Annotated in this window: 46 protein-coding genes and 1 pseudogene (1 of these 47 cut by a window edge); 23 read left to right on the top strand and 24 right to left on the bottom strand. The window is 71.6% G+C overall.

Translation table 11 applies throughout. From position 1 onward, the window contains the following. Positions 1–56 precede the first annotated feature (56 nt). Positions 57–584: a hypothetical protein gene (locus AC1G9L_RS01535; RefSeq protein ID WP_481070107.1), complete on the bottom strand. Its 528-nt coding sequence runs from the start codon at positions 582–584 to the stop codon at positions 57–59. Between the two features lie 178 nt (positions 585–762). Here AC1G9L_RS01535 and ompR point away from each other — a divergent pair, with 178 nt between their 5' ends. The 3 genes from ompR (at position 763) to AC1G9L_RS01520 (ending at position 3756) form a co-directional block, all read left to right on the top strand. Then, the gene (gene ompR / locus AC1G9L_RS01530) at positions 763–1491 is read left to right on the top strand and encodes an osmolarity response regulator transcription factor OmpR (RefSeq protein WP_481070106.1); all 729 of its coding nucleotides are present in this window, start codon (positions 763–765) and stop codon (positions 1489–1491) included. Next, positions 1488–2756 carry an ATP-binding protein gene (locus AC1G9L_RS01525; RefSeq protein ID WP_481070105.1) on the top strand — a complete coding sequence of 423 codons (1269 nt, stop codon included), beginning with the start codon at positions 1488–1490 and terminating at the stop codon, positions 2754–2756. Before ompR ends, AC1G9L_RS01525 begins: the two co-directional genes overlap by 4 nt. 76 nt (positions 2757–2832) lie before the next feature. Beyond that, on the top strand, positions 2833–3756 hold the full coding sequence (locus tag AC1G9L_RS01520) for an alpha/beta hydrolase (protein WP_481070104.1): 924 nt from the start codon (positions 2833–2835) through the stop codon (positions 3754–3756). 34 nt (positions 3757–3790) lie between these two features. Here the strand turns inward: AC1G9L_RS01520 and AC1G9L_RS01515 are convergent. The 3 genes and pseudogenes from AC1G9L_RS01515 to AC1G9L_RS01505 all read right to left on the bottom strand — a co-directional run bounded on the left by AC1G9L_RS01515 (position 3791) and on the right by AC1G9L_RS01505 (position 5714). Further along, positions 3791–4477: pseudogene (locus AC1G9L_RS01515) on the bottom strand (SIR2 family NAD-dependent protein deacylase). A gap of 249 nt (positions 4478–4726) precedes the next feature. Next, entirely contained in the window at positions 4727–5158 is a 432-nt protein-coding gene (locus AC1G9L_RS01510; protein WP_019800967.1) for an organic hydroperoxide resistance protein, read from the bottom strand. 97 nt (positions 5159–5255) lie between these two features. Next, positions 5256–5714 (bottom strand): transcriptional regulator, SarA/Rot family, encoded by a 459-nt coding sequence (locus tag AC1G9L_RS01505; protein ID WP_019800968.1) that lies wholly within the window; start codon positions 5712–5714, stop codon positions 5256–5258. 141 nt (positions 5715–5855) lie between these two features. Between AC1G9L_RS01505 and AC1G9L_RS01500 the strand changes: the two genes are divergently transcribed. Beyond that, entirely contained in the window at positions 5856–6254 is a 399-nt protein-coding gene (locus tag AC1G9L_RS01500) for a hypothetical protein (protein WP_019800969.1), read from the top strand. A gap of 22 nt (positions 6255–6276) precedes the next feature. On the opposite strand, the gene zapE is transcribed toward AC1G9L_RS01500, so the two are convergent. Next, positions 6277–7374, bottom strand: coding sequence for a cell division protein ZapE (gene zapE, locus AC1G9L_RS01495; protein WP_019800970.1), 1098 nt, complete (start codon positions 7372–7374; stop codon positions 6277–6279). After that, positions 7371–8036, bottom strand: coding sequence for a CocE/NonD family hydrolase (locus tag AC1G9L_RS01490; RefSeq protein WP_019800971.1), 666 nt, complete (start codon positions 8034–8036; stop codon positions 7371–7373). Before AC1G9L_RS01490 ends, zapE begins: the two co-directional genes overlap by 4 nt. Positions 8037–8122: 86 nt before the next feature. Between AC1G9L_RS01490 and AC1G9L_RS01485 the strand changes: the two genes are divergently transcribed. Next, entirely contained in the window at positions 8123–8986 is an 864-nt protein-coding gene (locus AC1G9L_RS01485) for an EamA family transporter (RefSeq protein WP_481070102.1), read from the top strand. Positions 8987–9048: 62 nt separating this feature from the next. Here AC1G9L_RS01485 and AC1G9L_RS01480 read toward each other — a convergent pair whose 3' ends face one another. Continuing rightward, positions 9049–10374, bottom strand: coding sequence for a GTP-binding protein (locus AC1G9L_RS01480; RefSeq protein WP_481070100.1), 1326 nt, complete (start codon positions 10372–10374; stop codon positions 9049–9051). A gap of 75 nt (positions 10375–10449) precedes the next feature. Here AC1G9L_RS01480 and AC1G9L_RS01475 point away from each other — a divergent pair, with 75 nt between their 5' ends. Together AC1G9L_RS01475 and AC1G9L_RS01470 are read left to right on the top strand one after the other, a co-directional pair. Further along, positions 10450–10833: a MerC domain-containing protein gene (locus AC1G9L_RS01475; protein WP_010342064.1), complete on the top strand. Its 384-nt coding sequence runs from the start codon at positions 10450–10452 to the stop codon at positions 10831–10833. Positions 10834–10904: 71 nt separating this feature from the next. Continuing rightward, the gene (locus AC1G9L_RS01470) at positions 10905–11414 is read left to right on the top strand and encodes a hypothetical protein (protein WP_481070098.1); all 510 of its coding nucleotides are present in this window, start codon (positions 10905–10907) and stop codon (positions 11412–11414) included. A gap of 511 nt (positions 11415–11925) precedes the next feature. Here the strand turns inward: AC1G9L_RS01470 and AC1G9L_RS01465 are convergent. The 3 genes from AC1G9L_RS01465 to AC1G9L_RS01455 form a co-directional block, all read right to left on the bottom strand. Then, a complete protein-coding gene (locus AC1G9L_RS01465; RefSeq protein WP_481070096.1) occupies positions 11926–13653 on the bottom strand; it encodes an ExeM/NucH family extracellular endonuclease in 1728 nt (575 codons plus the stop codon). Between the two features lie 93 nt (positions 13654–13746). Then, a complete protein-coding gene (locus AC1G9L_RS01460; protein WP_481070095.1) occupies positions 13747–14265 on the bottom strand; it encodes a c-type cytochrome in 519 nt (172 codons plus the stop codon). 153 nt (positions 14266–14418) lie between these two features. Continuing rightward, complete coding sequence (locus AC1G9L_RS01455) at positions 14419–15027, bottom strand: TetR/AcrR family transcriptional regulator (protein ID WP_481070093.1); 609 nt, start codon at positions 15025–15027, stop codon at positions 14419–14421. 132 nt (positions 15028–15159) lie between these two features. Between AC1G9L_RS01455 and AC1G9L_RS01450 the strand changes: the two genes are divergently transcribed. From AC1G9L_RS01450 to AC1G9L_RS01435, 4 genes are all read left to right on the top strand, one after another. Beyond that, positions 15160–16323 carry an acyl-CoA dehydrogenase family protein gene (locus tag AC1G9L_RS01450; RefSeq protein ID WP_019799665.1) on the top strand — a complete coding sequence of 388 codons (1164 nt, stop codon included), beginning with the start codon at positions 15160–15162 and terminating at the stop codon, positions 16321–16323. Positions 16324–16419: 96 nt separating this feature from the next. Continuing rightward, positions 16420–18030 (top strand): carboxyl transferase domain-containing protein, encoded by a 1611-nt coding sequence (locus tag AC1G9L_RS01445; RefSeq protein ID WP_019799664.1) that lies wholly within the window; start codon positions 16420–16422, stop codon positions 18028–18030. A 997-nt stretch (positions 18031–19027) separates the two neighbouring features. After that, positions 19028–21037, top strand: a complete 2010-nt coding sequence (locus tag AC1G9L_RS01440; RefSeq protein WP_481070091.1) for an acetyl/propionyl/methylcrotonyl-CoA carboxylase subunit alpha — start codon at positions 19028–19030, stop codon at positions 21035–21037. 76 nt (positions 21038–21113) lie between these two features. Continuing rightward, positions 21114–21854, top strand: a complete 741-nt coding sequence (locus AC1G9L_RS01435; RefSeq protein ID WP_019800086.1) for a DUF6065 family protein — start codon at positions 21114–21116, stop codon at positions 21852–21854. 7 nt (positions 21855–21861) lie between these two features. Here AC1G9L_RS01435 and AC1G9L_RS01430 read toward each other — a convergent pair whose 3' ends face one another. After that, entirely contained in the window at positions 21862–22242 is a 381-nt protein-coding gene (locus AC1G9L_RS01430) for a hypothetical protein (protein WP_010341548.1), read from the bottom strand. An 87-nt stretch (positions 22243–22329) separates the two neighbouring features. Continuing rightward, positions 22330–22878, bottom strand: coding sequence for an excalibur calcium-binding domain-containing protein (locus AC1G9L_RS01425; protein ID WP_481070089.1), 549 nt, complete (start codon positions 22876–22878; stop codon positions 22330–22332). Positions 22879–23619: 741 nt separating this feature from the next. Here AC1G9L_RS01425 and AC1G9L_RS01420 point away from each other — a divergent pair. Together AC1G9L_RS01420 and AC1G9L_RS01415 are read left to right on the top strand one after the other, a co-directional pair. Then, on the top strand, positions 23620–24378 hold the full coding sequence (locus AC1G9L_RS01420) for a hypothetical protein (RefSeq protein ID WP_019800791.1): 759 nt from the start codon (positions 23620–23622) through the stop codon (positions 24376–24378). A 54-nt stretch (positions 24379–24432) separates the two neighbouring features. After that, the gene (locus AC1G9L_RS01415) at positions 24433–24963 is read left to right on the top strand and encodes a hypothetical protein (RefSeq protein WP_481070087.1); all 531 of its coding nucleotides are present in this window, start codon (positions 24433–24435) and stop codon (positions 24961–24963) included. Positions 24964–25079: 116 nt separating this feature from the next. Here AC1G9L_RS01415 and AC1G9L_RS01410 read toward each other — a convergent pair whose 3' ends face one another. The 3 genes from AC1G9L_RS01410 to AC1G9L_RS01400 all read right to left on the bottom strand — a co-directional run bounded on the left by AC1G9L_RS01410 (position 25080) and on the right by AC1G9L_RS01400 (position 28695). After that, positions 25080–25460, bottom strand: a complete 381-nt coding sequence (locus tag AC1G9L_RS01410) for a VOC family protein (RefSeq protein WP_019800793.1) — start codon at positions 25458–25460, stop codon at positions 25080–25082. 113 nt (positions 25461–25573) lie between these two features. Beyond that, positions 25574–25984, bottom strand: coding sequence for a hypothetical protein (locus tag AC1G9L_RS01405; RefSeq protein ID WP_019800794.1), 411 nt, complete (start codon positions 25982–25984; stop codon positions 25574–25576). Between the two features lie 14 nt (positions 25985–25998). Next, positions 25999–28695, bottom strand: coding sequence for a bifunctional acetate--CoA ligase family protein/GNAT family N-acetyltransferase (locus tag AC1G9L_RS01400; protein ID WP_481070086.1), 2697 nt, complete (start codon positions 28693–28695; stop codon positions 25999–26001). Positions 28696–29270: 575 nt separating this feature from the next. Here AC1G9L_RS01400 and AC1G9L_RS01395 point away from each other — a divergent pair. Together AC1G9L_RS01395 and AC1G9L_RS01390 are read left to right on the top strand one after the other, a co-directional pair. Beyond that, positions 29271–30194 carry an IS110 family transposase gene (locus AC1G9L_RS01395; protein ID WP_481070084.1) on the top strand — a complete coding sequence of 308 codons (924 nt, stop codon included), beginning with the start codon at positions 29271–29273 and terminating at the stop codon, positions 30192–30194. Between the two features lie 267 nt (positions 30195–30461). Then, positions 30462–32300, top strand: a complete 1839-nt coding sequence (locus AC1G9L_RS01390) for a monovalent cation:proton antiporter-2 (CPA2) family protein (RefSeq protein ID WP_019800472.1) — start codon at positions 30462–30464, stop codon at positions 32298–32300. Between the two features lie 481 nt (positions 32301–32781). Here the strand turns inward: AC1G9L_RS01390 and zwf are convergent, their stop codons facing one another. Then, on the bottom strand, positions 32782–34575 hold the full coding sequence (gene zwf, locus AC1G9L_RS01385) for a glucose-6-phosphate dehydrogenase (RefSeq protein ID WP_481070082.1): 1794 nt from the start codon (positions 34573–34575) through the stop codon (positions 32782–32784). Continuing rightward, positions 34572–36362, bottom strand: coding sequence for a glycoside hydrolase family 15 protein (locus tag AC1G9L_RS01380; protein ID WP_019801097.1), 1791 nt, complete (start codon positions 36360–36362; stop codon positions 34572–34574). Before AC1G9L_RS01380 ends, zwf begins: the two co-directional genes overlap by 4 nt. Positions 36363–36483: 121 nt before the next feature. Between AC1G9L_RS01380 and AC1G9L_RS01375 the strand changes: the two genes are divergently transcribed. Further along, positions 36484–37194 carry a response regulator transcription factor gene (locus AC1G9L_RS01375; RefSeq protein WP_010341557.1) on the top strand — a complete coding sequence of 237 codons (711 nt, stop codon included), beginning with the start codon at positions 36484–36486 and terminating at the stop codon, positions 37192–37194. Between the two features lie 54 nt (positions 37195–37248). On the opposite strand, the gene AC1G9L_RS01370 is transcribed toward AC1G9L_RS01375, so the two are convergent. Next, entirely contained in the window at positions 37249–38619 is a 1371-nt protein-coding gene (locus AC1G9L_RS01370) for a sensor histidine kinase (protein WP_481070080.1), read from the bottom strand. Between the two features lie 212 nt (positions 38620–38831). Between AC1G9L_RS01370 and AC1G9L_RS01365 the strand changes: the two genes are divergently transcribed. After that, positions 38832–41168, top strand: a complete 2337-nt coding sequence (locus tag AC1G9L_RS01365) for a YadA family autotransporter adhesin (protein WP_481070079.1) — start codon at positions 38832–38834, stop codon at positions 41166–41168. A 64-nt stretch (positions 41169–41232) separates the two neighbouring features. After that, positions 41233–43122, top strand: a complete 1890-nt coding sequence (locus tag AC1G9L_RS01360; RefSeq protein ID WP_019802162.1) for a S8 family serine peptidase — start codon at positions 41233–41235, stop codon at positions 43120–43122. A gap of 289 nt (positions 43123–43411) precedes the next feature. Here AC1G9L_RS01360 and AC1G9L_RS01355 read toward each other — a convergent pair whose 3' ends face one another. Both AC1G9L_RS01355 and AC1G9L_RS01350 read right to left on the bottom strand, forming a co-directional pair. Continuing rightward, positions 43412–46729 carry an ankyrin repeat domain-containing protein gene (locus AC1G9L_RS01355; RefSeq protein ID WP_481070077.1) on the bottom strand — a complete coding sequence of 1106 codons (3318 nt, stop codon included), beginning with the start codon at positions 46727–46729 and terminating at the stop codon, positions 43412–43414. Beyond that, entirely contained in the window at positions 46722–46982 is a 261-nt protein-coding gene (locus tag AC1G9L_RS01350) for a YcgL domain-containing protein (RefSeq protein ID WP_010342688.1), read from the bottom strand. The genes AC1G9L_RS01355 and AC1G9L_RS01350 overlap by 8 nt, the downstream gene beginning before the upstream one ends. Before the next feature lie 218 nt (positions 46983–47200). On the opposite strand from AC1G9L_RS01350, the gene AC1G9L_RS01345 reads away from it, so the two are divergent. The 5 genes from AC1G9L_RS01345 (at position 47201) to AC1G9L_RS01325 (ending at position 53508) form a co-directional block, all read left to right on the top strand. Next, positions 47201–48400 carry a beta-ketoacyl-[acyl-carrier-protein] synthase family protein gene (locus AC1G9L_RS01345; protein ID WP_481070975.1) on the top strand — a complete coding sequence of 400 codons (1200 nt, stop codon included), beginning with the start codon at positions 47201–47203 and terminating at the stop codon, positions 48398–48400. A gap of 8 nt (positions 48401–48408) precedes the next feature. After that, positions 48409–49185, top strand: a complete 777-nt coding sequence (locus AC1G9L_RS01340) for a beta-ketoacyl synthase chain length factor (RefSeq protein WP_481070974.1) — start codon at positions 48409–48411, stop codon at positions 49183–49185. Continuing rightward, the gene (locus AC1G9L_RS01335) at positions 49182–50003 is read left to right on the top strand and encodes a glycosyltransferase family 2 protein (protein WP_481070076.1); all 822 of its coding nucleotides are present in this window, start codon (positions 49182–49184) and stop codon (positions 50001–50003) included. The genes AC1G9L_RS01340 and AC1G9L_RS01335 overlap by 4 nt, the downstream gene beginning before the upstream one ends. Further along, complete coding sequence (locus tag AC1G9L_RS01330; RefSeq protein ID WP_481070075.1) at positions 50000–51625, top strand: NAD(P)/FAD-dependent oxidoreductase; 1626 nt, start codon at positions 50000–50002, stop codon at positions 51623–51625. The genes AC1G9L_RS01335 and AC1G9L_RS01330 overlap by 4 nt, the downstream gene beginning before the upstream one ends. A gap of 206 nt (positions 51626–51831) precedes the next feature. Next, positions 51832–53508, top strand: coding sequence for a tannase/feruloyl esterase family alpha/beta hydrolase (locus AC1G9L_RS01325; protein ID WP_481070073.1), 1677 nt, complete (start codon positions 51832–51834; stop codon positions 53506–53508). Positions 53509–53560: 52 nt separating this feature from the next. Here AC1G9L_RS01325 and fabG read toward each other — a convergent pair whose 3' ends face one another. The 4 genes from fabG to AC1G9L_RS01305 form a co-directional block, all read right to left on the bottom strand. Further along, positions 53561–54298 carry a 3-oxoacyl-ACP reductase FabG gene (fabG, locus tag AC1G9L_RS01320; protein ID WP_019801777.1) on the bottom strand — a complete coding sequence of 246 codons (738 nt, stop codon included), beginning with the start codon at positions 54296–54298 and terminating at the stop codon, positions 53561–53563. Positions 54299–54483: 185 nt separating this feature from the next. Further along, complete coding sequence (locus tag AC1G9L_RS01315) at positions 54484–55200, bottom strand: MgtC/SapB family protein (protein ID WP_019801778.1); 717 nt, start codon at positions 55198–55200, stop codon at positions 54484–54486. A 97-nt stretch (positions 55201–55297) separates the two neighbouring features. Further along, entirely contained in the window at positions 55298–55732 is a 435-nt protein-coding gene (locus tag AC1G9L_RS01310; protein ID WP_481070972.1) for a hotdog family protein, read from the bottom strand. A 4-nt stretch (positions 55733–55736) separates the two neighbouring features. Beyond that, positions 55737–56497, bottom strand: partial view of an MMPL family transporter gene (locus AC1G9L_RS01305; protein ID WP_481070071.1) — the 3' portion only. 1597 nt of this gene lie beyond the right edge of the window; the window shows 761 of its 2358 coding nt (coding positions 1598–2358); its start codon lies off the right edge, out of view — the gene reads right to left on this strand; it ends in the stop codon at positions 55737–55739.

Below are 56497 nucleotides of genomic sequence, written 5' to 3'. Positions count from 1 at the left end.
CCGGCCGCAAACACGGGCGTTGGCGCCCCCGGACGGCCCCACCACCGCCGCCTGTCCTAGGGCCGGCACGGCACCACCGCGCCGCTGGCGTCGGTGCAGGTGCCGGTGTGGACGACACTGCCGTCCTGCACGCTGGTGCTGCCCTGGTAGCTGCCCTGTGTACCCGCGACGCTGCTCTGGCGGTTGCCACTGAGCGTGCCGTCGGCGGCGCGGGCCAGGCTGCCGCTGCTGCTGGCACTGGCGCCGTCGGCGCCTTGCACGCTGGCGCTGCCCTGGCGGCTGGCGCTGCCGTCGGCGTTGCGCTCGGCACTGCCCTGGCGCGTGGCGCTGCCGCCGGCGGCCGTCGTGCGGGTGGCGGCGCTGCTGGCGCTGGCGTTGCCCTGGCCGTCGGCCTGCCATTGGCGGGCGCGCTGCACGCTGCCGTGGGCGCCGCTGGCGCTGGCCTGCACGGCCGCGTGGCGGGCGCCATCGGCGCCGCCGGCGCTGCGCGTGCGGGTGTGCTCGCGTGCCTGGGCGCTGGGCACGGCCAGGACGCCGGCGGCCAGCGCCAGCAGCAAGGAGGTGGTGCGAGGGGACAGCGACATGGCGTTCTCCGGTGACGGCAGCGGCGTGCTGCCAGGCATCACCGTAGTCACGGCGCCGGCGCGCGGGGCGCCGGATCGGCCAGCGGATGTTGCCGCAGGCCACGGCGGAAACATCCGCTTACAGATGCGCCGCCATCGCCGTTGCCGCCAGGCCGCGGCGCAGCCGATAGTGGCGTCCATGCACGATGCCGCGCCCGCTCCCCGCCTGCTGCTGGTCGACGACGACGACCGCCTGCGCGCCCTGCTGTGCCGCTACCTGGAAAGCCAGGGCTTCGCGGTCAAGGCGGTGGCCGACGGCATGCAACTGCAGCAGGCGCTGGCGCGCGGCCACTATGATCTGGTGGTGCTGGACCTGATGCTGCCCGGCGAGAACGGCCTGGAGATCTGCCGACGCCTGCGCGGCCAGGGCGACCACACCCCGATCGTGATGCTGACCGCCAAGGGCGACGAGATCGACCGCATCGTCGGCCTGGAGATCGGCGCCGACGACTACCTGCCCAAGCCGGTCAACCCGCGCGAGCTGCTGGCGCGGATCCGCGCGGTGCTGCGCCGTACCCGCCCGGGCGGCGCCGGCGCGCCGCAGCCGGACGGCGGCGAGATCGGCTTCGGCCGCTTCCGCCTGCACCTGGGACGGCGCGAGCTGCGCCGCGACGGCGAACCGCTGAAGCTCACCACCGCCGAGTTCGCGGTGCTGTCGGTGCTGCTGCGGCACCCACAGCAGCCGCTGAGCCGCGACCGCCTGTCCAGCCTGGCGCACGGCCGCGAACACGAGCCGCTGGGCCGCAGCATCGACGTGATCGTGGCGCGGCTGCGCAAGCTGCTGGAAGACGACGTGCGCACGCCGCGGCTGATCCAGACGGTGTGGGGCGTGGGCTATGTGTACGTACCGCCGGAGCCGCAGGCATGAGCGCGCCTGCCTTCCGCGCCAGCGGCTGGCCGCGCAGCCTGTTCGGGCAACTGGCGCTGGTGATCGCGCTGGTGCTGGCCGGCGCCGGCCTGCTGGCGCTGCTGCTCGGCCGCGAACTGGCGTTGCGGCCGGCAGCGCAGCAGCAACTGCGCGTGCTGCACGGCTTGGCCAATGTCGCCGAGGCGCTGCAGCGCTCGCCGGCCGCCGCGGCGCTGGCGCCGGCGTTGCGCGAGGCCGGGCTGCAACTGCGCAGCGCACCGCCCACGGCCAATGCCGCCGGCCCGCTGGTCGACGCCGTGCAGCGCCGCGCGGCCGACCAGCTCGGCCCCGGGCGCGCGTTGCGGCGCGACGCCGACGGCACCCTGTGGCTGCAGTTGGCCACGCCCACGCCGCTGTGGATCGCGTTCTCCAGCCAGCCGCGCGGGCACGGCCTGCGGCGATTTTCCGTGGCGATGCTGGCCGGCTGCACGCTGCTGGTCTGGCTCGCCGCTGCGCTGGTCGCGCGGCGCATGGTGCGGCCGCTGCGGCAACTGGCGCAGGCCGCGCCGCACCTGGTGCGCGGCGAACAGGCCGGACCGATCGCCACCGGCGGCCCGCGCGAAGTCGCCGCGCTGGCGCAGGCGCTCACCGCGGCCAGCGCCGACGTGCGCCAGGCCGCAGCCGAGCGTGCGCTGCTGCTGGCCGGCATCTCCCACGACCTGCGCACCCCGCTGACCCGGCTGCAGTACGCGCTGGCGCTGCTGCCGCAGGTGGAGCCGGAACTGCGCGAGGGCATGGAGCGCGACATCGGCGAGATCGACGCGATCCTGGCGCAGTTCATCGCCTACGCCCGCGACGGCCGCGACGAACCCGCCGTGGCCCTGGACCTGGCCGACCTCTGCCGGCAGACGCTGGGCGCGGCGCAACCCGGCTGGGAGGCCGTCCTGCCCGCGCAGGCGCCGCTGCACGGACGGCCGCTGGCGCTGCAGCGCGCGCTCGGCAACCTCGTCGGCAACGCCGAGCGGCACGGCGCCGCGCCGTTCCAGCTGCGCCTGCACAGCGACGGCGGCGATGGCTGGCGCATCGAGGTGCGCGACCACGGCCCCGGCCTGGACCCGGCGCTGGGCGCGCGCGCGTTGCAGCCGTTCGTGCACGGCGGCCATGGCGGCAGCGGACTGGGCCTGGCGATCGTCGAGCGCGTCGCGCGCCAGCATCGCGGCGCGTTGCTGCTGCAGCCGATCGCCCCACACGGCCTGTGCGCCACCTTGCACCTGCGCCCGGCCTGAACCGGCGCGCGCCGGCGCCTGCAGCGGCCGGCCGCGCCACGCCCTCCCTCGCCTTCCTTCAAGGAGTGATCCGCCCATGCGCCTGTCCCGCCCGTCGCCCGTCCATTGCCTGCTCGCCCTGGCCCTGCTGCTGCCGGCGCTGACCGCCATGCCTGCCCACGCCCAGGACGGACGCCTGCGCGCACGCCTGCTGCAGCGTCTGCAGGGCGACCGCGCCGACACCGCGCGTGCGCCACTGCCCGCCGGCGCACAGGTGCTGCGCGACGTCGCCTACGGCCCGGACCCGGCGCAGCGCATGGATGTGTATCTGCCGGCCGGCGCGCGCCAGGCGCCGCTGCTGGTGATGGTGCACGGCGGCGGCTGGGCCGACGGGGACAAGGACAACCCCGGGGTGGCCGCCAACAAGGTCGCGCACTGGCTGCCGCAGGGCCATGTGCTGGTGTCGGTGAACTACCGCCTGCTGCCGCAGGCGACGCCGCTTGAGCAGGCAGAAGACGTGGCGCGCGCGGTCGCGCGGATCCAGCAACTGGCGCCGCAGTGGGGCGCCGATCCGGCGCGGCTGGTGCTGATGGGCCACTCGGCCGGCGCGCACCTGGTGAGCCTGCTGGACCTGTCGCCGGACCTGCTGGCCCAGGCCGGGGCGCGCCGACCGCTGGGCGCGGTGGCGCTGGACAGTGCGGCGATGGACGTGGAGCAGGTGATGCAGCAACGGCATCTGCCGCTGTACGACCGCGCGTTCGGCAGCGTGCGCAGCGACTGGATCGCCGCCTCGCCGTACCACGTCATGGGCGCCAGCGCGCCGCCGCTGCTGGCGGTGTGCTCCAGCCGCCGTGCCGATGCCTGCGCGCAGGCACGCCACCTGGCCGCCAAGGCCAACGGCCGCGGCATCCGCGTCGAGGTGCTGCCGCAGGACGCCAGCCATGCCGAGATCAACCGCGACCTGGGCCTGCCCTCGGCCTACACCGCGGCGGTGGACGCGTTCCTGCACACGCTGCGCTGAGCGCCGCGCGCAGCTCCCGCGGCCGGCAACGCGCTCAGGCCACCATGCACTGCTGCAGCAGCAACGGCAGCGCCACCGCGGCGCTGTCGCGCCAGTGCAGATCCACACGCGCCGACAACGCACTGGGTTCGGGATTGATCTCGACCACGCAGGCACCGCGCTCCTTGGCCTGCAGCGGCAGGCTGGCGGCCGGATAGACCAGGCCGGAACTGCCGATCACCAGCACCAGGTCGGCGGTGTCGGCCGCGGTCTGCGCGCGCGCCCACTCTGCCGCCGGCAACGCTTCGCCGAACCACACCACGCCCGGGCGCACCGTGCCGCCGCAGGCCGCGCACACCGGCGGCGCCAGGCGCTGGCTGGGGGTGTGCACGTCGATCGGCGGCAGCAAGCCGCGCCAGGGCTGGCCGCAGTCGCTGCAGCGCAGCGCCGACAGGCGGCCGTGCACGTGCGCGGCGACCTCGCTGCCGGCGCGCTGGTGCAGGTCGTCCACGTTCTGGGTCACCAGGGTGGTGTGGCGGACCTCGGCCAGGCGCGCCAGCGCCAGGTGCCCGGCGTGCGGCTGGGCCTGCGCCACGATCGCCATGCGCCAGCGGTACCAGCCCCAGACCAGGGCCGTGTCGGCACGCCAGGCGTCCTCGGTGGCCAGTTACTCGGGATCGAAGCGCGACCACAGGCTGTCGTCCTGGCCACGGAAGGTCGGCACCCCGCTCTCGGCGGACATGCCGGCACCGGTCAGCACCAGCAGACGGCGCGCGCCCTGGATGAAGGCGGCGACGGTCTCGGCGTTGTAGGCGGAACTGAGCATGGCGCGCTCGATTTGATGAAGCGCACACTATTGCATCGCCACAGGGCGGCCTCAATGTGCACGGCAGCACGCGCAGGCGCCCGCAACGCGAACGGGCGGCCAGTGGCCGCCCGTTCGCGTGTCGTCATGGACCGGCGCAGGCGCCGGCCCGGACCTCCGGCTGGCTCAGTCGAGCACGACCAGCTTGACGTCGATGTTGCCGCGGGTGGCATTGGAATACGGGCACACCTGGTGCGCCTTCTCCACCAGCGATTCCAGCGTCGCACGCTCCAGGCCCGGCACGGCGATGCGCAGTTCCACGGCGATGCCGAAGCCGCCCGGGATCTGGCCGATGCCGACATGGCCTTCGATGCTCGGCTCGGCCGGCAGCTTCACCTTCTCCTGGCCGGCGACGAACTTCAGCGCGCCGATGAAGCAGGCCGAGTAGCCGGCCGCGAACAGCTGCTCGGGGTTGGTGCCGTCGCCGCCGGCGCCGCCCAGTTCGCGCGGGGTCGACAGCTTGACGTCCAGCGCCTTGTCCGGGGTGGCGGCGCGGCCGTCGCGGCCCCCGGTGGCGGTGGCAGTGGCGGTATAGACGATGGTGGTCGGTGAAGCCATGGTGGTTCTCCTTGGAGGGCGGCGCCGCGGCGCCATGGGGTGGAGGGTCGAACTAGAGGGATGGGCTAAAGAGGACTGCGATCGGGGCGGGAACCTCTCAGGCGGCGGCCTGCAACTTGCCGCGGACCTCTTCCAGGTCGTGCTTGAGCCGGGTCAGTTGCTGCAGGTCGCAGGCGACCGCGCACAGCACGCCTTCCGGCACAGCCTGGGCGCGTGTGCGCAGCGCCTGGCCGTCGGCGGTCAACGCGATCAGCACGCGGCGCTCGTCATCGGCGGCGCGGCGGCGGGTCAGCAGGCCGATCGCCTCCAGGCGCTTGAGCAACGGGGTCAGCGTGGCCGAATCCAGGAACAGCTTCTCGCCGATCTCCGACACGCTGCGCTGGTCCTGCTCCCACAGCACCAGCATCACCAGGTACTGCGGATAGGTCAGGCCGAGGTCGCGCAGCAGCCCGCGGTAGAGCTTGTGCATGGCCAGGTTGGCCGAATACAGCGCGAAGCACAGCTGGGTATCCAGCTTCAGCAGGGCGGTGGCGTCGGGGGCAGAGGCACGGTCCATGGGCACTACATTACATAGCACGCGATTTAATAGCAAGCGATATTTATGCTCCGCCGACTCCTCGCTGAAGCCGGCGCCGCCCTCCCCCTCGTGCTGCCAGCGGCGCAGGACTACGCTGCGCGCAACTCGAGGAGCTTCCGCATGCGCGCATCGTTCCTGCTGCTGGCCGCGCTCGGCGCTGCCCCCGTGGTGTCCAAGGCCGTGCCCAACACCCTGCCCCATGGCCCGGTGCTGGTCGGTGCAGGCGCCGACGCGCTGGCCCGGGAAACCCGGCGCCAGTGCCCCGGCGTGCCGACCGACCGGCTCACCCCGGCCGATCTGCTCGATGCCGAGGAGACGTTTCGCGATGGGCTGTCCGCGGCGCAGCGCCAGGCCATGGATCGGCAGTTGCCGCAGGACGGCGCGTCCGGGCCAGCCCGCTGCGCGCACCGCGCAGGCGGCGCCAGTTGCCCGGCGGCCGCCTATCTGGAAGAGATCGCCGGCGCGGGCCTGATGCTGCGCTTCGTCGCCGGTCTGTGTGCGCCCGGCGCGGTGCGCTGAGCGTCCGCAGACGGTTCTGCGCTCAGACCCGGTGCGCCGCCGCCAGGTACTCGGCGCTCTGCATTTCGATCAGGCGCGAGGCGGTGCGCTCGAACGCACCGGCCAGGCGCTCGCCGGTGTATAGCAGCGGCGGCGAATCCTGGGCGGTGCAGACCAGGTTGACGTGGCGGTCGTACAGCTCGTCGATCAGGTTGACGAAGCGCCGCGCCGCGTCCTCGTTCATGCGGTCGAAGTGCGGGATGCCGCCGAGCAGCACGGTGGTGAACTCGTGCGCGATCTCGATGTAGTCGCTGGGACCGCGCGGGCCTTCGCACAAGGCGACGAAATCGAACCAGACGATGCTCTTGCCGCGCGCGCGCACCGGGATCTTGCGCCCTTCCAGTTCGATGTTGCCGCGGCGCGCCTCGGCATTGCCGGTCAGCGCGCTCCAGCGCTCGCCCAGCCAGGCATCGCTGTCCTCGGCCAGCGGCGCGCGGTACACCGGCGAGCGGGTCAGCGCGCGCATGCGGTAGTCCTCGGTGCCTTCGGCGTACAGCTCCACGCAATAAGTCTGCAGCAGGCCGATCGCCGGCAGGAAGCTCTCGCGCTGCAGGCCGTTGAGGTACAGGTTCTGCGGCGCGGTGTTGGAGGTGGTGACCAGGGTCACGCCCTCGGCGAACAGGCGTTCGAGCAGGCGCGACAGCAGCATCGCATCGCCGATGTCGGTGACGAAGAACTCGTCCAGCACCAGCACGCGCAGCCGGCTGCGCCACTCCTGCGCGATCTTCGCCAGCGGATCGCTCTGCCCGGCGTGTTCGCGCAGGCGCTCGTGCACGCCGCGCATGAAGCGGTGGAAATGCGTGCGGTACTTCCGCGCGATCGGCAGGCCGTCGTAGAACAGGTCGACCAGGAAGGTCTTGCCGCGGCCGACCCCGCCCCAGAAATACAGGCCGCGCACCGGCTCGGGCTTCTTCCAGAACGCCGACAGACGGTCCAGCCAGCCCTCCTGGTCGCCATCGACGATCGCGACGTGGATGCGGTCCAGTTCCGCCAGCGCCGCATGCTGGGCCGGATCGTCGCGCCAGTCGCCGCGCGCCACGCCCTCGGCGTAGCGCTGCGACGGCAATGCCGCCGCGCTCACGCCTGCGCCGCCGGCAGCCAGGCCTTGACCGCGTGCTGCAGGGCGCCGCGCAGGTCGATCAGCTTGCGATGGAAGAAGTGGCTGGTGTCGGGCATGCGCACCAGTTGCGGTTGCGCCTCCAAGGTGTCCAGCCAGTCGTATACGGCCTGCGGGTCGACGACCTCGTCGGCCTCGCCCTGGATCACCAGCCACTGCGGCGGCGGCGCCATGTCGGAGAAATCCCAGCGCCCGGCCGGCGGCGCGATCGAGATCAGCACCTGCGGCTGCAGCGCCGCGCTGGCGCGCAGCGAGACGTAGGCGCCGAAGCTGAAACCGGCCAGCCACAGCGCGTCGTGCGGACGTTGCGCGCGCACCCAGGCGGCCACCGCGGCCAGGTCCTGCTGCTCGCCCTCGCCGTGGTCGAAGCTGCCGGCGGAGGCACCGACGCTGCGGAAGTTGAAGCGCACCACGCGCACGCCCAGTTCGCGCAGCGCGCGCGCGACCATGGTCACCACCTTGTTGTGCATGCTGCCGCCCTCGGTGGACAGCGGATGGCAGACGATGGCGGTGACCGGCAGCGCGGCGACGTCGGCCTCGGGCAGATCGACCGCGGCCTCGATCGGGCCGGCGGGGCCTTGCAGGGTCAGCGCGCCGGAAGCGGTGGGGAAAGCAGGAGAAGTCATGCGGTCATAATACCGGGGCTGGGTCGCGGCCACATGCCGATGCGGTGCACGCAGCGTTCTTTTTCCTCCCGATCCGGATCCTGCGTGTGGCGTTCGTCCTGCTGAGTGTGGTGTGCAGCGTGCTGGTCTCGGCGCTGCTGAAGCTGGCGCCGCAACGGCGCATCGACCTGGCCCAGGCGGTGACCTGGAACTACCTGGCGGCGCTGCTGCTGTGCGCGGCGCTGCTGCACCCGCCGCTGGCCGCGCTGGGCGACGCGCAGACGCCGTGGGCGGCGCTGCTGGGCCTGGGCGTGCTGCTGCCGGGCATCTTCCTGGTGCTGGGCCGCGCGGTGGCCAGTGCCGGCATCGTGCGCACCGACGCGGCGCAACGGCTGTCGCTGCTGCTGTCGCTGGCGGCGGCCTTCCTGTGGTTCGGCGAACAGGCCAACGCCGCCAAACTGTCCGGCCTGGCGCTGGGGCTGCTGGCGATCGCCGGCATCGTGCAGCGGCCGGACGCGACGCCGTCCAGCGCTGCACGCACCGCGCCATGGCTGCTGCTGGTGTGGGTCGGCTTCGCCGCGATCGACGTGCTGCTCAAGCGCATCGCCCAGGCCGGCACCCCGTTCGCCGCCTCGCTGCTGGTGGCCTTCGCGCTGGCCTTCGTGCTGCTGCTGGGCGTGCAGCTGTGGCGGCACCTGCGCGGCATCGCCCCGCTGGCCTGGCGCAACCTCGGCGCCGGCCTGCTGTTGGGCGCGCTCAACTTCGGCAACATCCTGTTCTACGTGCGCGCGCACCAGGCCCTGCCGGACAGCCCGGCCAGCGTGTTCGCAGCGATGAACCTGGGCGTGATCGGCCTGGGCACCCTGCTCGGTATCGCCGTGTTCGGCGAACGCACCACCCGCTGGAACCGCCTGGGCCTGCTGCTGGCGGTGCCGGCGATCATCCTGATCGCGATGGGCGCAGGCGGCTAACGCTCAGCGCCCGCACCGCGCTCTTACCATTCCCCCCACTCCCTATTCCCATTCCCGGCCCTTCAGCGCCGCCACACCGGGAAGGGATCCTCCAGTCCCTGCCACGCCACCGGCCCTTGCCGCAGTTCGGTGTCGTCGAGCAGGCAGGCATCGAGTTCGGCGCGCACCCGCGCCGTGTCCAGGCCGACACCGATCACCGCCAGTTCCTGGCGGCGGTCGCCCCACAGCGGATGCCACATCGCGCGCAGCGCCGCGTACTCGCGCGCATCGCCGACCTCCTCGGCCTGCGGCGGCGGCGCGTTCCAGCATGCGGTCTGCTGCCGCTGCCAGCCCAGCTCGGTGTACGGCAGCGGCGACGGCGGCAGCGCCAGCGGCGTGTCCAGCAGGCCGCGATCCACGCGCTCGCGCGCCGCATACCAGAAGCCGGCGGCCTGGGTCTGGGTGGCCGCACCGACGATGGACAGCTCGCCGACCCAGTCCATGCGGCTGGCCAGCCAGAAGAAGCCCTTGCTGCGGATCACGTCGCGCAGCCCGCGCTGCGCCAGCCGCGCGAAGCGCAGCGGGTGGAACGGCCGGCGCGCGCGATAAACGAAGCTTTCGATGCCGAACTGCTCGGTCTCCGGCGCGTGCTCGCCGCGCAGCGCCTGCATCCAGCCCGGCGCCAGCTGCGCGCGCACGAAATCGAAGCGGCCGGTGTCCAGCACCAGCTCCAGCGGCACGTCGCCGCGGCTGGCCTCGACGATGCGCGCATCGCGGTTGAGCGCACGTAGTACCGCGCGGGTGCGGTCGAGGGTGGCCGTATCGGCCAGGTCGGCCTTGCTGATCACGATTACGTCGGCGAACTCGATCTGCTCCACCAGCAGGTTGACCAGCCCGCGGTCGTCGTCGTCCCCGGCCTGCAGGCCACGGTCGGCCAGGCGCTCGGCCGAGCCGAAATCGCGCAGGAAGCTCACCCCGTCGACCACGGTGAGCATGGTGTCCAGGCGCGCGACATCGGCCAGGCCGCGGCCGTCGGCGTCGCGCACGGCGAAGGTCGCGGCCACCGGCATCGGCTCGGAGATGCCGGTGGATTCGATCAACAGGTAGTCGTAGCGCCCGCTCTCGGCCAGGCGCTGCACTTCCTGGCGCAGGTCGTCGCGCAGGGTGCAGCAGATGCAGCCGTTGCTGAACTCGACCAGGGTCTCTTCGGTGCGGCTGAGCGCGGCACCGCCGTCGCGGATCAGCGCCGCATCGATGTTGACCTCGCTCATGTCGTTGACGATCACCGCCACCCGGCGGCCATCGCGGTTGTGCAGCACGCGGTTGAGCAGGGTGGTCTTGCCGGCGCCAAGGAAGCCGGACAGGACGGTGACGGGGAGGCGGGAATCGGAAACGGCGGACGTGGACATGGCGGGCATCGGCGCGGAGGCGTGGCGGACTAGAAATGTTACTATATAACACTTGATGCATTGGAGTGATCGTCCATGAAATCCCTGCCGCAATCCTTCTTCGATGCCTCGGCGATGCTGTTGTCCGGGCTGTGCCTGCTGCACTGCCTGGCCTTGCCGTTGCTGGCCGCGGCATTGCCGCTGTTCGGCGTCTGGGCCGAGGCCGAGTGGGTACACGTGGTGTTCGTGGCGATCGCCGCGCCGTTGGCGGGGTTGGCGCTGTGGCGCGGGCACCAGCGCGATGCGCTGCCCTGGCCGCTGTGGACGCTGGCGGCGCTGGGCCTGCTCGGTCTGCTGGCCGGCGCTTTCGGCATTCCCGACGAGGCCAGCGAGACCGCGATGACGGTCAGCGGCAGCCTGGCCCTGGCCAGTGCGCACCTGTGGAACTGGCGCAGGCATCGGCGGCGGTGCGGGCATTGAGGGTGGGGCGCGCTGTGTAGCGCGCTTTCGCTCGAGCCGATCAGGGGCGCGATGCAGCGTGGCTTTGGCTGTTGCTGTTGCTGTTGCTGTTGCTGTTGCTGTTGCTATTGCTGTTGCCGTTGCTCTGGCTTTTGATTTATCGGGTTCCCTTCCGCAGCGGCGGATGGACCGGGGAAAAACCCGAAGGGCGGCGCACATGGATGTGCGCCGTTCGCGGCAGGGGCAGGATGAATCCCCGGTGCATCCGCGGACCCGGAGCGCGCAGCGCGGAGGGCGCAAGGCAGGGCGCGCTTTCTTTTGGTTACCTTTTCTTTGCGCGAGCAAAGAAAAGTAACTCGCCCGTTAGGGCGAAAGCCTTTGCTGTTGCTCCGAGCTTGAGTGTCGAACAAGAAGAACGTAGGAGCGGCTTCAGCCGCGACCGCGACCTCCACGGGAAAGCTCGCTCGCGGCTGAAGCCGCTGCTACAGAAAAACGTTGAAGCAGGAGCAAAGCTTTCGCCTGGCGGCGAGTTACTTTTCTTTGCTTGTGCAAAGAAAAGTAACCAAAAGAAAGCACACCCTGCCTCGCGCCCTCCGCGCTGACGCGCTCCGGGTCCGCGTCCATCCCGGGGATCCGCGGAAGGGGCATCCTGCCCCTGCCGCGGACGGCGCACGTCCATGTGCGCCGCCCCTTCGGGGTTTTTCCCCGCGATGGCCGCCGCTACGGAAGGGAACCCGGTAAGTCAAAAGCCAAAACAACGGCAACAGCAACAGCAACAGCAACAGCAACAGCAACAGCAACAGCAACCGCCGATGCTGCCGTCCTTCTTGACGAGAGAAAACACCACATCTCACAGCTTCGGTCAGCACCGAGCCACACCTTGCGGCCAGCGCACGATAGACAGAAGCAACATTCAAGAGATGGCAGTGAAGCGTAAGACCGGACACTCACTGCGACCGGCCTGAAACACAGCACATCTACTCACGACAGGTCGTCGTGCGCCTCGCGAAAGACGTGAGCCTCCAGCAGGAATGTCCCGCACATCGAGGACGGGGAAAGGAGGCCGACGATCGGCTTTTCCCATTCCCCATTCCCGTCTCCCCACTCCCGGCCCTACAGATCAAACCCCAGCAACAACGGATCGTGATCGGAACTACGCCACGGGCCAGGCAGATCGCGCTCGCGGTAACCATCGCTGTCGGGAAGGTCCGCGTTGACGTGCCATTCGGCGGCACCGCGTAACCGCGCCGCCAGCGCCGGACTCAGCAAGGCGTGGTCCAGCCGGCCACTGAGGCCGCGGTAGACGAAGCTGTAGGGCTGCGCGACATGCGCCTCCTGCAACGCATCGCGCCAGCCGGCGTCGCGCAGCAGGCGCAGCGGATCTTCCATCGCATAGGCGTTGAAATCGCCGAGCAGCACGCTGGCCGTGCTGCCGGTGCCGGTGGGGTCACTACGCAGCCACGCATCGACGCGGCGCGCCGACTCGGTGCGGGTCGCGTTCCAGCAGCCCTGGCCATCGCCGCGGTCGGCATCGGTGCCGCTGGCCTCGCTGCAGCCGCCCTTGGACTTGAAGTGGTTGGCCACCACCACGAACGGCGCACCACTGCCGCGGCGGAACGCCTGCGCCAGCGGCACGCGGCTGTGCTCGGCGAACGGGCCGCCTTCCAGCATCGCCGGCTTGCCCACCGGGCTGACCCGCGAGGCGCGGTAGATCAGCCCGACCCGGATCGGGTTGTCGCCGGGGCCGCGCCCGGCGTCGACGAAGCGCCAGTCGCCGCCGCCGGCATTGAGCCCGTCGACCAGGCTCGCGATCGCCGAGGTCGGGCCGTAGCCGTCGTTCTCCAGTTCCATCAACGCGGCGACATCGGCCTGCAGCGGGCGGATCGTCGCCACCAGCTTGCGCAACTGCGCCTGGAATTCGGCCGGCGTGCGTGCGCCGCGCAAGGTCGGGAACCCGCCGCCGCGGCCGTCGCCGTTGAAGAAGTTCTCCAGGTTGAACGCGGCAATGCGCAGGCTGCCCTCGACCTGCGGCGGCGCCGGTTCCGGCGGCGGCGTCAGTTGCAGCGCGGCGGTCGGATACAGCCGCGCGGCACCTTCGATCACGCCGCCGACGATGCCCTCCACATCCTGGAGCGTGCTGCCCGCGCGCGGCGGTGCAGTGGCGCTGCCCAGATCGTCCGGCAGTTGTGCCGGTGCCGCTACCGGCGCGGCGAGCGTGCCCAGCCGCAGCCCGCGCCGCGCATTGTCGGCCACCACCGCCGCCTGCTCGGCGCTGCCGGGCGCAGCCACCTCGCTGGGCTGCCACAGGCGCCCTCCGAAGGCCACGCCGAGTTCGCCGGTCTTGCCCAGCATGTCGTTGTCGACCACGGTCAGCGGCGCGGCGATGCGCACGCGCATGCCGGCCAGCGCCGACCAGTCCGCCGGCGCCGCGTCGAGCACCTGCAGCGGCAACGGTTGCGCCCGCGCCAGCACGGTGTGCCCCTGCTCCAGCACGCTGCGCCCGACGAAGGCCGTGCCGGCCTTGGCCGACGCGCCGGCCTGCGGGGCCAGTTCGCCCCACACCCGCACGCGGTCGCCCGGGGCCAGGCTGCGCTCGGCATCGCCACGCACCAGCAGGGCGTCGGCGGTCAACGGATCGTCGTCGCCGGCGTCCTGCACCAGGTAGCCGCTGCCGCCGGCCTCGACCCGCGCGGTGACCACGCCCTCGAACACCACGCCCTGCGCCTGCGGACCCGGGCGCAACTGCCCGATCGGCAGCAGCGTCGGCGGCGTCAACGCCTGCGCGGCGGGGGCTGCGACCAGCAGCAGCAACGACAACAACGATGGCGGCAGCATGCGCATGCGATCACTCTCCTTGTTTGCGCCGGCACGCGACGGGCGCGGAAACGACTGCGCCGCCCGAAGGCGGCGCAAGGGCGTGCGGGAGGCGCAAGGTTACTTCAGGTTGGCCAGCATCCAGTCCACGGTGGCGTGGATCTGCTCTTCGGTCAGCCCGGGATTGCCGCCCTTGGGCGGCATGATGCCGCCGTCGGGGCCGGTATAGCCCTCGATGGCGTGCTTGTAGAGCGTCTCCTTGCCCTGCGCGATGCGCTTGTCCCAGTGCGCGTGGTCCAGCGTCGGCGCCTTGCCCACGCCGGTGGTGTGGCAGGCGGTGCACAGGTTGTTGAAGATGGTCTTGCCGTCGGTGGTGCCGCCGTAGGCCGCCTGCGCCGAGGCCTTGGCCAGCGCCGCCGCCTGCGCGGCGGCCTGCGCCGCGGCGCCGGTGCTGCCGGCGTAGACCGCGCCCACGGGTGCAATGCGCTCGTCGGTGCGCTTTTGCGCGGTCGGCGACACCTCCGGCGGGATGGCCCGCTGCAGGTGATGCGCGAACACGATCAGGCCGAGGGTGATCAGCACCAGCAGGCCGATCACCATCGAGAAGCGCTTGAGAAATTCGAGGTCGTAATTCCGCACATCACACCCCTTTGGCACGTGGTAATCCGGACCACCGCTACGCGACCGAGTATAGCCAGCGTTTGCGCCGCGCGGCACGCCAGGATGGCCCGGAATCGCAGGCGATGCGTGCTGCATCGCAGCAGTTCGACACAGGCGGCGCGGCCGTTGCGCTCAGGCGCTGCCCACCGCGCGCAGGCAGAACCCGCACACCGCCTCGACCAGGCGCTCGCTGTCGCGCGGGCCGTCGCGGCTGGGCGCGGTCGGGCCGACCAGCGCCTCGGTGTAGGCGCCGACCAGGCACGCGGCCGCCGCATCGAGATCCTGCGCAGGGAACTCGCCCGCGGCCACGCCCTCGGCGAGGATGCCCTTGAACACGTCGCCGAGCAGGCGCCGGCAGCGGATGCGCTCGGCATCCACCTCCGGTTCCACCGGCTCGGCGATGAAGGCGTAGGCCAGGCCGGGGCCGGCCAGGGCGCGGCGCACGAACGAGGCGATGGCATCGCGCAGGCGCTGCGCGGCCGGCGCCGGTGCGGCGGCGATGCCGCGCAGGATGGTCAGCTCGTGCTCCACGGCGGCGGTCAGCACCTCCACGAACAGCTCGGCCTTGGACGGGAAATGCCGGTAGATCAGCCCGGTGGAGACCCCGGCCTCGGCCGCCACCGCGGTCACCGGGGCGCCGCGGAAGCCGTCGGCGGCGATCAGCCGGCGTGCCGCCAGCAGGATCCGCTGGCGGTTGCCGGCGAGGCGTTCTTCCATCAGGGCGGAGCGTTTGTAGGCCATGGCGTGATTCTAAGTTCAATTAATGAATTTCTGTTCACTTCTTTGCCGTTCCCGGCTACGCTGGGCGCTCTTGCCCGGCGCGGGTCCGATTCTAGGCGCCGCCGGCCACCCGCCATTCCCGGAGTTGCCGCCATGCTGATGCCGTCGTTGAATTTCGAGTTGGGCGAGGAGGTCGACCTGCTGCGCGACAGCGTCGCCGCCTTCGCCGCGCGCGAGATCGCGCCGCTGGCCGAGCAGGCCGACCGCGACAACGCCTTCCCCGCGCCGCTGTGGCGCAAGCTCGGCGAACAGGGCCTGCTCGGCCTCACCGTGGAGGAGGAGTACGGCGGCAGCGCGATGGGCTACCTGGCGCACGTGGTGGCGATGGAGGAGATCTCGCGCGCCTGCGGCGCGATCGGCCTGTCCTACGGCGCGCATTCGAACCTGTGCGTGAACCAGTTGCGCAAGAACGCCAGCCCGGCGCAGAAGGCGCGCTACCTGCCGAAGCTGTGCAGCGGCGAGCACGTCGGCGCGCTGGCGATGAGCGAACCCGGCGCCGGCTCGGACGTGGTGTCGATGAAGCTGCGCGCCGAGGCGCGCGGCGACCGCTACGTGCTCAACGGCAACAAGATGTGGATCACCAACGGCCCCGACGCCGACGTGCTGGTGGTCTACGCCAAGACCGACCCCAGCGGCGGCGCGCGCGGCATCACCGCGTTCGTGGTCGAGAAGGGCATGCCCGGCTTCAGCACCGCGCAGAAGCTGGACAAGCTCGGCATGCGCGGCTCCAACACCTGCGAACTGGTGTTCCAGGACTGCGGAGTGCCGGCGGAGAACGTGCTGGGCGAGGTCGGCGGCGGCGTGCGCGTGCTGATGTCCGGCCTGGACTACGAGCGCGTGGTGCTGTCCGGCGGGCCGCTGGGGCTGATGGCCGCGGCGCTGGACGTGGTGCTGCCCTACGTGCACGAGCGCCGCCAGTTCGGTGAACCGATCGGCAGCTTCCAGTTGATGCAGGGCAAGCTGGCCGACATGTACGTGGGCCTCAACGCCTGCCGCGCCTACGTGTATGCGGTGGCGCGCGCCTGCGACGCCGGCCGCACCACCCGCCAGGACGCCGCCGGCGCGATCCTCTACGCCGCCGAGAAGGCGACCTGGCTGACCGGCCAGGCGATCCAGGTGCTGGGCGGCAACGGCTACATCAACGACTATCCGACCGGGCGCCTGTGGCGCGACGCCAAGCTCTACGAGATCGGCGCCGGCACCTCGGAGATCCGTCGCATGCTGATCGGCCGCGAGTTGTTCGAGCGGACCAAGTGATGCTGAGCGGGTGGCGGGCCTTCCCATGAACGCCCATCGCGGCTGAAGCCGCTCCTACACCGCACCACGCCTCTTCTCCTTTCCAACGGTTCTGCCATGAGCGCGATCCAGACCCAGTTGCAACCCGGCAGCGACGCCTTCGCCGCCAATGCCGCCGCGCTGCGCGCGGTGGTCGACGACCTGCACGCCACCCAGGCGCGCATCGCCCTGGGCGGCAGCGAAGCCGCCCGCGCCAAGCACCAGGCGCGCGGCAAGCTGCTGGTGCGCGAGCGCATCGACGCCCTGCTCGACCCAGGCAGCGCGTTCCTGGAGATCGCGCCACTGGCCGCGCTGGGCCTGTACGACGACGAGGTACCGTGCGCCGGCGTGGTCGCCGGCATCGGCCGCGTCTCCGGCGTGGAATGCGTGATCGTCGCCAACGATGCCACGGTCAAGGGCGGCACCTACTACCCGATGACCGTGAAGAAACACCTGCGCGCGCAGGAGATCGCCCAGCAGAACCGCCTGCCGTGCATCTACCTGGTCGATTCCGGCGGCGCGTTTTTGCCGCTGCAGGACGAGGTGTTTCCCGACCGCGACCACTTCGGCCGGATCTTCTACAACCAGGCCAACCTGTCGGCGCAGGGCATCGCCCAGATCGCCTGCGTGATGGGCTCGTGCACCGCCGGCGGCGCCTACGTGCCGGCGATGAGCGACGAGACGGTGATCGTGCGCGAACAGGGCACCATCTTCCTCGGCGGCCCGCCGCTGGTGAAGGCCGCCACCGGCGAGGACGTCAGCGCCGAGGACCTCGGCGGCGCCGACGTGCACGCGCGCATCTCCGGCGTGGCCGACCACTTCGCCGACAACGACCTGCAGGCGCTGGCGCGGGTGCGCGCGATCGTCGCCCAGCTCAACTGGTGCAAGCCGGCCCCCGCCCTGGCGCTGCGCACGCCGGAGCCGCCGCTGTATCCGGCCGAGGAACTGTACGGGGTGATCCCGGCCGACCCGCGCAAGCCGTTCGACGTGCGCGAGGTGATCGCGCGGGTGGTGGACGGCTCGCGCCTGGACGAATTCAAGGCGCGCTATGGCACCACGCTGGTCACCGGCTTTGCGCACATCCACGGCTATCCGGTGGGCATCGTTGCCAACAACGGCATCCTGTTCTCCGAGTCGGCGCTGAAGGGCGCGCACTTCATCGAACTGTGCGCACAGCGCGGCATCCCGCTGGTGTTCCTGCAGAACATCACCGGCTTCATGGTCGGCCGCAAGTACGAGCACGGCGGCATCGCCAAGGACGGCGCCAAGCTGGTGATGGCGGTGGCCTGCGCCAAGGTACCCAAGTTCACGGTGGTGATCGGCGGTTCGTTCGGCGCCGGCAACTACGGCATGTGCGGCCGCGCCTATTCGCCGAACTTTCTGTGGATGTGGCCGAACGCGCGCATCGGGGTGATGGGCGGCGAGCAGGCGGCCAGCGTGCTGGCGACGGTACGTCGCGACGGCATCGCGGCCAAGGGCGGGCAGTGGTCGGACGCGGAGGAGGCGGCGTTCAAGGCGCCGATTCGCGAGCAGTTCGAGCGCCAGGGCCATCCGTACTACGCCAGTGCGCGGTTGTGGGACGACGGGGTGATCGATCCAGCGCAGACGCGGCGGGTGTTGGGACTGGGCTTGTCGGCGGCGTTGAACGCACCGGCGGAGCCGAGCCGGTTCGGGGTGTTCCGGATGTGAGGAGGCGCATGCGCTCGGGGTGGAAGGCGCATTCGCGCGGGGATCGGCGGTGGTCACGCAGGTGGTCGCTGGCGATGCCGGCGCTAGTGTGCCCGGCGGTGGGCTCCACGAGCGGCTCCGCGGACGCGCTCGCTGCGACGGCCTCGGCTTTTGCTGCTGCTTTTGCTGCTTCTCTTGCTCCTGCATTTGCTCTTGCTCTGCCTTTGACTTACCGGGTCCCCTCGGCGCGGCAGCCGCGGCGGGGAAAAACCCGAAGGGCGGCGCACATGGATGTGCGCCGTTCGCGGCAGGGGCAGGATGCCCCTTCCGCGAATCCCCGTCGTGGCTGCGGACCCGGAGCGCGTAGCGCGGAGGGCGCGCTGCGGGGTGTGCTTTCTTTTGGTTACTTTTCTTTGCACAAGCAAAGAAAAGTGACTCGCCGCCAGGCGAAAGCTTTGCTCTTGCATTTGCTGCTATGGCGGTGGCCGCTGAATCGTAGGAGCGGCTTTAGCCGCGACAGGCATTACACATCATGTGGGTCGCGGCTAAAGCCGCTCCTACAGACCTTCTCGCCTGATACGCAAACATCAAGCAACAGCAAGAGCTTTCGCCCTTGCGGGCGAGTTACTTTTCTTTGCTCGCGCAAAGAAAAGGTAACCAAAAGAAGCGCTTTACCACAGCCGAAGGCTGGTCAAGCGCGCCCTGCCTTCGCGCCCTCCGCGCTGCGCGCTCCGGGTCCGCGTCCATCACGGGGATCCGCGGAAGGGGCATCCTGCCCCTGCCGCGGACGGCGTACATCCATGTACGCCGCCCTTCGGGTTTTTCCCCGCGATGGCCGCCGCTTCGGAAGGGAACCCGGTAAATCAAAAGCCAAAGCGACAGCCAAGGCCAGAGCCAAGCAACGGCAACGGCAACGGCAACGGCAACGGCAGAAGCATCGCGCACAGCTACGTGCGTTTCGCACAACTGCTCGCTCAGCAACCGCAGCACCCCTGACCTCATTTCCAGGCACCCGACCATGGCCACCCCCGACCTGCCGACCTTCGACAAGATCCTCATCGCCAATCGCGGCGAGATCGCCTGCCGGGTGATCGCCACCTGCCGCAAGCTCGGCATCGCCACCGTGGCCGTGTACTCCGATGCCGACCGCGACGCGCGCCACGTGCGCCTGGCAGACGAAGCCGTGCACATCGGCACCGCGCCGGCGCGCGAGAGCTACCTGCGCGGCGAGCGCATCCTCGACGCCGCGCAACGCAGCGGCGCGCAGGCCATCCATCCCGGGTACGGCTTCCTGTCCGAGAACGCGGAGTTCGCCGAGGCCTGCGCCGCGCGCGGGCTGGTGTTCATCGGGCCGCCGCCGGCGGCGATCCGCGCCATGGGCGACAAGAGCGCGGCCAAGGCGCTGATGCAGGCGGCCGGGGTGCCGCTGACGCCCGGCTACCACGGCGAGCAGCAAGACCCGGACTTCCTGCGCGCGCAGGCCGCGGCCATCGGCTACCCGGTGCTGATCAAGGCCAGCGCCGGTGGCGGCGGCAAGGGCATGCGCCGGGTCGATGGCGACGAAGCGTTCGACGCCGCGCTCGCCGCCTGCCAGCGCGAGGCGCAGGCCGCGTTCGGCAATGCGCACGTGCTGGTGGAGAAGTACGTGCTGCGGCCGCGGCACATCGAGATCCAGGTGTTCGGCGACAGCCACGGCGAGCTGGTCTACCTGTTCGAACGCGACTGCTCGGTGCAACGCCGCCACCAGAAGGTGCTGGAGGAAGCGCCCGCACCGGGCATGGACGCGGAACGGCGTGCGGCGATGGGCCAGGCCGCGGTGGAGGCCGCGCGCGCGGTCGGTTACGTCGGCGCCGGCACCGTCGAGTTCATCGTCGCGCCCGATGGCGCGTTCTACTTCATGGAAATGAATACCCGCCTGCAGGTGGAACACCCGGTCACCGAATGCATCACCGGCACCGATCTGGTGGAGTGGCAGTTGCGCGTGGCCGCCGGGCAGCCGCTGCCGCAGCGCCAGCACGAACTGACGATCCACGGCCATGCGCTGGAAGCGCGGCTGTACGCCGAAGACCCGGCGCGCGGGTTCCTGCCGTCGATCGGCACGCTGCAGCACCTGCGCCTGCCCGCCGCCGACGCGCATACGCGTGTCGATGCCGGCGTCGAACAGGGCGATGTGATCGGCCCACACTACGATCCGATGATCGCCAAGCTGATCGTCTGGGATACGACCCGCGAGCGCGCACTGCGGCGCATGCAGGCGGCGCTGGCCGCGTGCCAGGTGGTCGGCGTGTCGACCAATGCCGCATTCCTGCAGCGCCTGGTCGGCACCAGCGCATTCGCGCAGGCGGACCTGGACACCGCACTGATCGAGCGCGAGCACGCGGCGCTGTTCGACACCCCTGCCCCGACCAGCGATGCGCTGTGGAGCCTGGCCGCGCTGGCCTGGCAACTGCATGCGTCGGCGCCCACCGCGCACGCGGCGGATCCACACTCGCCCTGGGACCTGCGCGACGGCTGGCGGCTGGGCGCGCCAGCCCCGCATGCGCTGACGCTGCAGCATCGCGACACCCAGCGCACGTTGCACCTGACCGCGCATGCCGGCGGCTGGCGGATACACGCCGCGCAGGCGCAGGAGACGCTTGAGGCGAGCGGCCAGTTGCGCGACGGGCGCCTGTCCGGGTTCCTCGGCACGCAGCGGGTGCAGGCCGATGCGGTGTTCGCCGGTACGCAGCTGCACCTGTTCGTCGACGGCCACGACTATCTGTTCGAACGCCACGACCCGGTCGCCGAGGCCGACCAGCCGGCAGTGGAAAGCGGCGGCCTCACCGCGCCGATGCCGGGGCGCATCGTCGCCCTGCTGGTGGCGCCCGGCACCCAGGTGAGCCGCGGCACGCCGCTGCTGGTGCTGGAGGCGATGAAGATGGAGCACACCCTGCAGGCGCCGGCGGACGGCACCGTGCAGGGCTTTCGTGTGCGCGAGGGCGAACTGGTCGGCGACGGCGTGGCGCTGCTGGATTTCGAGGCGGCCTGAGCGCTGCGCCTCGCGCGGTCGCCAAGACCGCAACGAGGCGTCACACTCGGCGCTGGTCCATCCTCCTGCGCGCGCCATGAAACTCACCGCCCACGTTCTCGACGGCCACACCCTCGACGTGCGTCCGGCGCCGCGCGAGCGGCCGTGGATGGACCGCACCGCCGAGCGTTACGCGTACCGCTGCCTGCCGCTGGACATTGCCAATGCGCACGGTTGGGAGCTGCTGTGCCAGACCGCGTTCGAGGCCGAGTGGAACGGCGGCAACGCGCTCGACGACCTGCGCGTGCAGCCGGCGCCGGGCACGCACGCGCCGGCGGTCAGCCACTTCGGCTACGGCGTGCTCACCTTCCACGTGCCGTGCCTGTTCCGCACCGACGCCGGCGTGGACCTGTACGTCACCGCGCCGGTGAACCGGCCCAAGGACGGCATCGCCGGGCTCACCGGGCTGATCGAGACCGACTGGAGCCCCTACACCTTCACCATGAACTGGCAGTTCACCCGGCCCGGGCGCGTGCGCTTCGAGGCGGGCGAGCCGTTCTGCCACTTCTTCCCGGTGCCGCGGCGGGTGCTGGCCGAGACCGAGCCGCGCTGGCAGCCGCTGTCGCAGACGCCGGAACTGGAGCGCGAACACCAGGCATGGATGCGCAGCCGCGGGCAGTTCCTGCACGATCTGGAACAGCCCGGTTCCGACGCCAGCCGCGAAGGCTGGCAGCGCAGCTACTTCCGCGGGCCGGCGCCAGGGCAGTGCCCGGCCGGCGTGGAGCACCGGGTGAAACTGCGGCTGGCGCCGTTCACCCGCAGCGACGACGCGGAATGACGCCGGCTCAGCGCGCGTGGCGCTGGCGCACGCGCGTGGACAGGCGAAACACGCCGTAGGCCAGCAGCATGCCCAGGATCCCGGCGACGGCATGCGCCCAGTCGAACACGCGCGGACCAATTCCACCGACTTGGTCGCCCCACAGGTTGAACAGCACCAGGACGATCACGGTCAGCCCCAGCCCGGCCAGGAACGCGGCGCGGTTGGCGCCCAGCGCGTAGAACAGGAACGGCAGGCCCAGCCCGACCAGGAAATGCACCGGGAAGAAGTACACCGAGCCGTACGGGCGCAACAGCGACCAGACGATGGCGGCGAACACCGCGACGAAGACGAACAGGCCCAGCGACAACGCGCGGGTCTTGGTGGGAGAGAGGCGTGGCTCGGTCATGCGTCACCTGCAGGCAATCCGCGACCGTAGCCGAGTCCCGATCACGGTCGGGTCAAAACCCTGCACCGCGCACGCGGCGGCGGCTGCTCAGCGCGCGCGCCGGCACCACTGCCGTTCGCACGGCACGCCGTCGTGGTTGCCATCCATCTCCACGCCCGGGCAGTGCTGCAGGAAGTACACCGCTTCGTCGCACGAGGTCATCTGCGCGCAATGCGTGCGGCCGTCGCAGTGGAAGGCCGGCGCCGACGATGCGGGCGCCGTGGCCACCGGCGCGACCGGCGCCGGAGGAGCTACCGGCGGCGGCGCCACCAAGCGCAGCACGGCATAGCCGGCGACCGCGAGCACCACCAGCAGCGCCAGCACGCCGAGCCAGCGGCCGCGACGCCTGCGCGGTGCGGTCGCCGCCTGCGCGGCCGCTACCGGTGCACGCCCGGGCCGCATCACCCGCATGGCCCGCGGCCGTCCCTGCGGATCGTGCTCCAGGTCGAAGGAGATCAGTTCGCCCACTCGTGGCGGCACGCCGTCGGCGGGAAACGCCGCGCGTTGCACCTCGGCTTCGGTCTCGCGATGCGCCAGGCGCACCCGGCCGCAGCCGCGCTCCTCGTTCCACTGAATCAAGGTCCCGTGCGTGCGCATGGCGTCACCGCAAGAAAGTGCATCGCCGCAGTGGACGCCGCCGTGCCCGGTGCGTCCACCGTCCCCAACCGCGCCTGCCCGTTCCCGCCAGGCGCGACCCCGCACCCAGCATGCCACGGCAGCGGCCAGCGTGCCGGCGGGCCACCCGCTGCGCGCGATCGACGTGAAGACCCACCGGCGTCCACCATCGCGACGCCGGCGCGCGCAACTGTCTACCACCGGCTGCGCGGCGCTCGCTAGAGTCCGAAGCGTCGAGCAACGCCGAAGTCCGCCACCACGCGGGACTGGCGATCGACGCGCAACCCGGCATCGCGGCCGCCACACGGCGCCGCCTCCGCAGCATTCGTCCCCCGATGCTGCCCTGCCGGGCCCGCGCGTTTCCCCCACGCTCGACGCATCGGGGTCGTTCAACGCAGTTGCCTTCCACACGGGGTCAGGAGAGCGACATGGACAGGTCTTCGGTCCGCTAGGCCGTTTCAACAGGACTGCCGCTTCCACAGCAGCGTCGCCGCACCCGCGCGGTGGCGATGGCGGTGCATTTCCAAAAAGCGTCTCTCGCTTCGTCTGCGCGCGCAGGCGGAAGCGTCCGTGCATGCCTGCGGCGTGGCCCTGGCACGGCGGTGTTCTTTCATCGCGGCCGCGCAGCAGCGCGGGCGTGCGGCCGGTCCGGGGCCAGGGGATGTCCGGACACAGGACGCGGCATCGCCCGCACGCACCGACGCACTCGACCGGAGGTCCACCATGCACCCGTCCCACCCGCGCACACTCGCCATCGCCGTCGCGCTGACCCTCGCCAGCGGCGCCGCTTCCGCCGGCCGGTTTCCGGATTTCGGCTACGCGCCGCCGGCTACCTACAAGGGCCCGCTGTTCCAGCTCAGCCAGGAATATCCGCAGCAACCGCCCAGCGGCCCGTTGCCGGCCTTCTTCCAGAAACTGCCCAAGCCGCTGAGCAACGACTTCGAAGCCTGGCGCGGCTACGCCGATGCGGTGAAGACCTACTGCCTGGAAGGCAACGTCGAAAGCGACTGGTACGTGCAGAACAACAAGGTGCGGCGCTGGTACCACGCGCCCTGGCAGCATTACGGCCCGCTCGGACGCGAAGGCGTGCACGGGCTGACCAAGGAAGCGCAGATCCAGGTCAAGCAACTGGCGCCGACCCAGCTCACCTCCGGCCAGACCTTCGCGGTCGGCATCTACAACGATGTGGGCGCCTACACCTTCGGCCAGGTGTGGAAGGACCCGCAGAACCCGGATCCGAGCTTCACCACCAAGCCCAACACCTTCCGCGACGGCACCGTGGTCTGCAAGGCGCTGTTCGCCGACGTGGACCTGAGCCAGGTTCCGTTCCTGCAGAATCCGGTGCTGTGGAACGCCTGGGTCACCAACAGCTTCAAGTCCGCCGACCGCGCGTTCAAGCAGGTGGCGCTGATCCAGATGGATTTCGCCGTGCGCGACAGCCGCGTGCCCGGCACCGGCTGGATCTTTGGCACCTTCCAGTAAAACGGTGCGGCCAGCGGCAAGCCCGGCTGGCAGAACCTGGTGCCGGTGGGCGTGATGTTCGGCAACGATCCGCAGAACACCGGCGACGACTACACCAACAAGCAGCCGACCCAGACCCGGATCAATCCGCGCATCCTGCAGTCGGCGATCAACGCCAAGCCGGAACTGCCGCCGCCCCACCTGGGCTGGAACGGCCGCCTCAACGGCCCGGTGGACAACCCGGTCAGCTCCTGCATGAGCTGCCACATGACCGCCGAATCGCCGCAACTCTCGCCGATGAACCCGACCTTCCAGGCGCCGGACAAGGTGCCGCCGGTCGGTTCCAAGGAATGGATGCGCTGGTTCCAGAACGTCCCCGCCGGGCAACCGTTCGACGCGGCGGCCAAGAGCACCGACTACAGCCTGCAGCTGGCCGGCGGCATCGCCAACTTCTACGACTGGAAGTGCACCCAGGACGGCGTGTTCGTCAGCGGCGGCAACCTGTGCGAGCAGAGCAAGACCTCGCTGAAACTGATGCGCTCCACCACGCCGCCGCCGACCGTGTACCCGGTCGAGCGTGGGGTGAGCAACCAGGAACTGGAGTAGCCGCGACACGCCGTGCCTGCCGCGCGCCGCCGACGGCGCCGGCGGGCACGGCCTGGGCAAAGCGCGACGACGACGCAGCGATGCGTGGCGTCAGGCGTGCTGGTGCCTACGCCTGCTCAACCGACCTGCTGCCCGACCCACCAGGTCGTGCCGCCTGGGTCGCGGAAGCCGCCACGCCGGTCCGGATCGTCCTTCTGCATCGGCGCCTGCACCGCCGTGGCGCCGGCGGCCAACGCACGCTGGTAGGTCGCATCCACGTCGCGCACGTAGACGTGCACATGCGCCGGCAGCGCCGGCCAGCCATCGACCGCATCGCAGAACATCACCACGGTGTCATCGATGCGTACCTCGCCATGGGCGAGCAGGCCGCCCTCGCCGGGAATCTGCCGCAAGGGTTCGGCATCGAACACCGCGACCAGGAACTCGATGGTGCGCTGCGCGCCGTCGACGATGAGATACGGGGAGACCGAGGTGTAGCGCTCTGGTTTGAACGACATGAGAAGCTCCTCTGGGCAGGTGTCGGGTACGGGTCAGCGCTTGCGGTGATGGAGTCCCTGATGCGATGGATGCCCATGGTGGGATGCCGCTGTGCGAAGTCGCGCAGCCCCGCTCACAACGCGCACGTGCTCACCCGCATCGCCAGGGTGAAAGGCACCTTGCCCAGGCCATCGAGGCCTTCGACATCGAACGCGTACACGCCCTTGGCCACGAGCGTCAGTTGCCCGTCGCGCGAAAGATGGAAGGTCAGCGTGTCGACGTCGACCGGATGGTGCGCACCGAACAGGTAAAGTGCGCCGTCGATGTAACCGTCCTGCGGGTTGCGTGGAAAGTCGAAGCGCTGGCCTGCCAGTTCGCCGAGCCTGAGCGACGGCAGCGACATGCCGTCCAGGCGGATCGCGGTATCCACGATCTCGCCGGCATGCAGGAACGGGCGCAGCAGGATCTCCAGCGAGGCGTCCTCCGGCTGACCGGAGAGGATCGCGTGACGCGGTTGCAACAGGCTCGGCGAGAACGTCGACATCGCGGCGGTGCACTTCAGTGTTGCGTCACCGGCAACACCACGTCCATCAGCGTGGCGTCGTCCGGATCCGGGGTGGCCTTGAAGCCGAGTTGCTGGCACATCGCCAGCATGGTGCGGTTCTCGCGCAGCACCTGGCCTTCGACCACCTTGAGACCGAGCCAGCCGGCGTACTCGATCATGATCCGCATCAGTTGCCAGCCGATGCCGTGGCCCTTGAGGTCGGAGCGGATCAGGATGCCGTATTCGCCGCGGTCGTAGTCGGCGTCGGCGTGCAGGCGCACCGCGCCGAGCATGTCGCCGCTGCGCGGTTCGATCGCCACCAGCGCGATCGAGCGCGCGTAGTCGAGCTGGGTCAGGCGCGCAATGAACTCGTGGCTGAAATGCTTGACCGCCTGGAAGAAGCGCAGCCGCAGATCTTCGTCGGTGACGCGGGCGAAGAAGCTGCGGAACAGCGCGTCGTCCTCCGGCCGCACCGGACGCACCAGCGCGGCGCTGCCGTCGTTGAGCACGATGCGCCGTTCCCACTCCTTGGGATACGGAAAGATCGCAAAGCGCGGATGGCCGCGGCCCTTGTGCAGGCGCCGCGACGGCGCCACCGCCACCCGCGCGTCGACCGCAATCACCCCGTCGCGGTCGGCCAACAGCGGGTTGATGTCCAGTTCGCGGATCTCCGGCAGGTCGGCCGCCAGTTGCGCCAGCTTGACCAGCACCATCGCCACCGCGCGCTCGTCGGCGGCCGGCACGTCGCGGTAGGCCTTGAGGATGCGGCTGACGCGGGTGCGGCCGATCAGTTCGTGGGCCAGGCGCAGGTCCAGCGGCGGCAGCGCCAGCGCCTTGTCGTCGATCACCTCCACCGCGGTGCCGCCGCGGCCGAACACGATCACCGGGCCGAAGGTCGGATCGTCGGCGATGCCGGCGATCAACTCCCGCGCCTTCGGCCGCAACAGCGAGGGCTGCACCAGCACGCCGTCGATGCGCGCATCCGGCCGTGCGGCGCGTACGCGGGCGAGGATGCCCTCGGCTGCGTCGCGTACCGCCTCCACGCTGACCAAATTGAGGCGCACGCCGTCCACGTCGGACTTGTGCGGGATGTCGGCCGAATGGATTTTCACCGCCACCGCCGAGCCTTGCGCGAGCATCGGCGCGGCCACCTGCGCCGCGGCCTCGGCATCGGCGGCGTGTTCCACCGGCGCGGTGGGGATGCCGTAGGCGGCCAGCAGCCGCGTGGTCGCCAGCGGGTCCAGCCAGGTCTGCCCGGCGGCCAGCGCGGCGTCGACGATGCCGCGGGCGGCGGCAGCGTCGAAGGCGAAATCGTCGGGCAGGCTCGGCGGGGTTTCCATCAGCGCCGCCTGCGCCTCGCGGTAGCGCACCAGGTGCATGAAGCCGCGCACCGCGTCGGCCTCGGTGGCGTAGGTGGGAATGCGCGCGGCGTTGAGCGTGGCGGTGGCGCTCTCGTCGTTACCCAGCCACACCGCGAACACCGGCTTGTCGCGGTGATGGCGCGGGCGCTGGCCGAGGATGCGGGTCAGCGCCTGCGCCGCCTCGGCAGAGGAGGTGAACGCGGTGGGCACGTTGACCACCAGCACCGCATCGTTCTCCGGATCCTCCAGCAGCGCGCCGGCGGCGGCGGCATAGCGCTCGCCGTCGGCATCCACCACGATGTCCACCGGATTGCGGTGCGACCATTCCTGCGGCAATGCCTGTTCCAACCGCTGTTGGGTGGGCGCCGACAGCGTGGCCAGGGTGCCGCCGAGATCGGCCAGGGTGTCCACGGCCAGGTGGCCGACGCCGCCGCCGTTGCTGAGGATGGCCAGGCGCCGGCCGGGAAAGGTGCTGAGCCGGCCCAGGGTCTCGGCCGCGGCAAACAGTTCGTCCAGCGCGCGTACCCGCAGCAGGCCGGCGCGGGCGAAGGCGGCGCCGTACACCGCGTCGGAACTCGCCAGCGCCTGCACGTGGGTGTCGGCGTTGGGGTCGATGCGCAGCTGCCGGCCCGACTTCACCACCACCACCGGCTTGGCGCGCGCAGCGGCGCGGGCGGCGGACATGAACTTGCGCGCGTCGCGGATGTGCTCGACGTAGAGCAGGATCGCGCGGGTGCGGTAATCGGTGGCGAAGTAGTCGAGCAGGTCGGCGAAGTCCACGTCCAGCGCGTCGCCCAGCGAGACCACCGCCGAGAAGCCGACCGCGCGCGCCACGCCCCATTCCACCAGCGCCGCAGCGATGGCGCTGGATTCGGAGATCAGCGCCAGGTCGCCCGGCTGCGGGCAGTGCGCGGCGATGCTGGCGTTGAGCCGCGCATGCGGGGCGATCACGCCCAGGCAGTGCGGGCCGAGGATGCGCAGGCCCTTTGCGCGTGCGGCGCTCTCCACCCGCGCCGCGGCCGAGCCCGGCCCGCTGCCGAGCCCGGCGGTGAGGATGATCGCCGCGGCCACGCCGCGCCGCGCGGCGATCGACACGATGCGCGGCACCATCCGCGCCGGCGCGGTGATCACCACCAGGTCCGGCACCCACGGCAGATCGGTGAGCCGGCGCACCGTGGGCACGCCGTCGATCTCGCGGTAGCGCGGGCTGACCCAGCCGATCTGCCCGGGAAACCCGGCCGCGCGCAGGCTGCGCACCACCGCCCGCCCGGCCGAACGCTCGCGCGGGCTGCCGCCGACGATGGCGACCGAGGCGGGGCGGAACACGGACTGCAGGTGATAGGTGCTCATGGCGGCGGCAGAGGCGAGCGAATGCGTAACGGTACACGGCTGGCCGCGGCGCGGGGATGATCCGGGTCTTGCGGCCGACCGTGCCGCGCGTTCGGCGACAGAGCGTACTGTCGCGATTCCGGCCTCCGTGCGTCGGGGCTGAAGCCCCTCCCACAGGGGCTTCGGTCGGCGGCCAGGCACTCACCGTTCGCGTGTGTTGCTGGATTCAAAACGACCCCGACGGCGGCGCGTTCTCTTTGTGTGAGCGAGCTCAGGACACCTTGAATCACCCGTTTCTGCCGCGCATCGCGCCGTGTCGTAGGAGCGGCTTCAGCCGCGACGAGGCGTTCCCGGTAAGGCACGGTCGCGGTTGAAGCCGCTTGTGTCAAATGAGGGTCTATCGTTGCAGGTGAGAGCGGAGTGCGGCAGGCCGTTTAGCCGTAGTGCCAGCAAGCACGAGTAGGAGTCAGCGCCGCCGCACCCCGTGTCTCCTGCCTCATCAGCCCGAACAGTTGCCCGAGTCGCGAGCTCGAACTCCACAAGCATGGGCGTCGGCAGGAGTGCTCTCGTGCCTGAGTCTACTGCGGAGAACGTCTATGCGACGCTATATCGGGATCGATGTATCCAAGGCCGAACTGGTCATTCATGTCCTGCCGGACGAGCAGACCTGGACCCAACCCAATACGCCACAGGGGCAGCGTGCGCTGGCCCAACGCCTGGCCGAGTTGGGCTGCGAGCGGATCGTGCTGGAAGCCAGTGGCGGCTACGAACATGCCGTGCTGCAGGTGCTCCGAGAGGCGAACCTGCCGGCAGTGCGGATGGCCGCCGATCGTCCGCGCAAGCTCGCCCAGGCCTTGGGCCTGCATGCCAAGACCGATGCCCTGGACGCGCGCCTGCTGGCCATCGCCGCCCAGCACATCCCGACCATGCCCACGCCCGTGGTACCTGAGCACCAGCAGTCTCTTCGCGAACTGCTGGACCTGCGTGCCACCCTGGTGAGCCAGCGTGATGCCCATCGGCGGCGCCTGGAGCACATCACCAGCGCCAAGGTGCAACACCGCTGCCGAGAGGTGATCGCCCTGCTGAACCAGCAGATCCAGACGTTGACGCAGGAGATCGAGCAGCAGGGCAAGACCTGCTCGAGCCTACCCAAGGTGCCTGGGCTCGGGACGATCCTGCGCGCGGTTCTGGCCGCGCGGCTGCCAGAGCTGGGCACGCTGCCGCCACGCAAGCTCGCTGCCCTGGTCGGGCTGGCCCCGTTCAATCACGACAGCGGTTGCTGGAAAGGCCAGCGCCGCATCAAAGGCGGACGTGCCGACGTGCGGCGCGTGCTGTACATGGCCACCTGGGCCAGCATCCGCGCCAAATCCCCCTTGGCCAACACCTACGCACGTCTGCGCGCAGCGGGCAAGCCGGCCAAGGTCGCCATCGTCGCCTGCATGCACAAGTTCCTGCGCTGGCTCAATGCCATCGCGCGCGATCAGGCCCCGTACGCTCCTCCTGTCATCGCAGGTGCATGACAGTTGACTCCTACGCGTGTGCGCTTGTGCTTGCTCGAGGGCGCCCTTCAGTCGCCACGCAACCACGCCAGCAGGCCAGGCGACAGGGGCAAACCCGGCGCCTCGTTCCGGCGGCGCCACTCCTCCACGCGAAGGCCCGCGGCACCGCCGCCGCCAATATCCGCCACTGACCTCCAGGATGCGCAGCGCCCAGTGGGCACCCGTACACAGCCCGGGTCAGCAGACGGTCGCATTGGCGGCCGCATAATGCGGCGATGGAGACGACTCGTGCATAGCGGCGGCCTGGAACTGGCGCTGGTCCTGCTGCTGGCCGCGGTGATCGCGGTGCCGGTGTTCAAGCGGCTGGGCCTGGGCGCGGTGCTGGCCTACCTGGCCGCGGGCGTGGTGCTGGGGCCGGACGGGCTGGGCTTCGTGCAGGACACCGAGCGCATCCTCAACGCCGCCGAGATCGGCGTGGTGATGCTGCTGTTCCTGATCGGCCTGGAGCTGTCGCCGGCGCGATTGAAGGTGATGCGGCATGCGGTGTTCGGCGCCGGGTCGGCCCAGGTCGCGCTGACCGCGCTGCCGCTGGGCGCGCTGGCGCTGTGCATGGGCATGAACTGGAAGAGCGCGCTGGTGATCGGCCTGGCGCTGGCGCTGTCGTCCACCGCGGTAGGCCTGCAGCTGCTGGCCGAGCGCAAGGCGCTCAACAGCGACTACGGCCGGCTCGGCTTCGCCATCCTGCTGTTCCAGGACCTGATCGCGATCCCGCTGCTGGCCGCGGTGCCGCTGCTCGGCGGGGCCAAGAACGACACCCTGACCTGGACGGAAGTGGGCCAGGCGCTGGGCGCGCTGGCCCTGGTGGTGCTGTGCGGGCGCTTCGTGCTGCGCCACCTGTTCCGCACCGTGGCGCGCACGCGCATGCCCGAGGTGTTCACCGCCAGCGCGCTGCTGGTGGTACTGGGCAACGCCTGGTTCCTGCAGAAGGCCGGGCTCAGCCCCAGCTTGGGTGCGTTCCTGGCCGGCGTGCTGCTGGCCGATTCGGAGTTCCGCCACGAGCTGGAGGCGCAGATCGAGCCGTTCCAGGGCCTGCTGCTGGGCGTGTTCTTCATCGCCGTGGGCATGGGCATCGACCTGGACCGCATCGTCGCCGAGCCGTGGTTGATCGCCGGTGCGGTGGCCACGCTGCTGCTGGTCAAGTTCGCGCTGCTGGCCGGCATCGGCCGCGTGCTGCGCCTGCCCTGGCGCAGCGCGCTGCTGCTGGGCAGCCTGCTGTGGCTGGGCGGCGAGTTCGCCTTCGTGGTGTTCACCGAGGCGCAACGCGTGCGCCTGCTCGACGACGCCACCCACGACCGTCTGGTCGCGGTGGTCGGCGTGTCGATGGCGCTGACGCCGCTGCTGCTGATCGGCATGCAGCGCCTGCTCGGCGGCAGCGAGGCCGGCAAGGTCAAGCAGCCACCACCGCCGGCCGCGCAGTACGACAGCGTGGATGCGCAGCGCGCGCAGGTGCTGATCGCCGGCATGGGCCGCTTCGGCCAGATCGTGGCGCGCCTGCTGACCGCGCAGCGCATCCCGTTCGTGGCGCTGGAACACAATCCGGACACGGTGGAGGACCTGCGTCGCTTCGGCAACCAGCTCTACTACGGCGACCCCAGCCGCCCGGACCTGCTGCGCGCGGCCGGCAGCGACGGCATCCGCGTCTTCGTGGTGGCGATGGACGACCCGGAAACCAACATCAAGACCACGCGGCTGATCCGCCGGCTCTACCCCACTGCCAAGGTGCTGGCGCGCGCGCGCAACCGCCAGCACGCCTGGCGGCTGATGGACCTGGGCGCCGAACCGTTCCGCGAGGTGTTCGCCTCCAGCCTGGAACTGAGCGAGCAGGTGCTGCTCGGCCTGGGCCTGGACGCGGCCACCGCGCGCGACCGCATCGCCCGCTTCCGCGAACACGACACGCAACTGCTGCGCGCCCAGCACCTGGTCTACGACGACGAGGCCGCGGTGGTGCAGACCGCCCGCGCGGCGCGCGCCGACCTGACCAAGCTGTTCGAGGCCGACGTCAACGATCCCACGGCGGGGCCGGCGGATGCGACGGGCGCAACAGGCGCGGGACAGCATCGCAGTTGATGCGGGTGGTTTGAATGCTGCGGCCGAAGCCACGCGGCCAGCGGTGTCGCAGGCGTGCGCTGCGTGATGTTCGCTAGTCGCTGCCGACAACGGCGGTCACCGTGGGTACGCCGTTGCTACGCGCGACGGATCGATAGAGATGCCGACGAGTCGCCGAGGCACGTACCCACTGCTTGGTGTGCGTGTAGTCGAGCGTGGTCGCGTCGGGGCTGAAGCCCCTCCCACACTGACGGTCGACAGCGTCCGCGGCGGTGGCGCCTTTCTGGCTGCGACGACAGGGGCGGTGGACTCCCACGGCATGCCGGCTCGCCAAGGCCAATGCTCGGCAAACGCGCTGTGTCCGCGCGCCACCAATCCTTCCATTGTGGGAGGGGCTTCAGCCCCGACTGCAGGATCCATCCGCCGTGGCTGTACCGCTCCTCCCTGACATGGAGGCATTTCCCCGAACACTGGCGCTCATGCCCGCGCCCGGTGCACCGCTTCAGCGCTTGCGCACGGGACGCTTCGCGGTGCTGTTGGCCGCGCGCTTGACGGTTTTCTTCGCGACCTCCTTCGCGGCCTTCTTGGCGACCTTCCTGGCCACCGGCGTCTTCGCCGGCGCCGAGGCAGTCTTGCGCTTGGTCGACTTGCCTGGCTTCGCGGACGCCGAGGCATCGCCCGCCTTGGCCCCGCTGCGCTTCGGCGCCGGCGTCACTGGCCGGGTCTCGGTCGTGGCGGTGGCTTCGGGCGGCCGCCGCGGCGGCGGGCGGCGCCCGGCGGTCAGGGTGCGCCAGGTATGGCCGCCGTTGAGCGCCAGCAGCGCATCGGCCGCGGCCGGGCCGGCGCTGCCGGCCGGGTACTGCGGGGTCTCGTCGGCCGAGGTCTGCCAGGCGTCGAGGATCGGCTGCACGATGGTCCAGGCCGCCTCGACCATGGTCGCGTCCTGGAACAGGCCGGCCTCACCGTGCATGCAGTCCTGCAGCAGGCGCTCGTAGCCCACCGTGTATTCCTTGGGGAACCAGTCGCGGTAGCGGAAATCCATGCGCACCGGCGCCAGGCTGACCCGCGCTCCCGGACGCTTGACGTCGAACTGCAGCGAGATGCCCTCGTCCGGCTGGATGTGCAGCACCAGCCAGTCGGGGCCGTAGCCACCGATCTCGGCACTGCGCAGCGGCGCCAGCGGCGCCGGCTTGAAGCGGATCGCGATCTCGGTGGTGCGCTCGCGCAGGCGCTTGCCGGTGCGCAGGTAGAACGGCACGCCGGCCCAGCGCCAGGTGTCCACCTGCAGCTTCATCGCCACGTAGGTCTCGGTGTTGGAATCCGGCGGCACCGTGTCTTCCTCGCGGTAGCCAGGCACCGCGTTGCGGCCGATCGCGCCGGCCGCGTACTGGCCGCGCACCACGTCGGCCGGACTCAGCGGCCGCACCGCCTCGATCACCTCGGCACGCCGGCGCAGCATCGCCGCCGGGGTGAAGGCCGCCGGCGGCTCCATCGCGATCATCGCCAGCAGCTGGAACAGGTGATTGGGCACCATGTCGCGCAGGCAGCCGGTGGGATCGTAGAAACCACCGCGGCCTTCCACGCCGATGGTCTCGGCCGCGGTGATCTGCACGTGGTCGATGCGGTCGCGGTTCCACACCGGCTCGAACAGGCCGTTGGCGAAGCGGAAGGCAAGGATGTTCTGCACCGTTTCCTTGCCCAGGAAATGGTCGATGCGGAACACCTGATCCTCGTCGAGCACACGGCCGACGATGGCGTTGAGCTCGCGCGCGCTCTGCAGGTCGTGGCCGAACGGCTTCTCCACGATCACCCGGCGCCAGCCGCCGCTGGCGCTCTGCCTGACCAGCCCGGCCGCCCCCAGTTGCTCGATCACCGGTGCGAAGAAGCGCGCCGCGGTGGCCAGGTAGAACAGCACGTTACCGCCGGTGCGGTACTGCGCGCCGATCTTCTCCAGCAGCGCGCCCAGGCTGCGATAAGTGCCGGCGTCGTTGAAGTCGCCGCGCAGGTAGTGCAGGCGCGAGCGCAGCCAGCCCCACACCTCCTCGTCCAGGCCATCGGCCTTGAATTCGGCGTCGCGGTCGGCCATCAGCCCGCGCATCGCATCGCCGAGCATGCGCCGCCACGCCACCTCGCTGACCGCGCCGTGATCGACGCCGATCACTGCGAACTCCTCGGGCAACGCGCCGCTGTGGCGCAGGTTGTACAGCGCCGGCAGCACCAGGCGGCGGGTCAGGTCGCCACGGGCGCCGAACACCACGATCAGGCAGGGAGGAGTGGTCTGGGAGGCATCGCTCATGGATGGGTGTCCTGTTCGCCGATCAAGCCATGCAGGCGCAGCGCCGCGTGGACCAGCGCCACGTGCGAATAGCCCTGCGGGAAATTGCCGAGCATGCGGCCGCTGCGCGGGTCGTACTCCTCGGCCAGCAGGCCGACGTCGTTGCACAGCGCGAGCAGGCGCTCGAACAGCGCGCGCGCCTGCTCGCGGCGGCCAAGCAGCGCGTAGTTCTCCACCAGCCAGAAGCTGCAGGCGATGAAGGTGCCCTCGCCGGCCGGCAGTCCGTCGCCGCTGGCGTCGTCGGCGCGGTAGCGCTCGACCAGGCCGTCGATGCTCAGGCGGGCGGCGATGGCGTCGGCGGTCGCGGCCACGCGTGGATCGTCCGGCGGCAGGAAGCCGACCAGCGGAATCAGCAGCGTCGCCGCGTCCAGCCGCTCGCTGCCGTAGCTCTGCACGAAATAGCCGTCGCGGTGCACGCCCTGCGCCAGCACCTGCGCATGGATCTCGTCGGCCAGCGCGCGCCAGTGCGCGCGTTGCGCGGCATCGGCGTCGGTGACGCCATCGCGCGCGCCGCAGTCGAACGCCAGCCACGCCATCACCTTGGAATGCACGAAGTGCTGGCGCTTGTCGCGGATTTCCCAGATGCCTTCGTCCGGCTCGCGCCAGCGCTGCTCCAGCACCTCCAGCAACTGCCGCGCCAGCGAGCGGCCATGCACCGCCGTGGCCATGCCCTCGTGGTGGCCGCGGTGGAACGCGGCGATCACCTCGCCATAGACGTCGAGCTGGAACTGGCCGACCGCGGCATTGCCCACGCGCACCGGCGAGGCGCCTTCATAGCCGGGCAGCCAGTCCACCGTCCATTCGGACATGCGCCGCTCGCCGCCGATGCCGTACAGCGCCTGCAACTGGTCCGGCGAGCCGGCCACGGTGCGCTGCAGCCAGCCGTGGAAGGCGGCGGCCTCGTCGAAATAGCCGGCCGCGCGCAATGCGGTGAGGGTGAACACCGCATCGCGCAGCCAGCAGAAGCGATAGTCCCAGTTGCGCTCGCCGCCCAGGCGTTCGGGCAGCGAAGTGGTTGGCGCGGCGACGATGGCGCCGGTGGGCAGATAGCTCAGGCCCTTCAACACCACCAGCGAGCGCCGCACCGCCTCGGTCCACGGGCCGGCATGCAGGCAGCGGTGCGACCAGCCACGCCAGAACGCCTCGGTCTGCGCCAGCGCCTGTTCCGGCTCCAGCAGCGGCGGCAGCTCCAGGTGCGAGGCGCCGTGGCTGAGCACGAACCAGGTGCTCTCGCCGGCCTGCAGCACGAACTCGGCCTCGGTGGCGAAGCCGTGGCCGTGCATTGCCTGCGGGCTGCGCACGGCGATCTGGTCCGGCCCGGCCACCGCCTGCAGGCCGCCGTCGATCTGCGACACCCAGGGAATGGTGCGGCCGTAGTTGAAGCGCAACTGCAGCTGCATGCGCAGCGGCACCGTGCCGTGCAGGCCGCGCACGATCCGCACCACGTGGTTGTGCATCACCTCGTCGTGGCTGGCGACCATGAAGTCGAGCAGCGCCACTGCGCCGGTGTCGGTCTCGAACCGCGTGTCCAGCACCAGGCTGCCGTCGCGGTAGGCGCGGCTGCTGGTGAAGGCGCCCTGCGGCGCGATCGCCCAGCGGCCGTGGTCGGGCTCGCCGAGCAGGGCGGCGAACAGGGCATCGGAATCGAAGCGCGGCAGACACAGCCAGTCGATCGAGCCGCAACGGTCCACCAGGGCCGCGCTGCGGCAGTTGCCGAGCATGGCGTAGTCTTCGATTCGCGAGGCCATCGTCGGCGCCGGGACGGAGGAGCGGCGAGTCTGCCAGCGCCGGTGTTTGCGTCGCGTAATCGCCGCAGCACGCCGTTCAGGCGCGCGCAAGCGCGCGGCTGCGGCTACACTGCGGCTGCGCATGACTTCCGATCCCGCTGCCGCCGCCCTGCGCACTCTGGTCCTGGAGGACGATCCGATACTGCGCGATCGCATCCTGGTACCGGGCCTGCGCCGCTTCGGTTTCGCCGCCGACGGCTGCGGCACCGGCGCCGAACTGCAGCAGCGGGTGCAGCGCGAGGGCGCCGAGATCGTGGTGCTGGATGTCGGCCTGCCCGATACCGATGGCTTCACCCTGGCCGGCGCGCTGCGCCAGCAGTACCCGGACCTCGGCATCGTCATGCTGACCAGCCTGGGCCAGACCGAGGACCGCATCCGCGGCCTGACCGGCGGCGCCGACGCCTACCTGTCCAAACCGGTGGAAATCGACCTGCTGGCCGCGACCCTGCACAGCCTGGCGCGGCGCGTGAGCGGACGCCCGCCGGCGGCGCCGGCACGCGGACGCTGGCAGATGAGCGAAGACGGCTGGTGCCTGCTGTCGCCGTCCGGCGCCGCCGCCGCGCTGACCGGCAGCGAACGCCGCCTGTGCCTGCGCCTGCTCGAGCAACCGGGCCTGCTGGTGGCGCGGGAGGCGCTGATCGCCGCCCTCACCGACCGCGTCTACGACTTCGACGCGCACCGCCTGGATTCGATGGTGCACCGCCTGCGCAGCAAGGTGCAGCGCCGCTGCGGCGAACCGCTGCCGCTGGCCGCGGTGCACGGCAAGGGCTACATCCTCGATCCTGCCGGCTGACCCGCCGCTCGCCAGCGCGTGCCGCGTGGCGCGGGCAGGCGCAGCTAGCCAGGCCTACGCCGGCGCTGAGGCCGGCACCGCATCGGCATGCGGCAACACGATGCGGAAGCGCGTGCCCACGCCCACCGTGCTGTGCACCTGGATGCGGCCACCGGCGCGCACCACCAGATCGCGCACCACCGCCAGGCCCAGGCCGGTGCCGCTGTCGGCAGGCTTGGTGCTGTAGAACGGCTCGAACACCTGCGCGGCCACCTCGGCCGGCATGCCGTGGCCATCGTCGGCGACCTCGATGACGGTGCCCTCGTCCTCACTGGAGACGGCGATGTCGAAATGGCCACGGTCGGCGATCGCGTCGCGGCTGTTGGAGGCCAGGTTCAGCAGCATCAGGTCGAACTGGCTGCGCTCGAAGCGGATCGGCGCCGGCGCCGCCGGGAGCGCGCAGCGCAGCACGATGCGCGCCTCCAGCAACTGCCGCAACATCGGCTGCAGCGCCTCCACCGCCGCCGCGGCTTCGAAGCGCTCGACATGCTCGGCGTCGCGGCGGCTGAAGCGCAGCAGCCGGCGCACGATGGTCATGCCGCGCTCGGCCGATTCCTCCACCGCCGCCAGGCTGTCCTCCAGGTGCGCGATGCGTTGCGCGTCGCCGTCCAGATCGTCGTCGTGACGCGCAGCGGCGAAGCCGGACATGACCGCCAGAATGTTGTTGAAATCGTGGGCCAGGCCGCTGGCCATGCGCTCGGTGATCTCGCGCTTCTGCGCATGGATCAGCTGGGTCTGCGCGCGCTCGCGCTCCTGCATCTCCTGCTGCAGGCGCTGGCCACGCGCGTTGGACTCGCGCAGGCTCTCGCGCAGCGCCTCGGTGGTGCGGTCCAGCAGCAGCGCCACCAACAGGTAGCTGAAGAGCACCGGCAGCACGTTGAACAGTGCCTGCGCCGGCGCACCGGCCAGTTCGGCCAGCGCATCGCGGCCCACGCCGACGCCGAGCATCAGCAGCAAGGCGACGAAGGTGACCCACAGCGCGCGGCGCCCCAGCACCAGCCCGGCCAGGATCAGCACCAGCATCTGCGCCAACTGGTCCGGCAACTGCCGCTGGAAGCCGTGGATGGCGGCGTTGACCAGCAGCGAGCCGAGCATCGCCCCGAGCAGCAGCCGCACGCCGCCGCGCAAGGCGCCATGGCGCACGCGCACGAAACCGATCGCCGCGCACACCCCGATCAGCAGGCTCATGGTCAACGAGATCACCAGCCCGGGCTGCACCGGCTGCCCGCGCAGCTGCGGCCACGCCAGCACCAGCGCGATCACCAGCGTGGCGGGGATGGTCACCGCCAGGAACAGCAGCAGCAACTGGATCACCCGCGCGTTGCGCCGGTCCACCTCGTCCAGCAGCGGCGCGCGGCCCAGCCAGTTCCAGAACGCCTTCGCCATGCCGCCGTGCTCCATTCCCGTTCAGTGAGAATCCGATGATGATCATGCGAGAACTTGCAGGTGACAAGCCGGTGACGGCGGGCCTAAGTTCGCATGACGGAACGCGCCCGGGGACGACGGCGCGGCTCCCAGACCACTCCTGACCGATGCGGAGGCGCACGCGCGCCGCCGACGTCACCTTCTGCCCTGCCGTTTTCCAGCCCGAGATCGCCATGAACGCACGCTCTTCCCTGCGCGGCACCGCCGCCCGTCATCCGATGCCCCGCGCCTACAGCACCCTGGCCCTGGCCTGTGCGCTGTGCCTGTCGTCGACGGCCCTGGCGCAGACGCCCACCTCCACGACGACCGGCACGGCCCAGTCCACCGGCACCGACGCCACAACCAGCGACGCCAGCACCACGCCAGCCGCGACCACCTACGACCCCAGCGTCTACTTCAAGGCCACCGGCAGCGCCGACAGCGACGCCGGCGCCGAAGCCGACGGCGACGAAGCGCTGGCCGCCGGTGAGGCCGCCTCGGCGGTGGGGACCGGCGCCATGGCGATCGGCGGCGGCGCGGTGGGCTACGCCGACCATGCGCTGGCGGTCGGCCACAACAGCCTGGCCACCGAGATCTCCACCACCGCCATCGGCGGCATGCTCGACGTGGATTACTCGTCGCTGCCCAACGGCGTGACCATCCTGCAGCAGACCTCGGCCACCGGCATGGCGGCGACCGCGCTGGGCGCCGGCGCCCAGGCCAGCGGCAAGTTCAACGTGGCTGCCGGCGCCGGCGCGATCGCCAGCGACCGCTCCAGCGTCGCGGTCGGCGGCATCGTCGACGTGAGCGAGGAGATGAATCCGGGCTTCGGTGTGGAAGGCACCCAGTTGCAGGCCACCCAGGCCACCGGCCCGCTGTCCACCGCGCTGGGCGGCGGCGCGCTGGCCACCGCCTACAGTTCCACCGCGGTCGGCGCCCTGGCCGAAGCCAGCGCCAACCGCACCGTGGCCGTCGGCACCACCGCGGTGGCCAACCAGTACGCCGCCGTCGCGGTGGGCGCGCAGAGCCAGGCCACCGCCGAGTGGGCCACCGCCTTCGGCAACGGCGCACGCGCCCTGGGCACGCACAGCGTGGCCATGGGCCCCAGCGCGTACGCGCAGAGCGACGACGCCACCGCGGTCGGCCCGGCCGCGCTCGCCCTCGGCGTCGGCTCCAGCGCGCTCGGCAACGGCTCCTGGGCCGGCGGCACCCGCAGCCTGGCCCTGGGCGGGGGCATGGTGTGGAACGGCGAATTCTTCCGCGAGACCCCGGTGCTGTTCTACGACAGCATCGCCGTGGGCACCGGCGCGGACGTGTTCGGCGACCGGTCGATCGCGATCGGCCCCGGCGCCCGCGTCGGCAACTCGCAGTTCGTCAACGACCAGACGACCATCACCAACAACAGCGTGGCGCTGGGCGCCGGCTCGGTCACCGAACGCGACAACACCGTGTCCATCGGTGCGGCGGGCGCCGAGCGTCAGCTCACCAACCTGGCCGCCGGCACCATGGACACCGACGCGGTCAACCTCGCGCAGTTGCGCAACGTCGCCGCCGCCTTCGGCGCCGGCAGCGTGGTCGATGCCAACGGCAACCTGATCGGCGGCAATTATCTGGTGCAGGGTAGCCACTACACCGACCTGGGCTCGGCGATGGGTGCGCTGGACACCGCGCTGACCGGCTTCGGCAACCGCCTCGACGCGATCGGCGGCTCCGGCGGGGTCAGCATCGGCGGCGGCGGCGGCGCGGCCACGGCACCCAGCACCGGCGCCGGCACCAATGCCGTGGCTGTGGGTTCCGGCGCCACCGCCAACGGCAACAACGGCCTGGCGATGGGCGCGCAGGCGCTGGCCTACGGCCCCAACGACACCGCCATCGGCGGCAACGCCACGGTCAATGCCGACGGCAGCACCGCGGTCGGCGCCAACGCCCGCGTCGCCGCGGTGGCGACCAATGCGGTGGCGCTCGGCGAGAGCGCCAGTGCCTCTGCCGCCTCGGCCACCGCGCTCGGCCAGGGCGCATCGGCCACTGCCGCCAACGCGGTCGCGCTGGGCCAGGGTTCGGTCGCCGACCGAGCCAACACGGTCTCGGTGGGCAGCGCCGGCAACGAGCGGCAGATCGCCAACGTCGCCGCCGGCAGCGCCGGCACCGATGCGGCCAACGTGGCGCAGATGCGCGCCGGCGACAGCGCCACCCTGAGCAGCGCCAACGCCTACACCAACACCCGCATCACCGCGCTGGACGACAGCTTCAACCAGCTGCGCACCGACACCGAACACCGCCTCGACGGCATGGACCGGCGCATGGACAAGCTCGGCGCGATGAGCGCGGCGATGCTCAACATGGCGGTCAACGCCGCCGGCACGCAGAGCCCGCGCGGGCGCGTGTCGGTCGGCGCCGGCTTCCAGGGCGGACAGCAGGCGCTGTCGATCGGCTACGCCCGCAAGCTCGGCGCGCGTGCCTCGTTCAGCCTGGGCGGCGCCTTCAGCAACGGCGAGTCCTCGGCCGGCATCGGCGTGGGCGTGGACCTGTGATGTCGCGCGGCGCCACGCGCGCCGCGATGTTTCTTCCTCTTCCTCTTTTTTCCAGGATCTGCAGATGATGTCTTCCAACACGCTCGCCGCTGCCCTCGCCGCCGTCCTGTTCGCCGCTGGCGCGCAAGCGGCCACTCCCACCATCGGCCTGGGCCGCGTGCAGGGCCCGGTGCCGCAATCGGCCAACCCCAACGACCTGGGCCAGCGCTTCATCGTCAAGACCCGCGACGGCGGCACCCAGGCGCGCAGCCTGCTCGCCACCACCCTCAGCAGCGCGGTGGCACGCAGCGGCATGCAGCGCGCGCAGATCGCCAGCGACGGCCTGACCGTACGCAGCGCCGTCAGCGCCAAGGTGCTGCGCGACATGGCGGTGCCGGGCTGGCACGTGGTGCAGACCTCGCGCCACCTCAGCGACAGCGAGCGCACCGCCTTCATCAACGAACTGAAGGCCGACCCGTCGGTGGTGTCGGTGCAGGTCGACCGCCTGTACCGGCGTCTGGACGAGGCCAGCGTGCGCCTGCCGGCCGCCGTCGCGGCCGCCGCCTCCACCACCCCCAACGATCCGGCCTACGCCCAGTTGCAGTGGAATTTCCACGACCCGGTCGGCGGGGTGAACGCCGAGCAGGGCTGGACCCGCTCCACCGGCAAGGGCGTGGTGGTGGCGGTGGTCGACACCGGTGTAGTCAAGGACAACCCGGACCTGGTCGCCAACGTGCTGCCCGGCTACGACATGATCACCGACCACCGCGTCTCGCGCCGCGACACCGACGGCCGCGTGGCCGGCGGCTACGACCTGGGCGACTGGGTCGAGGCCGACTACTGCAACGCGCTCGGCGGCTCCGGCAACGCCCCGGAGCCGAGCTCGTGGCACGGCAGCCACGTCTCCGGCACCATCGCCCAGGTCACCAACAACAACCTGGCCACCGCCGGCCTGGCCTACGACGCCAAGATCCTGCCGGTGCGCGTGCTCGGCTCCTGCGGCGGCTTCGGCAGCGACATCACCGACGGCATGCTGTGGGCCGCGGGCCTGCCGGTCGCCGGGCTGCCGACCAACCCGAACCCGGCCGAGGTGATCAACATGAGCCTGGGCAGCAGTTCCCCGGACACCTGCCCGCAGATCTACCAGGACGCGATCGACCAGATCAACGCCAAGGGCACGATCATCGTGGTCGCCGCCGGCAACTCCAACGCCAACGCCGCCACGTACACCATGTCCTCCTGCAACGGCGTGATCAGCGTCGGCGCCTCGCGCATCAACGGCGGCCGCGCCAGCTATTCCAACTACGGCACCCGCGTGGACATCGCCGCGCCGGGCGGCGGCGGCGACATCGACGGCAACCCGGGCGGCTACATCTTCCAGGTGATCAACGGCGGCTCGCAGAGCCCGACCACCACCTGGCAGATCGGCGGCATGGCCGGCACCTCGATGGCCTCCCCGCACGTGGCCGCGGCGGTGGCGCTGGTGCAGAGCGTGGCCACCACCCCGTTCAGCTGGACCGGCATGCGCGACCTGCTGCGCGCCAGCGCGCGGCCGTTCCCGGTGGCGATCCCCACCAGCACGCCGATCGGCGCCGGCATCCTGGACGTGGACATGCTGCTGCAGATGGCCACCACCCCGCCGTGCAATCCATCGGACAGCACCTGCGTGCCGCCGACCAAGACCCTGGTCAACAAGGTGGAGATGCGTGGCCTCGGCAGCCAGGGCGGCGATGCGCTGTACAGCTTCCAGGCCGCCGCCGGCACCGTGGTCAGCTTCATGACCTTCGGCGGCAACGGCAACGTGGCGATGTACGTGTCGGCGGGCAAGGTGCCGACCAGCAGCACCTACGACGCGCGCTCCACCCGTGCCGGGACCACCACCCAGACGGTGCGCCTCACCCCGTCCAGCGCCACGACCTACTACGTGCGCCTGAGCGGCAGCTATAGCGGCCTGACCGTGGTCGCACGGCAGTAACGCGACCGCGCGGCGGCGCCGTTCGCCGCCGCGCCACGTGCGCGGGAGGAGCTCCTCCCGCCGCGGTTCCGAAAGCAGCGATGGACCACCATGACGCACTCGCCCGCCTTCCGGCGGGCATTTTTTTGGGCGCTGCGGCGCACCGCGATGCGGCAAGCCCCTCTCCCATCGGAGGAGTGGGCGGAGCGAAGGTGCGGCACGAGGCGCGGTGCAATGGGCGGCGCGAGGCAGCGCCCTACCCTCATCCGGCCCTTCGGGCCACCTTCTCCCGGTGGGAGAAGGAAGAGTGTTAGCGGCTTTCGCGCAGGAACCGCGCCATCGACGACACGCCCGGCAGCGCCGGCTGGAACTGCCCGGCGACGTCGACGAAGCCGCGCATCACCGCGATCTCGCGCGGGGTGCGGTTCAAGGTATCGCGCAGTTCCGGATCGGCGCCGGCGCGCAGCAGGCGCTGCACCAGCAGCGGCAGGCCGTGCAGCGCGGCCAGGTGCAGCGGGCCGAAACCGCGCGGATCCTGCACTTCCAGGCTGACGTCCTCGTCGAGCAGGCGCTCGACGCCGGCCAGCACCACCGGCTCCTCGCAGGCCGTGCCCGGTTCGGCGCGCGCCCCCAGCAGCAGCAGCAGCGGCGTGACGCCACCGGCGGAACCGCGGTCGGCCTCGGCGCCGGCCAGCAGCAAGGTGTCCAGCAACGCCAGCAAACGGGTCTTGTCGCGCGCGGTGAAGCCGTACAGCGCCGCGCAATGCAGCGGCGCCAGTTGCTGCGCGTCGCCGGCATGCACGTCGGCACCGGCGGCCAGCAGCCGCGCGGCGATGTCCGGCAGGCCCAGCGCGCAGGCCAGCATCAGCACGGTGACCCCGCCCGGCAGGCGGTGTTCGATCTGCGCACCGGCCTGCAGCAACGCCGCGACGATCTCGGTCTGGCGCATGCTCACCGCCGCCGACAGCGGCGTGGCGCCGCTGGCCGCGGCGTGCTGCAGATCGGCGCCGCGCGCCAGCAGCAGCTTCACCGCGGCGGCATGGCCGCCACCGGCGGCACGCAGCAACGCGGTGCAGCCCTGCGCGTCCACCGCATCCACCGGCAGGCCGAGGTCGATCAGGCGGCGGATCGCCTCGGCGTCGCCGACCATCGCCGCGGCCGGCACGTCGGCCTCGCGCAGCGGGCGCCGCGGCAGCGGCCAGGTGCGCCAGTCCAGCCAGTCGGCCAGGTCGCGGCGGCCGCTGGCCAGGGCCACGCCGAGCGGGGTCTGGCCGTCGGCGGCGCGTGCGTCCGGCGAGGCGCCCTGCAGGATCAGCAGTTTCAGCGAGGCCTCGCGGCCCAGCGCGGCGGCCAGGTGCAGCGCGGTCATGCCATGGCTGTCGCGCGCCTCGCGGTCGGCGCCACGCTCGAGCAACTGCAGTTGCAGGCGCAGCCAGCCCAGCCGCACCGCCAGCGACAGCGGCGGATCGCCGGCCGGCGACGGCGCGAACGGATCGGCGCCGCGCTCGAGCAGTTCCAGCGCGAACTGTTCCAGCGCGCGCGAGGCGTGATCGTGCTGGGCGCAGGCGGCCAGCAGCCGGGTCAGGCCGCCGCGGCCGGCCGGCGACACGCCGTGGCGCAGCATCGCCTGCAGGCTGGGCACCGCCTCCACGCCGCGCGACAGCAGCGCGAACATCGGGGTGTCGCCGCAGGCATCGAGCACTTCCGGCGCGGCGCCGTGCGCCAGCAGCCAGTCCACCGCCTGCGCGTTCAGCGCCAGCGGCGCATCGTGCAGCAGCGCGCCCAGTTCCTCGGGCGCGCACAGCCGCGCCAGCGCGGTCAGGCCCTCGCGCGGCTGGCCCAGTTGCAGGCCTTCGCGCAGCAGTTCCAGCGGCGGCCGGTCGGGCAGGCCGGCCGGGCCGCTCTCGCCCTGGCCGTCGCTGACCGCAGCCGGCAGCGGATAGTCCGGGTCCAGCGCGGACACGATCGCCCAGCGCCCGGCCTCGGCGGCCAGGTCGACGGCGCGGCGGCCGCTCTGGTCCGGCTGCGCCGGCGCCACGCCCAGTTCCAGCAGGCGCCGGATCAGGCCGGGGGCGACGTGGTCGGCGGTGCAGGCCAGCAGGATCGCATTGCGACCGTCGCCGTCGACCGCGGTCAGGTCCGGCTTGTGCGGCAGCAGCCGTTCCAGCACCGCCACGCGGCCGTGGCGGGCGGCTTCCAGCCACGGCGTGCGGCCCAGCGCGTCGCGCGCTTCCAGGTTGGCGCCGGCACCGAGCAGGGCCTGCACGATCTCCACGTGGCCGGCCTGCGCCGCCTCGTGCAGCGCGCTGCGGCGCTGGCGATCGCGCGCGTCGACCCGCGCCTTGTGCTTGAGCAGCAACTGCACGCCGGCAGGATCGTCTTCCTCGGTGCCGGCGGCGGCCAGCAGCACCGGGCTGGCCTCGGCCGGCTCCGGCTTGGCGCCGCGCTCGAGCAGGAACTTGGCCATGCGCCAGTTGCCGACCTGGCAGGCCACCGCCAGCGGAGTCAGGCCGTCGCGGTTGGCCGCGTCCAGTTCGGCGGCGGCGTCGCGCAGCAGCGCGGCCACGCCCGGGTCGGAACTGCGCGCGGCGTGATGCAGCGGGGTGTTGCCGTCGCCGTCGCTGGCGCGCGGGTCGGCGCCGTTGGCGAGCAGGGTCATCACCGCCTCCGGGCGGCCATGCCAGCTGTCGCGGGTGGCGGCCAGCAGCGGGGTCATGCCCAGGTGCGGGCGATTGACGTCGACCCCGCGCACGATCAGTTCGCGCAGCAGGCGCAGGTCCGGCAATACCGCGGCCAGCACCGGCAGGCTGCGCTGGTCGCGCCACTCTGGGGCGGGCAGCGCGTGCGGATCGGCGCCGGCCTGCAGCAACTGCAGCGCGCGATCGACGCGGCCGCCGCGGGCGGCGTCGTACAGCGCCGCATGCAGTTCGGCCTGCGCCGGCGGCGGCTCGTCGGCGTGCGGCGCGGTGTTGGCGCTGAGTTCGGCGAACAGGTCGGCCGAGGACACCGGCGGGATCAGCGTCTGCGGCGGCGCCACCCGTTGCAGGCCGGCGTGCAGCAGCGGCGACAGCAGCGCATAGGCCAGCGCCAGCGGCCAGCGCGCGGCGTCGGCGAGCAGCCCCGGCCAGGCCAGCACCACGCCGAGCCCGGCCAGCACCAGCACCAGTGCGGCTACCGCCAGCCCACGCCAGGCCTGCACGTCCTGCTGCGCCAGCGCGTGCCAGCGTGCGCCCAGCGGGCCGCCCTCGGCATCGCTGCCGTGCCACAGCGGCCAGGTCCGCCACAGCCCGAGCAGCGCCGCACTGGCGGCCACGCTCAGCGCCAGCGCCGCGGCCAGGCTGCCACTGTCGTGCAGGGCCGCCAGCGGCCAGGCCACCAGCACCGCGACCAGCGCCATGCCGCCGGCCCACAGCACCAGCAGCGGCGCCGCGGCGCCGACCAGCTCGCGCGCCGCGCGCGGACGCGGCCGGCTGCCGCGCTGCCAGGACAGCGCCAGGGCGAACGCCGGCTGCGCCAGCCAGGCGCCGAGCGCGGCGGCCAGCGGGCCGAATCCGGCGGCCAGCGCCAGCACCGCGCCGAGCGCGGCGGCGAGCATCGGCGCACGCGCGCGGAGAAAGGAGTCAGTCATCGTGTCGATCGGTGGTGCCGGGCAGGGACGGCGGCAATTGCAGATGGAAGCCGCAGCCGGCGAGGTTGGCGCGCACCGCGGCCGGATCGGCACGGGCCAGTTTGCGTTCGGCGGTCAGCGCCACTTCGAGCACGAACGCCAGCGGCTGCAGCGACGCCAGCAGCGCCGGCGGCAGACGGCCGAAGTCGTCGCGGGCGGCGAGATACAGATAGGTGTCCGGCTTGCGTTGGCTTTTGTAGACGTAGGCTTGCATGCCCGTGGCGTGCGCCTGGCGTGGAAAGGCAAGCGATTGTGGAGGAAATGCGCCAGCGGCGAAAGCGCACGCCGGCCCTGCGCTGAACGGATCCAGGGCAGGCGCGCCATTCACGTTCGCCTCGTTGGCGGTTCACGGCATCACCGAATGCGTCGATATACTGCGGTGATTGTCCTTGTATGGAAGACCGCGTGACCGAAGCGTCCTCGTCGCCCCGGATGGCCCCGGTGGCCATCCGCGCCTACACCGCGACCAACGCGCTCGGCAGCGGGCTGCAGGCCCAGGCCGCGGCGCTGCGCGAGGGCCGCAGCGGCCTGCGTCGCAACGATTTCGGCCCGCAACCGCTGGAATGCTGGATCGGCCGGGTGGACGCGCTGGAAACCGCGGCGCTGCCGGACGCCCTGGCCGCCTGGGAATGCCGCAACAACCGCCTGGCCTGGCTGGCGCTGCAGCAGGACGGCATGGCCGAGGCCGTGGCCGCCGCGGCGCAGCGGCATGGCCCCGAGCGGGTGGCGGTGGTGATGGGCACCTCCACCTCCAGCATCGGCGCCAGCGAGGAGGCCTACACCCGGCTCGAGCACGACGCGGACGGCCCGCGCATTCCCGCCGACCTGGACCGGCCGATCGTGCACACCCCGCATTCGCTCGGCGATTTCGTGCGCGCCGCCACCGGCCTGCGCGGCCCCTGCATCACCGTCGCCACCGCCTGCTCGTCCAGCGCCAAGGTGTTCGCCCAGGCGGCGCGGCTGATCGCCGCCGGCGTGGTCGATGCGGCGCTGGTCGGCGGCGTGGACACGCTGTGCGGCAGCGTGCTGTTCGGCTTCAACTCGCTGCAGGTGGTGTCGCCGGAGCCGTGCCGGCCGTTCGACGTGCGCCGGGTCGGGCTGTCGCTGGGCGAGGCCGGCGGCTACGCGCTGCTGGAACGCGCCGATGCCGCCGACGCGCCGCCGGCGCAGGCACTGCTGTGCGGCTATGGCGAATCCAGCGACGCGCACCATATGTCCGCGCCGCATCCGCAGGGCCTGGGCGCCGGCCTGGCGATGCGCGGTGCGCTGCAGCGCGCCGGCGTGGACGCGGCCGAAGTCGGGTACCTGAACCTGCACGGCACCGCGACCCCGGCCAACGACAGCGTCGAGGCCGCCGCGGTGGCGGCGCTGTTCCCGCCCACCCTGCACGCCAGTTCGACCAAGGCCTGGACCGGGCACACCCTCGGCGCCGCCGGCATCGTCGAGTCGGTGTTCGCCCTGCTGGCGCTGCGCGACGGCCTGCTGCCCGGCACCCTCAACAGCGAACTGCCCGATCCGGCCTGCGGCCCGCAGATCCGCTTCGCCACCGCCCATGCACAGGTCCGCTACGCGATGAACAACTCCTTCGGCTTCGGCGGCAACAACTGCTCGCTGCTGTTCGGTCGCGCATGAGCACGACGATGCTGCACGCGACGATCGAAGGCATCGGGTTCTGGGCGCCGGGGCTGCCGTCGTGGACGCTGGCGCAGGCGTTCGCGCGCGGCGAAGGCGCGCCGCTGGAGACGCCCGGACGGCCGTCGCCGCAGTTGCTGGCGCCCAACGAGCGCCGCCGCGCGCCGGACACGGTGGCGGTATCGCTGGATGCGGCGCTGGCCGCCTGCCAGGACGCCGGCCGCGACCCGGCCACGCTGCCGTCGGTGTTCACCTCCACCCACGGCGACCTGGCGATCACCGACTACATGTGCACCACCCTGGCCAGCGACCCGCTGTCGGTGTCGCCGACCAAGTTCCACAACTCCGTGCACAACGCCGCCGCCGGCTACTGGACCATCGGTGCCGGCGCCACCGCCACGGCGACCGCGATCAGCGCGCACTCGGGCAGCTTCGCGCAGGGCCTGCTGGAAGCACTGTCACAGCTGGCCGCGGGCGAGGACGCGGTGCTGCTGGTCGGCTACGACAGCCGCTCGGTGGGCGCGCTGGGCCGCATCGCGCGCAGCGAAGGCCTGCTCGGCGGTGCGCTGGTGCTGAGCGCCGGCGCACGCGACGGCAAGCCGCAGTTGCAGGTGCAGTTGCACGACGGCACCGCCGCGGCCGGCGACGGCCCGCTGGCGCGGCACGCCGCGGGCAACGCGATGGCGCCGATGCTGCCGCTGTTCGACGCGCTGGCGCTGGGCGGCAGCGGCTGCGTGCTCGACGCCGGCGGCGGCCGCTGCCTGCAGGTGGAATTGCGCGCATGAGCCGCACGCCGCTGACTGCCGCCGACGCGGCGATCCTTATTCCGGCCCTCAACGAACGGCTGCGCATCCGCGAGGTGGTCAGCGACGCGCTGGCCTACTGCCCGCGGGTGATCGTGGTCGACGACGGCTCCGACGACGGCACCAGCGACTGCATCGCCGACCTGCCGGTGACCCTGCTGCGCCACCCGCAGCGCCGCGGCAAGGGTGCGGCGCTGCGCAGCGGTTTTGCCGAGGCGCAGCGCCAGGGCGCGCGCGCGGTGATGACCATGGACGGCGACGGCCAGCACAGCGCCGCCGATTTCCCGCGGCTGCTGGCCGCGGCCAACCGCCACCCCGGCTGCGTGATCGTCGGCGCGCGCCTGCGCAAGCGCGCCAGCCAGCCGCCGATCCGGCGCATCGGCAACGATTTCGGCGACTGGGGCATCGCCTGGGGCTGCGGCTTCCGCCTGGTCGACAGCCAGAGCGGCCAGCGCCTGTACCCGCAGTCGGTCTACACCCTGCCCGACGTGCCTGGCGAAGGCTTCGTGTTCGAGGCGCAGTTGCTGATCTCGGCCGCGCGCCAGGCCGGTGCGCGGGTGGTGGCGGTGCCGATCGAGACCCGCTACGCCAGCCAGACCCCGGGCACGTTCCGCAAGAGCCACTTCCGGCTGGTGCGCGATCTGTGGAAGATCACCTCGCACGTGATCGTGCAGGTGTGGACCTACGGGCACGTGGTACGCGAGTACCGACGCACCCGCGCCAACCCGGTGCTGATCGACGACGCCGACAGCACCCTCGACCCGGCCCCCCTGGCCGTCGCCAAGGAAAAGACGACATGAATGCAGCGCAGGCGGATGTGGCGATCTTGGGCGGCGGGCTGGCCGGGCTGACCCTGGCGCTGCAATTGCGCCGGCGCGACCCGCAGCTGCGCATCCGCGTGCTGGAACGGCGCGCGCACCCGGTGCGCGAGGCCGCGTTCAAGGTCGGCGAGTCCTCGGTGGAGATCGGCGCGCACTACTTCGCCGAGGTGCTGGGCCTGCGCGAGCACCTGGATGCCGAACAGATCCGCAAGTTCGGCTTCCGCTTCTTCTTCTCCGACCGGCGCGCCGACATCGACCAGTGCACCGAACTGGGGGTGAGCCAGTTGCTGCCCACCCCGTCGTGGCAGATCGACCGCGGCCGCTTTGAGAACTTCCTCGGGCAGCGCGCGCGCGCGATGGGCGTGGAGTTCCTCGACGGCAGCACGGTGCGCGGCGTCGACCTGGCCGAGGACGACGGCGAGCACTGCGTGCGCTACAGCCGCGACGGCGCCGACGCCCACCTGCAGGCACGCTGGGTGATCGATGCCAGCGGCCGCGCCGGCCTGCTCAAGCGCAAGCTCGGCCTGGCACAGGACAACGCGCACCAGGCCAACGCGGTGTGGTGGCGGGTGGACGGGCTGGTCGACCCCAACGGCTGGTCGCAGGACAGCGCCTGGCTGCAGCGCTGCACGCCGCCGGACCGCTGGCGCTCGACCAACCACATGTGCGGCCCCGGCTACTGGTTCTGGCTGATCCCGCTGTCCTCCGGCGCGCATTCGCTGGGCATCGTCTGCGATGCCGCCCTGCATCCGCTGGAGACCATGAACACCCATGCCAAGGCGATGGACTGGCTGCGCACGCACCAGCCGCAGGTGGCCAGCACGCTGGAGCGCAGCGAGCACAGCGTGCAGGACTTCCTGTTCCTGCGCGACTTCTCCTACGGCTGCAAGCAGGTGTTCTCCGCACAGCGCTGGGCGCTGACCGGCGAGGCCGGCGTGTTCCTGGACCCGTTCTATTCGCCGGGCAGCGACTTCATCGCGATCAGCAACACCTACATCTGCGAACTGATCGGGCGCGAGCGCGCCGGGCGCGACATCGCGCCGTATGCCGAGCTGTACCAGCAGCTGTATTTCTCGTTCTACGAGAACACCCTGACCCTCTACCAGGACCAGTACCCGTTGTTCGGCGACGCCCAGGTGATGCCGGTCAAGGTGATCTGGGACTACACCTACTACTGGTCGCTGCTGGCGCCGCTGTACTGTACCGACCGCATCGCCGACCTGGCGGTGCTGGGCCGGCTGCGCCCGGCGCTGCAGCAGGCCAGCGCGCTCAACCTGGGCATGCAGGCGCTGCTGCGCGACTGGGGCGCGGCCAACCGCGCGCAGGCCGCGGCGGTGGCCGACGGGCGGCTGCTGGACCAATACCTGATCGGCTGGTTCCACGAACTCAACCGCGCGCTGAGCGACCGGCTGGACGACGCCGCCTTCGTCGCCCGCCTGCAGGGCAATGTCGCGCGCATGGCGGAACTGGCCGGGGAAATCCTGGCGCGCGCCCGCCAGCAGCATCCGACGCTGGCCGACCACGGCCTGCTGGACGCCTGCCGCGACGCGCAGACGCCGCTGCCGGTGCTGTCGCCGGCCTGGTACGCGGACGCGGCCTGATCCACGCGCAGGGCCATGCCGCCCTGCAACAACGCGCGCTCCGCCCGCCGCCACGGCACGCCCAGCGGGCGGTCCCATTGCGCGGCACGCGTCACACCGGGCGAATATCGCCCACGCATTCGCGTTTTCGCACGCGCCGCGGTTGACGCCCCGCGTCACCGGCGCGACACAGGCCCCCCGCGCCCGGCGCCCCTCAGGAGAACTCCATGCGCTCCACGCTGCTCGCCTTGGCCCTGCCCTTCGCCGCCCTGGCCGCCCCCACCACCGCCCATGCGCAGAAGGCTCCGCGCGCACCGGCCACCCCGGCACCGCTGCAACAGTCGTGCGACGCGCTGGCGAGCCGGCTCGCCTACCCCGGCACCCGCTTCACCGCGGTGCACAGCGTGGCCGCCGGCACCCTGCAGGTGGGTGGCCAGCCGATCGGCGCGCACTGCCAGATCACCGGCCTGATGCACGAACGCGTCGGCACCGACGGCCAGTCCTATGCGATCGGCTTCGAGATGCGCCTGCCGGCCGCATGGAACGGGCGCTTCTTCTACCAGGCCAACGGCGGCCTGGACGGCAACGTGGTCCCCGCGCTTGGCGACATCGGCGGCGGCGGCCAGCGCGACAACCCGCTGCGCATGGGCTTTGCGGTCATCAGCTCCGATGCCGGGCACAGCAATGCGCAGAACCCGCTGTTCGGCCGCGATCCGCAGGCGCGGCTGGACTACGGCTACCAGGCGGTGCAGGCGCTGACCCCGATGGCCAAGCGCGTGGTGCAGATCGCCTACGGCAAGGCGCCGGACTACAGCTACTTCGGCGGCTGCTCCAACGGCGGCCGCCACGGCATGGTCGCCGCCGCGCGCGATGCGCAGGACTACGACGGCATCCTGGTCGGCGATCCCGGTTTCCACCTGCCCAAGGCGGCGATCGCGGACCTGGCCGCGGCCCAGCAGCTGGCGGCGCTGGCAGGCGGCAGCGACACGCGCAGCGGCCTGAGCGCCGCCGAGCGCAGCCTGGTGGCCGAGCGCATCGTCGCCACCTGCGATGCGCTGGACGGCGTGCGCGACGGCATGGTGCAGGACGTGCTCGCCTGCCAGCGCCGCTTCGACCTGAACCGCGACGTCGCCACCTGCGGCAGCGCCGGGCGCACCGGCCAATGCCTGACCCCGGCGCAGAAGCGCGCGCTCGGCGCCATCCACGCCGGCGTGCACAACAGCGCGGGCAAGCCGCTGTACGCGCCCTTCCCCTACGACCCGGGCATCGCCAGCGGCGACTGGGCCGGCTGGCGTCAGGACGCCTCGCTGACCCTGGTGCCCGGCTCGGTGGCCTTTGGCTTCGTCACCCCGCCGGAGGATCCGGCGGTGCTGCAGGATCTGAAGAAGTATGCGCTGCAGTTCGACATGGACCGCGACGCGCCGAAGATCTTCGCCACGGCCGGCGCCTTCCGCGAATCGGCCTGGTCGTACATGACCCCGCCGAACGAGACCCGGCTGACCACGCTGAAGAAGCACGGCGGCAAGCTGCTGATCTACCACGGCACCGGCGACGGCATTTTCTCCTTCGCCGACACCGCGGCCTGGTACGACCGCCTGCGCACGGCCGACGCCGATGCCGCCAGCTATGCGCGCCTGTTCGCGGTGCCGGCCATGGCGCATTGCGCCGGCGGACCGGCCACCGACCAGTTCGATGCGCTGACCCCGCTGGTGGCCTGGGTCGAGCAGGGCCAGGCGCCGGACGCGATCGTCGCCAGCGCGCGCGGCAGCGGCAGCGCCACGCCCAATGCCGAGGTACCGGCAAGCTGGAGCAGCCAGCGCAGCCGCCCGCTGTGCCCGTATCCGCAGGTGGCGCGCTACGTCGGCGGCGACGTGGAGGCGGCGTCCAGCTTCGTCTGCCGCTGAGGGCAGGCCGCCGTTGCGCCGCCGGCATCGCGGCGCAACGGCCGCGCGATCGTCAGCCCATGCCGCCGTTGATGCCGATGACCTGGCCGTTGATGTAGGCGGCCGCGTCCGAACACAGGAACGCGACCAGCGCGGCCACTTCCTCCGGCTTGCCGGGGCGCCCGGCCGGGACCATCTGCTTGATCGCCTCCGGCGGGAACGAACTGTCCGCCATCGCGCCCTGGATCACGCCTGGCGCGACCACGTTGACGCTGATCCCGCGGCTGGCCATTTCCCGCGCCAGCGACATGCTGGCGCCGTGCAGCGCGGCCTTGGCCGCGGCGTAGTTGGTCTGCCCGCGGTTGCCCAGCACGGCCGCCACCGAGGACACGCTGACGATACGGCCCCAGCGCGTGCGCGCCATCGGCAGCAGCAGCGGCTGGGTGACGTGGAAGAAGCCGTGCAGCGAGACGTCGATGACCTTGTGCCACTGCGCCGCGGTCATGCCCGCCATCGGCGCGTCGTCGTGGATGCCGGCGTTGTTGACCAGCACCTGGATCGGGCCGGCCTCCAGCAGCGCCGCCAGCGCCTGCGCGCTGGCCTCGGCATCGGCCACGTCGAACGCCACCGCCTCGGCGCTGCCGCCGTCGGCGAAGATCGCCTCCACCACGGCCGCGGCGCGTGCGACATTGGCATTGGCGTGCACGATCACGTGCAGGCCCTGCGCGGCCAGGGCGTGGCAGATCGCGCCACCGAGATCGCCACTGCCGCCGGTGACCAGGGCGCGGCGCGGGGAAGAGGATGCTGTCATCGGCAAGACTCCGCTGGCGACCGGCATCGGCCGCCGACAAGGGGCCGCCATCGTAGAGCAAACCCGGATGCGTTGCGCCATGCATACGCGCCGCCGCCATCGCCTGGAGGGCGGTGTTGCGCAATCCGACCAGCGTATCGCATCCGCGCGGCGCATGCGGTCGCGCTGCCGCGCCACTGCCGGCCTCAATCGCGGGTGCTGGTTTCCCAGGTCCCGTGCACCACCTCGTCGGTGCGCTGCAGCCGCGCGATCACCGCATCCAGTTCGTCCGGATGCGCCGCGCTGCTGACCAGCGAGGCCACCAGTTCGGTCTGCTCGTCGCCGCGCTCGACCAGGTCCACCGCGCTCACCGGGTAGTGCGCCGCCTCCAGTTCCTCGACCAGGCGCTCGCGCAGTTCCGGCACGGCGGCGGTGGCCACGGTGAGGCGCACCGCATAGTGCATCTCGGTGGCGTGGGCATTGATGGGAATGCGGTTGATCGCGTTGACCAGCGGCCGCAACAAGGTGTTGCCGCCGATCACCATGACCGTGAGCAGTGTGGCCTCGGCCAGCATGTCCGCGCCGGCGCAGCAGCCGACCGCGCCCGAGCACCACAGCGTGGCGGCGGTGTTGAGCCCACGCACATTCATGCCTTCCTTCATGATCACGCCGGCGCCGAGGAAGCCGATGCCGGAGACCACGTAGGAGATCACCCGCACCGCCTCGGCGCTGCCGGCGATGCTCATGCCCAGATCCACGAACGCCGCCGCGCCCAGCGCCACCAGCACGTTGGTGCGCAGGCCGGCGGTGCGCTGGCGGTACTGGCGCTCGGCGCCGATCAGGGTGCCGAGCAGGAACGCCGCCACCAGGCTGACCACCGTGTCCAGGAACGCGGCGGCATGGAAGGTTTCGATGGACCGCATCAACAAGCTCCGTTGTTCCCATCCCGCCGCGATCGACGGTAGCGCCACCTTGCCACAGCCGCACTGCGGCGCGCTTACGCCGGCGGCAGGCGCCGGCTCAGCCGGCTGCGCGCAGCATCACCGTCGCGCGGCCCTCGGCCAGCAGCTGCCCGGCATGGCTGATGCGGAAGGCGTACTGCTGGCTGTCCTCGGACTGCAGCAGCACCTCGGCCTCGCCTTCGATCGGACCCGGCAGATCCTGCAGTTCGTCGACGTGCAACTGCACCCCGCGCAGCGCCACCAGCATGCCCGGCCGCACCGGCGTGCCGGCGGCACGGCCGAGCAGGCCGCCGTGCACCGCCATCGCCTGCGCGCCGTATTCGCACAGGTGCAGCGCGTGCAGCCGATCGCCGCTGCGCAGCGGATGCGCGGCCTGGCGATGCGCGACGCTGCGCAACAGCACGCGCTGCGCATCCCAGGCCACCACCTCTTCCCACAGGCACATCAGGCCCTGGTGCGGCACCAGGGCGGCGATGGCGTCGCGTCCGTGCAGTGGCTCAGTGCGCATGGCGGTTCTCCTGGACGTCGCTGGCGGTCTCGCGCGAAATCAGCAGCGCCAGCACGAAATTGAACAACACACCCAGCGCCACCGTGCTGCCGATCGCGCGCAGCACCGGGATGCTGGAGGCGGCCAGCAGTGCGAACACCAGCAGGGTCATCAGGCTGCACACGATCAGCGCATGCAGGGTGCGCAACTGGTCGGCGCGGTCGTCGCCGGCGTGGTCGAAGAACAGCGCGTAGTCCAGGCCCAGGCCGGCGGCCAGGATCAGCGCGATCAGGTGGAACAGGTTCAGTTCGACCCCGCAGCCGCGCAGGATCGCCAGGATCAGCAGCGTGGTCAGCGCCATCGGCAGCAGCACGCGCACGATGCGCCGCGGCGTGCGCAGCGCGATCGCCACGGTCAGCGCCAGCAGCACCGCGGCCACGCCCAGCGCGGCGAGCACGCGGCCGCGATAGGCCGCGACCAGCGATTCGGAGGCGTCCTTGAGGTCCAGCAGTTGCGCGCCGCTGCCCTGCACCGCGCGCGCCAGTTGCGCCGGATCGCGCAGGCCGGTCAGCGACACCAGCGCGGTGGTGCGGTCCGGGCGCTCCAGCAGCAGGCCGCCGACGGGCGTCGCCAGCGGCGTGCCGTGCAGGTCGCGCGCGGTCAGCAGCGGCGCACTGCGTGCGGCCTGCAGGTCGGCCAGGAACGGCCCGAACGCATCGGCGCGGAACGGCGTGGCGGCGACCGCGGCGGCGGTGATCGCCTGCGCCTGCG

Source organism: Xanthomonas sp. NCPPB 1132 (assembly GCF_056629235.1).
This window is presented reverse-complemented; position numbering and strand designations above follow the sequence as displayed.

Excerpts from the sequence above, each read along its gene's own strand:
- AC1G9L_RS01535 (WP_481070107.1), bottom strand. The coding sequence starts at position 584 with ATGTCGCTGTCCCCTCGCACCACCTCCTTGCTGCTGGCGCTGGCCGCC.
- ompR (WP_481070106.1), top strand. The coding sequence starts at position 763 with ATGCACGATGCCGCGCCCGCTCCCCGCCTGCTGCTGGTCGACGACGAC.
- AC1G9L_RS01525 (WP_481070105.1), top strand. The coding sequence starts at position 1,488 with ATGAGCGCGCCTGCCTTCCGCGCCAGCGGCTGGCCGCGCAGCCTGTTC.
- AC1G9L_RS01520 (WP_481070104.1), top strand. The coding sequence starts at position 2,833 with ATGCGCCTGTCCCGCCCGTCGCCCGTCCATTGCCTGCTCGCCCTGGCC.
- AC1G9L_RS01510 (WP_019800967.1), bottom strand. The coding sequence starts at position 5,158 with ATGGCTTCACCGACCACCATCGTCTATACCGCCACTGCCACCGCCACC.
- AC1G9L_RS01505 (WP_019800968.1), bottom strand. The coding sequence starts at position 5,714 with ATGGACCGTGCCTCTGCCCCCGACGCCACCGCCCTGCTGAAGCTGGAT.
- AC1G9L_RS01500 (WP_019800969.1), top strand. The coding sequence starts at position 5,856 with ATGCGCGCATCGTTCCTGCTGCTGGCCGCGCTCGGCGCTGCCCCCGTG.
- AC1G9L_RS01490 (WP_019800971.1), bottom strand. The coding sequence starts at position 8,036 with ATGACTTCTCCTGCTTTCCCCACCGCTTCCGGCGCGCTGACCCTGCAA.
- AC1G9L_RS01480 (WP_481070100.1), bottom strand. The coding sequence starts at position 10,374 with ATGTCCACGTCCGCCGTTTCCGATTCCCGCCTCCCCGTCACCGTCCTG.
- AC1G9L_RS01475 (WP_010342064.1), top strand. The coding sequence starts at position 10,450 with ATGAAATCCCTGCCGCAATCCTTCTTCGATGCCTCGGCGATGCTGTTG.
- AC1G9L_RS01465 (WP_481070096.1), bottom strand. The coding sequence starts at position 13,653 with ATGCGCATGCTGCCGCCATCGTTGTTGTCGTTGCTGCTGCTGGTCGCA.
- AC1G9L_RS01455 (WP_481070093.1), bottom strand. The coding sequence starts at position 15,027 with ATGGCCTACAAACGCTCCGCCCTGATGGAAGAACGCCTCGCCGGCAAC.
- AC1G9L_RS01450 (WP_019799665.1), top strand. The coding sequence starts at position 15,160 with ATGCTGATGCCGTCGTTGAATTTCGAGTTGGGCGAGGAGGTCGACCTG.
- AC1G9L_RS01445 (WP_019799664.1), top strand. The coding sequence starts at position 16,420 with ATGAGCGCGATCCAGACCCAGTTGCAACCCGGCAGCGACGCCTTCGCC.
- AC1G9L_RS01440 (WP_481070091.1), top strand. The coding sequence starts at position 19,028 with ATGGCCACCCCCGACCTGCCGACCTTCGACAAGATCCTCATCGCCAAT.
- AC1G9L_RS01435 (WP_019800086.1), top strand. The coding sequence starts at position 21,114 with ATGAAACTCACCGCCCACGTTCTCGACGGCCACACCCTCGACGTGCGT.
- AC1G9L_RS01430 (WP_010341548.1), bottom strand. The coding sequence starts at position 22,242 with ATGACCGAGCCACGCCTCTCTCCCACCAAGACCCGCGCGTTGTCGCTG.
- AC1G9L_RS01425 (WP_481070089.1), bottom strand. The coding sequence starts at position 22,878 with ATGCGCACGCACGGGACCTTGATTCAGTGGAACGAGGAGCGCGGCTGC.
- AC1G9L_RS01420 (WP_019800791.1), top strand. The coding sequence starts at position 23,620 with ATGCACCCGTCCCACCCGCGCACACTCGCCATCGCCGTCGCGCTGACC.
- AC1G9L_RS01415 (WP_481070087.1), top strand. The coding sequence starts at position 24,433 with ATGTTCGGCAACGATCCGCAGAACACCGGCGACGACTACACCAACAAG.
- AC1G9L_RS01410 (WP_019800793.1), bottom strand. The coding sequence starts at position 25,460 with ATGTCGTTCAAACCAGAGCGCTACACCTCGGTCTCCCCGTATCTCATC.
- AC1G9L_RS01405 (WP_019800794.1), bottom strand. The coding sequence starts at position 25,984 with ATGTCGACGTTCTCGCCGAGCCTGTTGCAACCGCGTCACGCGATCCTC.
- AC1G9L_RS01400 (WP_481070086.1), bottom strand. The coding sequence starts at position 28,695 with ATGAGCACCTATCACCTGCAGTCCGTGTTCCGCCCCGCCTCGGTCGCC.
- AC1G9L_RS01395 (WP_481070084.1), top strand. The coding sequence starts at position 29,271 with ATGCGACGCTATATCGGGATCGATGTATCCAAGGCCGAACTGGTCATT.
- zwf (WP_481070082.1), bottom strand. The coding sequence starts at position 34,575 with ATGAGCGATGCCTCCCAGACCACTCCTCCCTGCCTGATCGTGGTGTTC.
- AC1G9L_RS01380 (WP_019801097.1), bottom strand. The coding sequence starts at position 36,362 with ATGGCCTCGCGAATCGAAGACTACGCCATGCTCGGCAACTGCCGCAGC.
- AC1G9L_RS01375 (WP_010341557.1), top strand. The coding sequence starts at position 36,484 with ATGACTTCCGATCCCGCTGCCGCCGCCCTGCGCACTCTGGTCCTGGAG.
- AC1G9L_RS01370 (WP_481070080.1), bottom strand. The coding sequence starts at position 38,619 with ATGGCGAAGGCGTTCTGGAACTGGCTGGGCCGCGCGCCGCTGCTGGAC.
- AC1G9L_RS01365 (WP_481070079.1), top strand. The coding sequence starts at position 38,832 with ATGAACGCACGCTCTTCCCTGCGCGGCACCGCCGCCCGTCATCCGATG.
- AC1G9L_RS01360 (WP_019802162.1), top strand. The coding sequence starts at position 41,233 with ATGATGTCTTCCAACACGCTCGCCGCTGCCCTCGCCGCCGTCCTGTTC.
- AC1G9L_RS01355 (WP_481070077.1), bottom strand. The coding sequence starts at position 46,729 with ATGACTGACTCCTTTCTCCGCGCGCGTGCGCCGATGCTCGCCGCCGCG.
- AC1G9L_RS01350 (WP_010342688.1), bottom strand. The coding sequence starts at position 46,982 with ATGCAAGCCTACGTCTACAAAAGCCAACGCAAGCCGGACACCTATCTG.
- AC1G9L_RS01345 (WP_481070975.1), top strand. The coding sequence starts at position 47,201 with ATGGCCCCGGTGGCCATCCGCGCCTACACCGCGACCAACGCGCTCGGC.
- AC1G9L_RS01340 (WP_481070974.1), top strand. The coding sequence starts at position 48,409 with ATGCTGCACGCGACGATCGAAGGCATCGGGTTCTGGGCGCCGGGGCTG.
- AC1G9L_RS01335 (WP_481070076.1), top strand. The coding sequence starts at position 49,182 with ATGAGCCGCACGCCGCTGACTGCCGCCGACGCGGCGATCCTTATTCCG.
- AC1G9L_RS01330 (WP_481070075.1), top strand. The coding sequence starts at position 50,000 with ATGAATGCAGCGCAGGCGGATGTGGCGATCTTGGGCGGCGGGCTGGCC.
- AC1G9L_RS01325 (WP_481070073.1), top strand. The coding sequence starts at position 51,832 with ATGCGCTCCACGCTGCTCGCCTTGGCCCTGCCCTTCGCCGCCCTGGCC.
- fabG (WP_019801777.1), bottom strand. The coding sequence starts at position 54,298 with ATGACAGCATCCTCTTCCCCGCGCCGCGCCCTGGTCACCGGCGGCAGT.
- AC1G9L_RS01315 (WP_019801778.1), bottom strand. The coding sequence starts at position 55,200 with ATGCGGTCCATCGAAACCTTCCATGCCGCCGCGTTCCTGGACACGGTG.